The sequence below is a fragment of the Sphingomonas rustica genome (assembly GCF_039652585.1).
GTDB lineage: Bacteria > Pseudomonadota > Alphaproteobacteria > Sphingomonadales > Sphingomonadaceae > Sphingomonas > Sphingomonas rustica.
In genome coordinates this window covers 1-57,671 of record NZ_JBDIZK010000014.1, presented here as the reverse complement: position 1 = coordinate 57,671, position 57,671 = coordinate 1, and the positions used below count along the sequence as shown (strand labels likewise).

Annotated in this window: 40 protein-coding genes and 1 pseudogene (1 of these 41 running past the window's edge); 11 read left to right on the top strand and 30 right to left on the bottom strand. The window is 68.5% G+C overall.

Going from position 1 to position 57,671, the window contains the following annotated elements; genetic code table 11:
* The 10 genes from tssH to TPR58_RS19940 form a co-directional block, all read right to left on the bottom strand.
* Positions 1 to 1,877 carry the 5' portion of a type VI secretion system ATPase TssH gene (tssH, locus tag TPR58_RS19985; protein ID WP_346248525.1) on the bottom strand. It extends 844 nt beyond the left edge of the window, so 1,877 of the gene's 2,721 nt are visible here — the first part of the coding sequence; the start codon lies at positions 1,875 to 1,877; the stop codon falls past the left edge of the window.
* Positions 1,874 to 2,911: a type VI secretion system baseplate subunit TssG gene (gene tssG, locus TPR58_RS19980; protein WP_346248524.1), complete on the bottom strand. Its 1,038-nt coding sequence runs from the start codon at positions 2,909 to 2,911 to the stop codon at positions 1,874 to 1,876. Before tssG ends, tssH begins: the two co-directional genes overlap by 4 nt.
* Complete coding sequence (gene tssF / locus TPR58_RS19975; protein WP_346248523.1) at positions 2,875 to 4,737, bottom strand: type VI secretion system baseplate subunit TssF; 1,863 nt, start codon at positions 4,735 to 4,737, stop codon at positions 2,875 to 2,877. The genes tssG and tssF overlap by 37 nt, the downstream gene beginning before the upstream one ends.
* Before the next feature lie 4 nt (positions 4,738 to 4,741).
* The gene (tssE, locus tag TPR58_RS19970) at positions 4,742 to 5,275 is read right to left on the bottom strand and encodes a type VI secretion system baseplate subunit TssE (RefSeq protein ID WP_346248522.1); all 534 of its coding nucleotides are present in this window, start codon (positions 5,273 to 5,275) and stop codon (positions 4,742 to 4,744) included.
* A gap of 5 nt (positions 5,276 to 5,280) precedes the next feature.
* Positions 5,281 to 6,066, bottom strand: coding sequence for a type VI secretion system accessory protein TagJ (locus tag TPR58_RS19965; RefSeq protein WP_346248521.1), 786 nt, complete (start codon positions 6,064 to 6,066; stop codon positions 5,281 to 5,283).
* An 18-nt stretch (positions 6,067 to 6,084) separates the two neighbouring features.
* Positions 6,085 to 6,579, bottom strand: a complete 495-nt coding sequence (locus tag TPR58_RS19960) for an Hcp family type VI secretion system effector (RefSeq protein WP_346248520.1) — start codon at positions 6,577 to 6,579, stop codon at positions 6,085 to 6,087.
* Positions 6,580 to 6,681: 102 nt separating this feature from the next.
* The gene (tssC, locus tag TPR58_RS19955) at positions 6,682 to 8,172 is read right to left on the bottom strand and encodes a type VI secretion system contractile sheath large subunit (RefSeq protein ID WP_346248519.1); all 1,491 of its coding nucleotides are present in this window, start codon (positions 8,170 to 8,172) and stop codon (positions 6,682 to 6,684) included.
* Positions 8,173 to 8,188: 16 nt separating this feature from the next.
* Positions 8,189 to 8,728 (bottom strand): type VI secretion system contractile sheath small subunit, encoded by a 540-nt coding sequence (gene tssB / locus TPR58_RS19950; RefSeq protein WP_346248518.1) that lies wholly within the window; start codon positions 8,726 to 8,728, stop codon positions 8,189 to 8,191.
* 65 nt (positions 8,729 to 8,793) lie between these two features.
* Positions 8,794 to 9,765 (bottom strand): type VI secretion system protein TssA, encoded by a 972-nt coding sequence (locus tag TPR58_RS19945; protein WP_346248580.1) that lies wholly within the window; start codon positions 9,763 to 9,765, stop codon positions 8,794 to 8,796.
* 64 nt (positions 9,766 to 9,829) lie between these two features.
* Positions 9,830 to 10,519: an OmpA family protein gene (locus TPR58_RS19940; protein ID WP_346248517.1), complete on the bottom strand. Its 690-nt coding sequence runs from the start codon at positions 10,517 to 10,519 to the stop codon at positions 9,830 to 9,832.
* 200 nt (positions 10,520 to 10,719) lie between these two features.
* On the opposite strand from TPR58_RS19940, the gene TPR58_RS19935 reads away from it, so the two are divergent.
* Both TPR58_RS19935 and tagH read left to right on the top strand, forming a co-directional pair.
* Positions 10,720 to 12,669 (top strand): type VI secretion system Vgr family protein, encoded by a 1,950-nt coding sequence (locus TPR58_RS19935; protein WP_346248516.1) that lies wholly within the window; start codon positions 10,720 to 10,722, stop codon positions 12,667 to 12,669.
* A gap of 178 nt (positions 12,670 to 12,847) precedes the next feature.
* Positions 12,848 to 14,467, top strand: a complete 1,620-nt coding sequence (gene tagH / locus TPR58_RS19930; RefSeq protein WP_346248515.1) for a type VI secretion system-associated FHA domain protein TagH — start codon at positions 12,848 to 12,850, stop codon at positions 14,465 to 14,467.
* A gap of 90 nt (positions 14,468 to 14,557) precedes the next feature.
* Here the strand turns inward: tagH and TPR58_RS19925 are convergent, their stop codons facing one another.
* From TPR58_RS19925 to tssK, 6 genes are read right to left on the bottom strand one after another with little or no spacing between them, the layout of a single operon-like run.
* Positions 14,558 to 16,420: a serine/threonine-protein kinase gene (locus TPR58_RS19925; RefSeq protein ID WP_346248514.1), complete on the bottom strand. Its 1,863-nt coding sequence runs from the start codon at positions 16,418 to 16,420 to the stop codon at positions 14,558 to 14,560.
* Positions 16,417 to 17,181 carry a PP2C family protein-serine/threonine phosphatase gene (locus TPR58_RS19920; RefSeq protein ID WP_346248513.1) on the bottom strand — a complete coding sequence of 255 codons (765 nt, stop codon included), beginning with the start codon at positions 17,179 to 17,181 and terminating at the stop codon, positions 16,417 to 16,419. The genes TPR58_RS19925 and TPR58_RS19920 overlap by 4 nt, the downstream gene beginning before the upstream one ends.
* A complete protein-coding gene (gene tagF / locus TPR58_RS19915) occupies positions 17,178 to 17,720 on the bottom strand; it encodes a type VI secretion system-associated protein TagF (protein ID WP_346248512.1) in 543 nt (180 codons plus the stop codon). The genes TPR58_RS19920 and tagF overlap by 4 nt, the downstream gene beginning before the upstream one ends.
* Positions 17,702 to 21,163, bottom strand: a complete 3,462-nt coding sequence (tssM, locus tag TPR58_RS19910; protein ID WP_346248511.1) for a type VI secretion system membrane subunit TssM — start codon at positions 21,161 to 21,163, stop codon at positions 17,702 to 17,704. The genes tagF and tssM overlap by 19 nt, the downstream gene beginning before the upstream one ends.
* 13 nt (positions 21,164 to 21,176) lie before the next feature.
* Positions 21,177 to 22,640, bottom strand: coding sequence for a type IVB secretion system protein IcmH/DotU (gene icmH, locus TPR58_RS19905; protein ID WP_346248510.1), 1,464 nt, complete (start codon positions 22,638 to 22,640; stop codon positions 21,177 to 21,179).
* On the bottom strand, positions 22,637 to 23,977 hold the full coding sequence (gene tssK, locus TPR58_RS19900) for a type VI secretion system baseplate subunit TssK (RefSeq protein ID WP_346248509.1): 1,341 nt from the start codon (positions 23,975 to 23,977) through the stop codon (positions 22,637 to 22,639). The genes icmH and tssK overlap by 4 nt, the downstream gene beginning before the upstream one ends.
* 122 nt (positions 23,978 to 24,099) lie before the next feature.
* Between tssK and TPR58_RS19895 the strand changes: the two genes are divergently transcribed.
* On the top strand, positions 24,100 to 25,509 hold the full coding sequence (locus tag TPR58_RS19895; protein WP_346248508.1) for a M23 family metallopeptidase: 1,410 nt from the start codon (positions 24,100 to 24,102) through the stop codon (positions 25,507 to 25,509).
* Here the strand turns inward: TPR58_RS19895 and TPR58_RS19890 are convergent.
* The 5 genes from TPR58_RS19890 to TPR58_RS19870 form a co-directional block, all read right to left on the bottom strand.
* Positions 25,506 to 26,351, bottom strand: coding sequence for a CPBP family intramembrane glutamic endopeptidase (locus TPR58_RS19890; protein ID WP_346248507.1), 846 nt, complete (start codon positions 26,349 to 26,351; stop codon positions 25,506 to 25,508). The genes TPR58_RS19895 and TPR58_RS19890 overlap by 4 nt on opposite strands.
* Before the next feature lie 19 nt (positions 26,352 to 26,370).
* Positions 26,371 to 29,481, bottom strand: coding sequence for a CHAT domain-containing protein (locus tag TPR58_RS19885; protein ID WP_346248506.1), 3,111 nt, complete (start codon positions 29,479 to 29,481; stop codon positions 26,371 to 26,373).
* A complete protein-coding gene (locus TPR58_RS19880; RefSeq protein WP_346248505.1) occupies positions 29,481 to 35,198 on the bottom strand; it encodes a two-partner secretion domain-containing protein in 5,718 nt (1,905 codons plus the stop codon). The genes TPR58_RS19885 and TPR58_RS19880 overlap by 1 nt, the downstream gene beginning before the upstream one ends.
* 15 nt (positions 35,199 to 35,213) lie before the next feature.
* Positions 35,214 to 36,881, bottom strand: coding sequence for a ShlB/FhaC/HecB family hemolysin secretion/activation protein (locus TPR58_RS19875; RefSeq protein WP_346248504.1), 1,668 nt, complete (start codon positions 36,879 to 36,881; stop codon positions 35,214 to 35,216).
* 500 nt (positions 36,882 to 37,381) lie between these two features.
* Positions 37,382 to 37,822: a hypothetical protein gene (locus TPR58_RS19870; protein ID WP_346248503.1), complete on the bottom strand. Its 441-nt coding sequence runs from the start codon at positions 37,820 to 37,822 to the stop codon at positions 37,382 to 37,384.
* Between the two features lie 231 nt (positions 37,823 to 38,053).
* On the opposite strand from TPR58_RS19870, the gene TPR58_RS19865 reads away from it, so the two are divergent.
* Positions 38,054 to 39,181: an extracellular catalytic domain type 1 short-chain-length polyhydroxyalkanoate depolymerase gene (locus TPR58_RS19865; RefSeq protein WP_346248502.1), complete on the top strand. Its 1,128-nt coding sequence runs from the start codon at positions 38,054 to 38,056 to the stop codon at positions 39,179 to 39,181.
* 137 nt (positions 39,182 to 39,318) lie between these two features.
* On the opposite strand, the gene TPR58_RS19860 is transcribed toward TPR58_RS19865, so the two are convergent.
* On the bottom strand, positions 39,319 to 43,131 hold the full coding sequence (locus TPR58_RS19860) for a hypothetical protein (protein ID WP_346248501.1): 3,813 nt from the start codon (positions 43,129 to 43,131) through the stop codon (positions 39,319 to 39,321).
* A 182-nt stretch (positions 43,132 to 43,313) separates the two neighbouring features.
* Between TPR58_RS19860 and TPR58_RS19855 the strand changes: the two genes are divergently transcribed.
* Complete coding sequence (locus tag TPR58_RS19855) at positions 43,314 to 44,477, top strand: SH3 domain-containing protein (protein ID WP_346248500.1); 1,164 nt, start codon at positions 43,314 to 43,316, stop codon at positions 44,475 to 44,477.
* A gap of 105 nt (positions 44,478 to 44,582) precedes the next feature.
* On the opposite strand, the gene TPR58_RS19850 is transcribed toward TPR58_RS19855, so the two are convergent.
* Positions 44,583 to 45,140, bottom strand: a complete 558-nt coding sequence (locus tag TPR58_RS19850) for a DUF3237 domain-containing protein (RefSeq protein ID WP_346248499.1) — start codon at positions 45,138 to 45,140, stop codon at positions 44,583 to 44,585.
* 138 nt (positions 45,141 to 45,278) lie between these two features.
* On the opposite strand from TPR58_RS19850, the gene TPR58_RS19845 reads away from it, so the two are divergent.
* Both TPR58_RS19845 and TPR58_RS19840 read left to right on the top strand, forming a co-directional pair.
* Complete coding sequence (locus TPR58_RS19845; protein WP_346248498.1) at positions 45,279 to 45,653, top strand: hypothetical protein; 375 nt, start codon at positions 45,279 to 45,281, stop codon at positions 45,651 to 45,653.
* Positions 45,654 to 45,656: 3 nt separating this feature from the next.
* Positions 45,657 to 46,070: a lysozyme inhibitor LprI family protein gene (locus TPR58_RS19840; protein ID WP_346248497.1), complete on the top strand. Its 414-nt coding sequence runs from the start codon at positions 45,657 to 45,659 to the stop codon at positions 46,068 to 46,070.
* Between the two features lie 47 nt (positions 46,071 to 46,117).
* On the opposite strand, the gene TPR58_RS19835 is transcribed toward TPR58_RS19840, so the two are convergent.
* Both TPR58_RS19835 and TPR58_RS19830 read right to left on the bottom strand, forming a co-directional pair.
* Positions 46,118 to 47,308 carry an FAD-dependent monooxygenase gene (locus TPR58_RS19835; RefSeq protein ID WP_346248496.1) on the bottom strand — a complete coding sequence of 397 codons (1,191 nt, stop codon included), beginning with the start codon at positions 47,306 to 47,308 and terminating at the stop codon, positions 46,118 to 46,120.
* A 50-nt stretch (positions 47,309 to 47,358) separates the two neighbouring features.
* Positions 47,359 to 47,826 (bottom strand): MarR family winged helix-turn-helix transcriptional regulator, encoded by a 468-nt coding sequence (locus tag TPR58_RS19830; protein ID WP_346248495.1) that lies wholly within the window; start codon positions 47,824 to 47,826, stop codon positions 47,359 to 47,361.
* A 131-nt stretch (positions 47,827 to 47,957) separates the two neighbouring features.
* Here TPR58_RS19830 and TPR58_RS19825 point away from each other — a divergent pair, with 131 nt between their 5' ends.
* Entirely contained in the window at positions 47,958 to 50,393 is a 2,436-nt protein-coding gene (locus TPR58_RS19825; RefSeq protein WP_346248494.1) for a serine/threonine-protein kinase, read from the top strand.
* 4 nt (positions 50,394 to 50,397) lie between these two features.
* Here the strand turns inward: TPR58_RS19825 and TPR58_RS19820 are convergent, their stop codons facing one another.
* A complete protein-coding gene (locus TPR58_RS19820) occupies positions 50,398 to 50,940 on the bottom strand; it encodes an ECF-type sigma factor (protein WP_346248493.1) in 543 nt (180 codons plus the stop codon).
* A gap of 106 nt (positions 50,941 to 51,046) precedes the next feature.
* Positions 51,047 to 52,168: an NADH:flavin oxidoreductase/NADH oxidase gene (locus tag TPR58_RS19815; protein ID WP_346248492.1), complete on the bottom strand. Its 1,122-nt coding sequence runs from the start codon at positions 52,166 to 52,168 to the stop codon at positions 51,047 to 51,049.
* A 162-nt stretch (positions 52,169 to 52,330) separates the two neighbouring features.
* Between TPR58_RS19815 and TPR58_RS19810 the strand changes: the two genes are divergently transcribed.
* Complete coding sequence (locus TPR58_RS19810; protein ID WP_346248491.1) at positions 52,331 to 53,467, top strand: sterol desaturase family protein; 1,137 nt, start codon at positions 52,331 to 52,333, stop codon at positions 53,465 to 53,467.
* Between the two features lie 50 nt (positions 53,468 to 53,517).
* Here TPR58_RS19810 and TPR58_RS19805 read toward each other — a convergent pair whose 3' ends face one another.
* From TPR58_RS19805 to TPR58_RS19795, 3 genes are read right to left on the bottom strand one after another with little or no spacing between them, the layout of a single operon-like run.
* Entirely contained in the window at positions 53,518 to 54,447 is a 930-nt protein-coding gene (locus TPR58_RS19805) for an electron transfer flavoprotein subunit alpha/FixB family protein (RefSeq protein WP_346248490.1), read from the bottom strand.
* Positions 54,444 to 55,196: an electron transfer flavoprotein subunit beta/FixA family protein gene (locus TPR58_RS19800; protein ID WP_346248489.1), complete on the bottom strand. Its 753-nt coding sequence runs from the start codon at positions 55,194 to 55,196 to the stop codon at positions 54,444 to 54,446. Before TPR58_RS19800 ends, TPR58_RS19805 begins: the two co-directional genes overlap by 4 nt.
* 13 nt (positions 55,197 to 55,209) lie before the next feature.
* Complete coding sequence (locus TPR58_RS19795; protein WP_346248488.1) at positions 55,210 to 55,842, bottom strand: TetR/AcrR family transcriptional regulator; 633 nt, start codon at positions 55,840 to 55,842, stop codon at positions 55,210 to 55,212.
* A gap of 52 nt (positions 55,843 to 55,894) precedes the next feature.
* Between TPR58_RS19795 and TPR58_RS19790 the strand changes: the two genes are divergently transcribed.
* Entirely contained in the window at positions 55,895 to 57,484 is a 1,590-nt protein-coding gene (locus TPR58_RS19790; RefSeq protein ID WP_346248487.1) for a tryptophan halogenase family protein, read from the top strand.
* 68 nt (positions 57,485 to 57,552) lie between these two features.
* A pseudogene (locus TPR58_RS19785) lies at positions 57,553 to 57,671 on the top strand (IS5/IS1182 family transposase); the annotation flags it as partial.

Genomic DNA, 57,671 nt, shown 5'->3' with positions numbered 1-57,671 from the left:
GGGCCGCACAGCATGAATACGCCCACCGGCTTGTTGGGATTGTCGAGCTTCGCGCGGCTGGTCTGGATCCGCTTGGCGATCGCATCCATCGCATGGTCCTGGCCGACGACGCGCGACTTGAGCTGGTCGGCGATGGTCAGCACGCTCTGGATCTCGTCCTTGACCATGCGGCCGACCGGGATGCCGGTCCAGTCGCCGACGACCGAGGCGACGGCGTCCTGGTCGACGACGCCGAACACCATCGGCGTATCCTCCTGCGTCTCGCGCAGCGCCGCGATCGCGACATCCAGCGCGTCGCGCAGCGCGGCCTCGTTGGCGACCTTGCCCTCCCCCGCCTCGCGCCGGGCATCGCCCAGCGCGGTGCGTGCGTGGGAGACATGCTCGAGCGCGGTCTTTTCCCGCTCCCATTTGTCGGTCACCGCCTCCAGCCGCGACCGCGCTTCGCCCAGTTCCTCGTCGATCCGGTCGAGCCGGTCGTCGCTGCGATACTGGCCGCCGGCCTCGCGCGCGACCACCTCGCGCTCGACTTCCAGCAGTTCGACCGTGCGCCGCCGATCCTCGACCGAGGCGGGGATGGCATGCTGCGACACCGCGACGCGGGCGCAGGCGGTGTCGAGCAGGCTGACCGCCTTGTCGGGCAGCTGGCGCGCGGGGACATAGCGCTGCGACAGCTGCACCGCCGCGGCGACTGCCTCGTCGAGCACGACGACGTCGTGATGCTGTTCCATCAGCGGCGCGACCGAGCGGATCATGTCGATCGCCTTGGCGGTGTCGGGCTCGCCGACATCGACCGTCTGGAAGCGGCGGGTAAGTGCCGGGTCCTTCTCGAAATACTGGCGATATTCGGCGTGCGTCGTCGCCGCGATCGTGCGCAGCCGGCCGCGCGCCAGCGCCGGCTTCAGCAGGTTGGCGGCATCGCCGGTCCCGGCCTGTCCGCCGGCGCCGATCAGCGTATGCGCCTCGTCGATGAACAGGATCACCGGCGACGCGGCGCCCTCGACCTCGTCGATCACCTGGCGGAGCCGCTTCTCGAACTCGCCCTTCACGCTGGCGCCCGCCTGCATCAGGCCGATGTCGAGCGCGCGCAGCGTGACGCCGCGAAGCGCGGGCGGCACGTCGCCGTCGACGATGCGGCGCGCGAAGCCCTCGACCACGGCGGTCTTGCCGACGCCGGCCTCGCCGACCAGGATCGGATTGTTCTGGCGACGGCGCAGCAGGATATCGACCAGCTGGCGGATTTCACTGTCACGGCCCACGACGCGGTCGAGCGCTCCGGAACGCGCCTTGGCAGTCAGGTCGACGGAGAATTTCTCCAGCGCCTCGCCTGCCTGGCCAGTGCCGCCGCCCGCGCCGTCCGCCGACCCGGCATCCGCCGATCCCGCAGGCGCCGCCTCGTTGCTCTCGGTCGATCCCTGAACATGTCTGGCGAAGTCGCTGCCCAGCGATTCCACCGCGACCTTGCGCCATTCGCCGCTGAGCGCGAACAGCGCGTTGCGCAGCGTCGGCGTCTTCAGCATCCCGTGCAGCAGATGACCGGTGCGCACCTTGCCCGCGTTGAATTGCAGCGAGGCGTAGAGCCAGCCCTTCTCGATAGCCTCCTCGATCTGTGGCGAGAAGTCGGAAATGGCGGTCGCGCCGCGCGGCAGGGCGTCGAGCGCCGCGACGACGTCCTCGCTCAGCTTCGTGTCGTCGAGACCGAAGGCGCTGCGGATGGAGGCGATGTCGTTGCGCGGATTCTGCAGCAGGATGTGCACCCAGTGGACCAGCTCGACATAGGGATTGCCGCGCATCTTGCAGAAGCTCGTCGCCGTCTCGATCGCCTTCAACGCGGTCGGGTTGAGGCGTCCGAACAGGGCGGTACGGCTGATCTCGGTCATTGCATCCCCTCAATGGCAGCAGCGTGCGCCGGAACCGGCCGGCGCAGGTGAACGTCGGAACGAATGGTGTCGCCCGATCCCGGCCTCATCCAGCTGGTCCAGCCCAGGCGCGCGCGCCCGTCCAGCCTGGCGGCGGACAGGTGGCGCTCGGCGATCTCGATCCGGACGTCCCATTCGAGATGGCTGGGCGAAAAGGCATCGAGCGCTTCCGCGGCGATGGCGAAGCGGGGCCCGCTGGGCAGCAGCTTGTCGAACTCGTCGCGCGACCGCGCGCCGATGACCACGCTGAACGCATCGGATGCCATGCGCACCCGGCTGCCCAGAACCAGGTCCTGGCCCAGGCCGGCGAAGCTGCGGCCCAGCCGGCTGCGGTCCTCGACCGGGATGTCGCGCCAGCGCGGCTGATATTCGATTACCTGGACCGGCTGGTTCAGCAGATGGCCCAGCGCGTCCTCGATCCCGATCGCGCTGCGGCGCGAGGCGAACAGCGCCGCATAATGGACCCGCGCATGGGCGGAAAACAGCGCCCGTTCGGAAACGCCCTCGGTCGCCCCCGACAGCATCGCGAGGTAATGGGCGAACTTGTCGTCCTCGGGCCGGTCGGCCTGGACGACCGGCTGCGAATCGGCCCAGGCGCGGAAGAAGAGTTGCAGCATCCGGTTCGCCAGCACGTCGAGCCAGCGGCCGAAGGGTCGTTTCTTGGCATAGCGCCGCTCGAACGTGGCGAACTCGGTCAGGTGGATCGGCAGCGCGCCATTGGGCCCTGTCAGGCCCAGCCAGTATCCGTTGAGCTGGGGCCGGTCGTTGCGGAACTCGACCGATTCCAGCGTGGGCGCGGGGAAGTGCATTGCCGGCACCTGCGCCAGGTCGACGATGCTCTGGTTCGGGCGGCGGGCGCGGCCCAGCCGCGGCAGATGGCGCGCGCGCGCCTCCGCGCCGCGAACCGCCGCGAACATCCCGAAGCGCTTGGCCTGCGCTCCCACCTGCCTCAGGAAGGTCAGATGCTGTGTCGACGGCCCATCCGCGGCGGCCATTGCGCCAACTCTCCTTCGTTCGGGCTGTGGAAGCTGCATTCGGTGAATGCGTTGATGCTGGCGAATTCGGCCAGGAAGCGTTCGAGGACCGCGCCGAACAGGAACATGCCGCCCTTGTCGAAGGCTGCGTCGTCCAGCTTGATGCGGATCCGGTGCCCGCGCGCCAGCGCCATGCGATCGAGGCCGGGGACGCGGCGCATCACCTTGCTCGACCGGATCGCGAGCACGCCGTCGATCTGGCGCCGCAGCACCGCATCGTCCTGACGACCGTACAGCGCCAGATGGTCGCGCAACGCCGCCGGGCTGTCATGATCCTCGGGTGCCAGCGTCACGTAATTGGGGGTCAGGTGCGCGATCACCCGCCACGCCGCGTCGCCCATGCCGAGCGGCGGCCGCGGCCGGGTCGGTGCGCGAAGCACCGAGACGGCGCGTGCCGGCACCCCGGTCACGGTGAAATGCTGGTCGCCGCGAAAGGTCAGCAGTTCGGGCAGCTCGCGATTGGTAACCAGCGCGCGCACCGACAATTCATGGACATCGTCGAGCCGCAGCGGATCGCCGGGCGAGGTCAGGCTGATCCAGGTCTCGGTCCCGACATATTCGCCGCGCCGGCGCAGCCGCTGCTCGCGGGTCGACAGCCGCCGCGGCCGAAGCTGCGTCGAATAGAACAGGGCCTCGCGCCAGTCGTACAGCAGCGCACCGAACGCGTAGAGCGGCGCGACCGTCCGCGCGTCGAGATTGTCGCGCGCATAGGCCTTCACCTCGAGCAGGCGGAACACCTCGAAATCATGCCGCTTGGTCCGGTCGGGGACGACATGCAACTCATGGTCGTGCGGCCGCACCTGGACGCGGTCGAGCTGCTTTTCGAACAGGTTGATCGCCGGCGTGGCGAACAGCCGGAAATTGTTGACGTCGATCGCGCGGGCGAGCGCGGGTGCCGAGCGGCCGAACAGCAGCACGACATCGCACGCCTTGGGCGACGCCTTGAACGCCCGGTCGAGCTGCTTCAGCCTCGCGAACAGGAAGCGTTCGGGGCAGGCGAAATATTCTGAAAGAAGCCGATAGCCGCGAAAGGCGCGCTGTTCGGCCGGCAGCAGCGCCTCGTCATCCTCGAACCCCATCTGCTCGGGCACCGGCAGCGACATCCAGCTGCCATTGGCGGGCGCATCGGCCGAGCGGGCCAGCACGGACAGCGTCTCGCCGATCATCTGGCGATAGAGTTCGTTCGGCACCGCCTCGGCGCCGTGAAGATAGATTGGCAGATCCTTTGGCAGGACCTGCGGCAGGTCGACACCGGGGGTCGCGGCGAAGCGCAGCCTCAACCCGGCCTCGGCCCGCACCTGGGCGGCGGCGGCATAGGGCGCCACGGCCGCGCGCGTCGACAGATACTCCGCCTCGACGATCTTCAGCGGCCACAGCGTCACGTCATGGCCGGTCTTGAACAGCACCGGCGCATTGTCCTGGTCGGTCGCGATCGCGGTCAGCGGCGTGCCGCGGGGGACCTTGTGCCCCTTGATCAGGATCGGATCGCCCTCGGTCGGCTGGAACTCCGCGACGCAGATCGACGGCATCGGCGCCAGGTAATGCGGCTGGATCGCGTGCAGCAGGTGCGAGGTGAATTCGGGATATTGATCGGCCAGCTTCAGCTGGACGCGGGCGCCGAGAAAGGCGACGCCTTCCAGCAGCCGCTCGACATAGGGGTCGGGATCGGTCGGCGTCTTCAGCCCCAGCCGGCCGGCAACCGATTCATGCTCCTCGCCGAATTCGCGCGCGGATTCGCGCAGATAGGCAAGCTCGTCATTATAATAGCGCAGCAGGCGCGGATCCATCGCGCTACTCCCGCACGTCGACGGCGACGGTTTCGGGGTCGATCTCGGTCCGGAACTTCACCGGCATCGCATGCGCGGCCGCGGTGATGTCGCCGCGGATGACGAAGGTGACGGTGTTGGGCTTGTCGGGATTCTCCGCCGGCTCGACCGTCAGCGAGGATTCGGCCAGCCGCGGCTCGAACAGGCGGATCGCCTTGCGGATCTCTCGCGCGCGCTGGAGCACCGCCCGCCGCGTCAGCGCCTTGCCCGCCAGGTCGGTCAATCCATAGTTGATCACCGACGACTGGACATGCGGATAGGGTTCGAGGTCGTGCAGCGCCTCGATATTGGTGGTGTTGAGCAGCCACGCCAGCTCGCGGCGGATCGTCGAGCGCAGCGCGGCCTCGTTGAACCGGTCGAGCTTTGGCACCGCATAGTGGCGGAATTTCTCGCGCGAGATCTCGGGCGCCTCCGAATGGATGTCGCGCAGCCCGGAAATCTCGATATCGGCGACCAGCTTGTCGAACAGGGTCGGCGTCAGCCGGTGGCGCACAGCCATGATCGTCAGCCGAAGCTCAGGTCGCGAAGCGCCAGCAGCCCGTGATCCTCGCCGCTCGACACGGTCCACAGCCGCTGTCCCGAACCCGCTTCGCCCCAGGGCGCCTCGTGCCACGAGGTCGCGCGGCCGAGCCGATCGGAGGTATCGCCGGAAGCCTCGGTGCCTGGATAGCGGGCCGGCAGGAATGCCGCGACCGACTGGCCGGACTTGAAGAAGATCTGCACGGGAAACCAGATCAGGTCGCGCAGGTCGCGCGGTCCCTCGCTGGTGATTCGCTCGACCGATTCGAACGCCTGGAGCCCGTACCGGCCGCCGATGATCGCCTCGAAACAGGGGCCGAATCGCGAATCGGCGTCGGCGATCCACTCGAACGCCTCGCCGTTGAAGCTGCCCGGCGTGTCCCCGGCCGCCTCGAACGCGGCATCGCGCGCCTCGGCCCCGGCATCGGCATCGCCGCTGGCATAGAATTGGATGGCGTCGATGACGCCTTCGACCCAGTCGACCGCCTCATGCTGTCGCGCGCGTTCGCGCCCGGCGAACACCGCGGCGCGGTCAGCCTCGGCGTCGATCGCCTGGCCATAGGCGGTGGCGAGCATCTGGGCCTCGCCGGAAAGCTGCGCCAGTGTCTGGAGCTGACGCCTGGCCTTGTCCCACTCCCCAGCCGCGGCGAGCAGCTGGAACAGGAACATCCGGGCCTGTTGGTTGGCCGGGTCCGAGCGGACGACCTCGACGAGTGCGGCACGCGCACCGTCGAGATCGCCCGAACGAAGCAGGCTGTCGGCATCTGCCATAGCTGCTGATCCGTCGGATCAGGCGGCCACGTTCTGGCGGATGTCGTAGCTGGCGGTGACCACGCCACCTTCCTTGCCGCCGCTCTTGCTCTGCGGCTGATAGTCGAAGGTCACCTTGGCGGTGTTAAACACGATCGTTTCCATGATCGCGTCGCCATGGCTGGCGCCCTGGTTGTCGACCGACGAGACGATCACGTCCTCGAGCTTGATCTTGTAGTAGGTCAGCGCGTTCTGGTTATCGCCGGCCTTCTGCGAATAAATGATGATTTCCTTGATGTGCTTGCCCGAAGCGCAAGCGCCGAACAGCTTCGGCGAGGACTTGTCGACTTCCTTCACGATCGAGATGTCGCGAATTTCGGCCTTACCCGAACCACCACCGGCGCCGCCGGTATGGAACGACCCGTGCTGGGCAGCTCCGAAGTTGAACGAGATAATATCGATTTCCTGCTCGTGGCCCTTCTTCTGGCTCTCGCCGTCGATGCCATCAATTTTCAGGAACAGATCAACTGCCATCATCAACCTCCATAGTTACGCGGTACTTACGCACTTACGATTATCGGTATAGAATATGACATTGCGGAGACTATTCAGTCCGCAGGCGTAATGAAATCTAAATCAGTTCGCCTTCGGAAGTCTAGACACCATGCTGAGCGCAATGTCCATGCCTTCCAGCTGGTAATGCGGCACGAACATGAACTTGCCCTTGTAATAACCGGGATTTTCCTCGTCGGCCACGACCTCGACCTTGGCATCCTTCAACGGAAGCCTGGCCTTGGTCTCTTCGCTGGAAGAATTGGGTGCACCATCGACATATTGCAGGACCCAGTTGTGCAGATCGCGCTGCAACTGGTCCGCTTCGCGGCTTCCGCCGACCCAGTCTCTGACCATGCACTTGAGATAATGGGCAAATCTGCAGCTTGCGAAGATATAGGGCAGGCGTGCCGACAGATTTGCATTCGCCGTCGCGTCGACATTCTCGTAATTCTTCGGCCGGTGCAGCGTCTGCGCACCGATGAATGTCGCCTGGTCGGTATTCTTGCGGTGGATCAGCGCGATCATGCCGGCGCTCGACAGCTCGGCCTCGCGGCGATCTGAGATCGCGATCTCGGTCGGGCACTTCTGGTCGACGCCGCCCTCGTCCGTCGGGAAGGTCGCGGTCGGCAGGTCCTCGACCGTACCGCCCGATTCCACGCCGCGGATGCGGGTGCACCAGCCATAGGTATTGAACGCGTCGTTGATCCGCGTGCCCATCGCATAGGCGGCGTTCAGCCACAGGTGGCGGTCATGCTCGCCATCGGTCTCTTCCTCGAAGTCGAACTCGTCGACCGGCTCGGTCTTCGCGCCATAGGCGGGGCGGCCCAGGAAGCGCGGCATGGTCAGCGCCATGTAGCGGCTGTCCTCCGAATTCCGGAACGAGCGCCATGCCATATATTCCTGCGCGTCGAACAGCTTGCCCAGGTCGCGCGGATTGGCCAGTTCGGTCCAGCTTTCCATGCCGAACAGCGGCGGCGCCGCAGCGGCGATGAACGGCGCGTGCGAGGCGGCACCGATCTTCGCCAGGCCCTTCATGACCTCCAGGTTCGGCGCGGTGTGGTCGAAATAATAGTCGCAGATGAACGCGCCATAGGGCTGGCCGCCCAGCTGGCCGAACTCGGACTCGTACACCTTCTTGAACAGCGGGCTCTGGTCCCAGGCGGCATCGCGATACTGGCGGAACATCTTGCGACATTCCTCCTTCGAGATGTTCATCACCCGAACCTTCATGTCCTTACCGGTCGAGGTGTTCATCACCATATAGTGGAGGCCGCGCCAGGCAGATTCGAGCTGCTGGAAGTCGGCATGGTGAATGATCTGGTTGACCTGCTCGGTCAGCTTGCGGTCGATCGCCGCGCGCATCGCATCGACGGTCGTGTAGACGTCGTCGCCGATGATCGCGGCGTTCTGCAGCGCCTGCTGCGCCAGCGTCTGGACCGCTTCCTCGATACGATTCTTGCGGATGTCGTCGGCGGGCTTGAACTCCTTCTGGAGGAGCGACGCGAAGTCGTCCGCCTGGGTCGTCTCGGCTAGAGGCTGGTCGGCCTGCCCCTGAAGTGCTTCCTGGCTCATGGTCCCTCCGTCCAATTCAAGCTTGCTCGGTCGGCTTGTCGGCCGCCGGCGCCGCATCGTCGCCCTGCGGCTTGGCCGAGGACAGCGCCGACAGCAGCGCCGGGTCCTTCAGCACCTTTTCGAGCAGGTCCTGCGCCCCTTCCTTGCCGTCCATGTAGATCAGCAGGTCCTGGAGCTGCTGGCGCGCCTCGAGCAGCTTGGCGAGCGCGGGCACCTTCTTGACGATCTCGCCGGGCGAGAAGTCGTTGATGTTGTTGTAGGTGATGTCGACGCCCAGCTTGCCTTCGCCGGTCAGCGTATTCTGGACCGTGAACGCGGTGCGCGGCGCGATCGCCTGCATCCGCTCGTCGAAATTGTCCATGTCGAACTCGACGAAGTCGCGCTTGGTCAGGTCCTTCTTCTCGACCTGGCTCTTGCCCGACAGATCCGACAACACGCCCATGACGAAGGGCAGCTCGATCTTCTGGCGGGCGCCATAGGTCTCGACTTCATATTCGATATGGACGCGCGGCGCCCTGTTTTCCTTGATGAAGCGCTGTCCGCTCTTAGCAACCATTGGATCCGCCTTTCGATGGCCGTGCTGGCCCTGACATTTGAAACCTCAACGATGACTCACTGTGGTCAGTAGGATGAACTCTCTTCTTCGGGGCGCGCCAACAGGACGGACCCCGCCTCATTGACACTTCCCGGCGCGATGTCGCGAAGGATGGTCATGAAATCCATGTTGATCCAACCCCGCACACGACGAAGCGCAACGGGTATCGGGCTGGTTGGCTCCCTGCGCGAATAATATTCTGCAATCGCATCGAGCGCTCGACCCACATCCTCGCGGCTGTCGATCCGCCCGACCCCGCGCGACACCTCGCCGGAAACGGCGTCTCCGGTCCCGTCGGCGGAAGGATCGGCAGCCTCCTCGGGCTGGGTGATATAGGGGGCTAGCGAGCGCTGGATGCTGTCGATCGCCTGATAGGTCGGCTTGAAATCGGTACCGGTATCGTCGCCGGCATGCGCGGTCAGCGCCGCATCGGCGCGGCCGATCGCGGCCTTCATCGCACCCAGTGCGGCCAGCGAGTCGACCAGCGCCTCCTGCGGCGTCTCCACCAGCGCATGGCGGAACATGCCGAAGCCGTCGGCGGAATCGCCCTCGCGCTCGAACCGCTCGAGATCCTCGGCGGTATAGTCGCCCAGCCGCGAGTGGGAGATCAGGACGATCCGCTTGAGCGGGCCCAGGAAGGTGCCGATCCGGGTCAGCGATTCACAGGCGCCCTTGCGGCCCTGGAACCCGTAATCCTCCAGCGAGGGGTGCAGCACCTCCCAATAGGTCTCGAGCAGCCCGGCCAGCATCTCGCAGCCCGCGACCACGGTATCGAGCCGGCCCATCCGCGTGCCCGCGCGCGCAAGATAGATGGCCAGCCAGACATCCTTGGTCCGCTGGCTCTGCGCCTCGATCAGCGAGATGATGCCGCGCCAGTCGACCGATGTCGGGTCGTCCTCGAACGCCTGCTCGATCTGCTGCCGCTCGGGATGGTCGAACAGGTCCTCTCCGCCCGGCGCCTCTTCGGACACGGGCGCAAGCAACTGACCCACCTGCATCAACACCACTTCGCTCCCGATAGGTTCACGCGCAAATCCTTCACGCCTCGACGCAGGGTTGGGTTCAGGAGATCAGTCGCGCCTCCACCCGGCGATTGCGCGGGTCATAGGCATTGCGGCCGGGAAGCGGCTCGTTCGGGCCGAAGCCGCGGACTTCGATCCGCGAGCGCTCGACACCCTGGCTCTCCAGGAACTGCGCGACCACTTCGGCGCGGCGCCGGGACAGATCCATGTTGAGCGGAATGCCGCCACGGGCATCGGTATGCCCCTCGATCAGGAAGCGCTTGTCGCGCAGCTCGGGGCGCAGCAGCGACTGGGCGAAGATCTGCCCCTTCGCGACGCCGTCCGACGTCAGCCGCGCCGAATTGAGTTCGAACCCGATCATCAGGTCGGCACGCGGCGCATCGGCGACCGCACGCGACCCCGCCGCGCCGTAGCCCGAGCGCGTCCGCGCACCCCGTGCCGCGACCGCGTTTCGAGAAGGCGCCGAATAGGTGCGCGCCGCAGGCCGCGGTGCCGGGCGGGCGGCGGCACTGGCCGTCGCATCCGACTTCGCACGGGCAAGGCGGAATCCCTTTACCGCAGGCGCGGCACGGGTCGGCGTTGCCTCTTCGGGCTGCGACACGCCGTCGCATTTGCCCGCAAAGGTGCAGAGATATCGCTCGACGCTAGGCTCGGCCTGGCTTTGCGCCGCCGCTGGAGTCACCAGGGCAACGCAGAAAACCGCAGCCGACGAAAGGATCGCTATACGCATACGCCCTCGTTTCCGATTCAATACGACTCAACCAGAACGCCTCAGCCTTAAAATGGCTCCCTTCTCGCCACAAGGCTGAACAAACATAAATAAGGTGAGCAGCCTCATTCCTGCGCTTGAACCCGGCGGCGTGATAGGCGAAAAGCACTTCAATTGTGAGGTCGGAGGCCGCGTTGTCAGGCACGTCGAGACTTTCGGAAATGTCCATCGATCTGGGCGACGAGAACGTCCTGCTCGAACGAATCGATAGTCTGGAGTCGCTCAGCACTCCATTCACGATCACCATCGATATCTTTGCACCGCTGGAGATCGACCTTCAGCCGCATCTGGGAAAACCTTGCGGACTTAAGGTGTTGGAGGATGGCGAATTGTTGCGCCATTTCCACGGCCTGGTGGTGTCCGGGGAGTATATCGACGAGAGCCCGACGGGCCACCGGTATCGCCTGGTGCTGAAGCCCTGGAGCTTCTTCCTGGCGCAGAATCGCACCATGGCGATCTTCCAGGATCTCAACGCCCAGGAGATCATCAACCAGGTCCTGCAGAATGCCGGAATCTCGGATTTCGAGTTCAAGCTGTCGGCCGCGCCGCGCCCGCGCAGCTACTGCGTCCAGTATCAGGAAAGCGACTTCGCCTTCGTCTCGCGGCTGATGGAGGAGGAAGGATTTTATTATTTCTTCCATCACACCGCCGACAAGCATGTGATGACGATCTGCGATTCGCCGGCGTCGCACGTCGCGGGCAAGCCGGCCTCGCTGACCTATTCGCCGACATCGGTCTCGGTCTTCTCCGCCGATTCGGTCGAGCGGGCCAGCGGCGGCAAGCATCACCTGCAAAGCTGGCACGAGCGGATCAGCACCCAGGCGGGATCGAAGGTCACGGTGCGCGACTGGGATTTCCGCGCGCCCGACCGATTCGTCGAGGCCAAGTTCGAAAGCGAAGGCCAGCACGAGCGGGACGACCGCGAGGTCTATATCTATCCCGGCCGCTTCTACCACGAGTCGATCGGCACCGGAGAGATCGAGAAACACGGGTCGGAACGCAGCGAGACGCTGCTGAACGGCATGCGGGCGCAGCGGCGGACCTTCAGCGGCACGTCGCAGGCGGCGGGGCTGGAATGCGGCGCCAAGGTCGGGGTGACCCAGCATCCGGTCGGCCGGATGAACGGCGACTATCTGATCACCTCGGCGCATCATTCGATCGTCGCCGAAAGCTATCGCAGCGGACCGCATACCCGCGAGGCCGCGTTCAACGTGCAGTTCGAGGCGATCCCCGCCGACACCCGCTTCCACCCGCCCCAGGTGACGCCGCGCCCGATGGTGCAGGGCCTGGAGACCGCGGTGGTTTCGGGTCCCAGCGGTGAGGAAATCTACACCGACAAATATGGCCGGGTGAAAGTGCGCTTCCATTGGGACCGCGGCCAGACCCCCGGTGAGGCCGCGACCTGCTGGATCCGCGTGTCGCAGACCGGCGGCCTGGGCAATGTCATCCTGCCGCGCGTCGGGCATGAGGTGCTGGTCGATTTCCTGGGCGGCGATCCCGATCGTCCGGTGGTCGTCGGTCGCGTGTTCAACGCGAACCACATGCCGATCTACCCGCTGCCCGAGAACAAGACCCGGGCGCTGTGGCGGACCAAGCGCTACGGGCCGGCCGGCGACTATGCCGGCGCCAAGTCGCTCGACAGCGGCGCGCCGGGCGCCAACGAGATCCGGTTCGAGGACAAGGGCGGCGCCGAGGAAATCTATGTCCATGCCGAGCGCGACATGAATTCGCGCATCCGCCTGAACGAGAGCCATCATGTCGGCCTCGACCAGTCGGTGATGATCGGCCAGAACCGGACCGAGAGCGTCCTCAACGACGAATCGGTGTCGATCGGCAACAATCAGGAACTCAAGGTTACCGGCCAGCGCCAGACGAAGATCGGCAAGGACGACATCCTCGACGTGACCCAGACGCTCCAGGTCACGGCCAAGACCAGCATCGTGCTGACCGTCGGCAATTCGAAGATCCAGATGCAGCCCGATTCGATCCTGATCAAATCGACCAACATCATCATCACCGGGACCGAGACGATCACCGCCGGCTCTCCGGACACGTCGGTGGACGGCAAGACCGTGCTGACGCTGACCGGCGGCGTGGTGAAGATCAACTAGGCGAGACGATGGCGGGGACGGTGCGCGTTCGGTCACGCTTCCCCGCCGGGATCGGAAACCCTTTGGGCCGATCGACCGTTTGGCACGCGGCGTATCGAACCGGTTCAGTCAGGGCCCGCATGCAACACGCACTTTCCCGATCCCGGCACAGCAGCGTTCGCGACCGTGCGGACGCGGCATGACCCTGACGCTCACGATCCTCAACGCGGGGCCCGGCCTCGATAACGGTCTGCCTGCCGAGCTCGTCCTGAACCGGTCCGGCGCGTTGATCGGGCGGTCGCCCAATTGCGACTGGTGCCTGCCCGATCCGCGCAACCATATCTCGTCGCGCCACTGCGAGATCCGCTTCCAGGACGAGACCTATCTGCTGCACGACGTCAGCATGAACGGCACCTTCCTCAACGACCAGCCCGACCGCATGGCGCGGCCGCACCGGCTGGCCGAGGGCGATGTGGTGACGATCGGCCAGTATCGGATTCGCGTGGGACTGCGCGGCGACGCCGGCGGCGCGCGTGCGCCGGCGAACGCGGGCCCCGCCTCGCACTGGGATGGCTGGGGCCGCGCCCCCGCACCCGCGCCGGCCGCGCCCGCGGCACCGGCATCGAACGGCTGGGGCAGCCCGCCCGTGGCACCGGCACGGCGCGACAATGACAGCTGGGGACCGGTCGGCGGCGGCAGCGGCGCTCCCCCGGCGCCCGCGCGCAACGGGTCCGAATGGGCGCCCGCCCCGGCCCCGACCCCCGCCGCCAGCGCATCGACCTGGGACGCGCCGATCCCGCAACAGCAATCGGCCTCGGCCTGGTCGAGCGCGGCACCCGATCGCCCGCCGGCCCCCGCCCCCGACGATATCTGGGGACGCCTGGCCGAGGGGAATGTGGTCGACTGGTCCCGCGGCGGCTTCGGACAGCCGATCGACACCAATCCCGACCCGCTGGGCCTTCGCGAACGCCCGACCGAGGAGAGCCTGGGCGTGGCCGCCCGCCAGTTCGGCGGCCCATCGGGACCCGCGCCGACGCCGATCGGCGCCACCGCGGCCGACAGCCATTTCGCGATGCCCGCCGTCGCCGGCCCGGCTTCCGCGGCGTCGCCCTGGCCTTCGGACGCCCCCGCCACGCCGCCCGTGCCCGAACTGCCCCAGGCAGCGCCCCCGGTCCCACAGGCAGCGCCGCCCGTCCCGCAGGCACCGCCCGCACCACCCCCGGTTCCAGACAGCGCGCTGGTCGAGGCCTTCCTGCGCGCCGCCTGCGTCGATCAGCGCGTCGCGCAGCGCGACCCCGCGCTGGTCGAGCGCGCGGGCCGGCTGTTCCACCGGCTGGTGGCCGGCCTGGTCCTGATGGTCGAGGCGCGGGCGCGGGCCAAGTCGCAGATGGGCGCCGAATCGACCGCGTTCGAGATCGGCGGCAACAACCCGATCAAGTTCGCCCGTGCACCCGAGGATGCGATCGCCGCGCTGCTCGAACCGGCGGCGCCCGGCTTCATGGAGGCCGGCCAGGCGATCGAAAGCGCCTATTTCGACCTGCAATCGCACCAGATCGCGACGCTGCGCGCGATGCAGGGCGCGCTGCGCGCCACGCTCGACCGATTCTCGCCGACCGCGATCCGCGAGCGGGCCGAGAGTCGCGGCCTGCTTGCCCGCATCCTGCCGGCGGCGCGCGATGCCGCGCTGTGGCAGGCCTATGAAAAGGAATTCGGCGGCGTCGCCGCCGGCTCGGACGAGGCGTTCATGGACGTCTTCGCCAAGGAATTCCGCCGCGCCTATGACGAACAGTCGCGCGCGGAGAAGCGCGGCGGGCACTGAAAGACCGTTTGAAGAATCGCGAAAGCGCGATTGTCGACGCGGCACCGGCTGCCATGCGCCGACAGGCGCATCCCAACCCGGCTCCGAACGCTATTCGCGGACCTCGTCGACCGTCTTGAACCACACCATCTGCGCCTGCCAGCCCTTGGCGGCGGCTTCGGACACGAATTTGTTGGTCCATTCGGGGCCGCGCGCGCCGATCGCCGGGGCGATGAGCGCGGGGTCGAACGGACCCTTTCCGGTCAGCAGCAACACCCCCGACCAGCCGGGATGGTTGACGTCGAGCTGCATCTGATAGGTGTCGTCGCCGCGATCGGTCACGATCCGGCTCTGCTTGGCGATCGCCTTCAGCTGGTCGCGCCCCAGCACGCCGGTGCCCGGCCCGGCGAACTCCGGATCGATCACGCCGGACGGCTCGATGCCGATCAGCGCGAAGTCCGTCTTGGGATTCTCGATCCCGAGTTGCAGCACGACATTCGCCGCCTTTTCACCGGGATAGCCGGTCTGGGACGGATCGTCGGGCTGGGTCCGCATCTCGAACACGCGCTGCGGCACCGACAATTGCCGCGAATCGGGTGCGCGGATCTGGCGATAGGTGTCGAGCGCAGCGCAGCCCGCCTGGGTGATCTGGGCGACTTCGCTGAAATCGATGCTGGCGCCGCGAATGTTGCGCTGGGCGAGCACTTCGGAAATCTCGTTCTGCGCGGACGACGGGTTGCCCGCGACCCCGGTCAGCTTCACCGCCGGGCCGGACTTGCTTTCGGTCACGTCGACGATGCGCAGCCAGGTGCAGCTGACCGAGGGGAGCGCCGCGTCGATCGCGCTGCGCGCCATGTCGGTCGGATTCTGTCCGGTCGCCGGTGCCTTTCCCGGTTTCGTCTGCTCGACCGGCGTCCGCATCAGATAGAAGATGCCGGCTGCGATCACCGCCAGCAGGGCTGCGATCCCCAGGCCCCAGAACAGCCGCCCCCGCCCGCGCCGCGCAACGGGCAGATTCTCGTTCGCCTCCAGCCGCGCCAGCTCGGCCAGGACCTCGTCCATCGACCGCAGCCGCTCGGCCGGATCGGGTCGCAGCATCTTCGCCAGCAGGGATCGGAGCGGCTCTTCGACCGCCGACAGGTCCGGTCCCGCACGGCGCTTGTCGACCGCATCGACCAGCGATCCGCCCATCTTGACATCGCCGCCCTGCGCAAGCGCGAGCACGATCAGCGCGAGGCTGTAGACATCGGTCCACGGCCCGATCTCCCGCCCGAAATCGCCCAGCTGCTCGGGCGCGACATAGTTGAGCTTGCCGGCAAAGCCGTCGCCGACGATCGTCGCGGTGCCCGGGTCCATTTCCTTGGCGATGCCGAAGTCGATGATCTTGCCGCGCAGCAGGTCGCCATCTTCCAGGATGACGTTGTCGGGCGCGATATCGCGGTGGATCGCGCCCAGCTTGTGCGCGGCATCCAGCCCCGACGCGAGCCGCCGGAGGAACGCGGCCAGCTCGCCCTGGCTCGGCTGGATCTTGCCCAGCACGGTCGACAGGTTCACCCCGTCGATGAACTCGGTGACGATGTAGAGCACGCCGAGCTGCGGCTCCTGCGCCAGCACCCGGTAATGGACCAGCGCATCGTGGCGCAGCCGGGTCAGCGTGCGCGCTTCCTTGCGGAACATCGAGATGACGTTCTCGTCCGCCGCCAGCGCCGGCAGCATCACCTTGATCGCGACGCGCTCGTCGGCGTTGACGTTCACCCCCTCGAACACCTCGCCCATCCCGCCGCGGGCGATGAAGCGCTTCACCTCGAAAATATGGTTGAGCACGTCGCCGACCTGGATGCTCTTGGCATCGCTGCGGGTGACCGGCCCGGTGCCGGGCGGCAGTCCGGTGGCGGCCGGCTGGAACTCGGTCGCGGCGTCGCCGCCCGCCACGAACACGGTCCTGGGTTCGTCGGGCTTGTCGTCGCCGCTCATCGTGCAAGCTCTCCCGGACCGTTCAGCGTCAATGCCGTCGCCTCGGTGACCCCGACCAGCACCGTGGTGACATTGTCGGGCGCGCCGCGGTCGAGCGTCGCTGCGATCAACCGATCCAGCGTACCCGCATCGGCGCGCTCGCCCAGCATCGCCGCCAGCTCGGGGTCGGACAGCCGCGCGGTCAGCCCGTCGCTGCACAGCAGGAAGATGTCGCCGGGCTCGGCATCGTCCGCGACGACGTCGATCTCCAGGCCCGGCTGAACCCCGACGGCGCGGGCAAGGACATGCGACATCGGATGGCCCACCGCTTCCTCGGGCGTGATCAGCCCCTTGTCGACCATCGCCTGCACCTGGCTGTGGTCGCGCGTCAGCTGGTGCAGCGTGCCGTCGCGCAGTACATAGCCGCGACTGTCCCCGACCCAGAACAGCGCGAAGCGGGCGCCGTTCAGATAGAGCACGACCACGGTCGATCCCATCCGCACCCCGCGCGACTGCGACTCGGCGAACAGGGTTGCATTCGCCTGGTGGACCGCATCGGCGATCGCGGTGCAGGCGTCGTCGAACGCGTCAGGAATGACCAGCCGGTCGAGCGCCTCGGTGATCCGGGCCGAGGCCCATTCGCCATTCTCGTGCCCGCCCATGCCGTCCGCCACCGCCCACAGGCAATGCTGGGGCCGGAGGCAGTAACTGTCCTCGTTGTTCTTTCGCTTCAGGCCGACATGCGTCGCGCCGACGCTTTCGACGCGGAGAGGTGCGCTCATGCCTGTTCCTCCGATGCCAGCATCGCGCGGAACAGGTGCCGCGGACGCTCGCCCAGAATTGTCGAGGGCGGGAAATCGATCCCGCCGCCGGTCCACCATGATGCACGCTCCGGCGCCGGCTCGCCCTCGGTCGGCGTCAGCGCCGCTGCCTCCGCCACCACCCGGTCCGCATCCCACGCCTCGGCAAAGGCGCGGTAGAGCAGTTCCTCGCAGGCGACCGCAGCCGCCCCCGCCGCTTCAAGCTCGACACCGTCGAGCGCCAGCCACACCGGAAATCGCCGTCCCGGCCGGTCCATCGACGGCACCAGCGCCCCCGCCAGCCAGCCCACCTCCCCGGCCACCGCAAAGCGCCAGGGCGGCGCGCTGTCGTACAGCGGCTCGAACCGGTCCCCCAGCGTCTCGCGCGCGTCGGCGATACTGTCGGAAAGCCACGCGTCCAGCGCGTCGCGATCCTGCATCGCCATGCCGCGCACGACGAAATCGCCATGGCTCGGCAGCTTGCCGAACAGGCGGACCGCGCTCACAGCGCCGACGGACACCGGAACGACCACAGGTCGCCGCGGCTGAACGGGTTGTGCTGCGACGGCAGCTGGACCGCCAGCGTCACGCTGAGCCCGCCTTCGCCGAAGCGCGCGCGGATCGCCTGCGCCCCGGCATTTTCCTTGTCCGCCTTGCCCATCAGGCGGAACAGCGCCCAGGGTCCTTCGGCCTCGAACCGACGCAGTTCCTTGCCATCGGCCTGGAAGAGCACGACCGATGCCTGGGGCAGCCCGCCCGAAACCGACCACAGCAGCGGGCGCGGCGTGTTGGTGGCTGCGTCGAACTTGTAGCTCGATCCGCCGCTCGAGACCTCGACCGCGCTCACCCCGCTGCCGAAGCTGGATACCGAGACCTTGATCGGGAGGCCGCCGGCCAGCAGGTCGCGGATCTGCGCCGCCTTGGCGAACTGCTCGGGCGTTGACGGGTCGAGCGCGGCCGCGACCGGATCGTCCGACTTCCAGCGCCACACCGGACCGCTGGTGTCGATCAGCGGCTTCAGCCGCTGCTGGACGAATGCGTCGATCGTGCCGCCCATGCCGAACACCCGCAGCATCTCAACCGCCGGCGCATCCGCGTCGGCCGCTCCGAAAAAAGGGAACCGCTCCTGGGCAACCTCCTGGCATGCGGGGAGCACCGACTGGGCATAGGCCTCCGACACCGCCCCCTTGGCGGCGCTCAGCTGCGCGTCGGATCCGCCGCCGGTGGCCGCCTTGACGAAGCCCTGGAGCTGCGGCGGTGCACCGGCTGCGGCGGCCTTCACCGATGCCATCGCGGTCGCCATCTGCGCCTGAGTCGCGTCGGATCCGCCGCCGCCGCCGACCGATCGCGCCGCCATCACCGCCTGGCCCGCTTCCTTCAGCGCGGCGACGAACTCGTCGATCGGCGCGGTGCTCCTGCCATCGCCGACATAGTCGTGGATCGGCTGGAAATAGCTGGAGATCTCGCTTCCCGCATCCAGGCCCGCCGCGCGCCCGTCGGTGGCGTCGCGGGCATAGCGGCCGACCCGCGACCGGTTGATGCGATCCTGCACCATCCGGTTGCCGATCGCCCGGGCGCCGCCCTTGAAGCTGGTGTTCTTGCGCAGCTCCATCAGCACGCGCTTGAGCGGCGACGGGCTTTTGGTCACCGCACCGAACGCCGCCGCGTCGCGGAAATAGTCGCCGGGCTTCATCGCCGCGATCACGCCTTCCCAGGCGGCGATGTAATCCTTGGCGTACAGGCCCGCCACGCCCGGGCGGATATTGCTCATCTCCTCGCGCACCCCGCCGGTCTCGGCGTCGCCGCCCATCACCCACAGGTCGCGCTTCAGGTCTTCCTGAACCGTGGCGAGCCCCAGCGTGTAGCTTTTCTCGAACCCCTCGCGGGTGAAGAAATAGGGGACGCGAACCGACAGCACCTTGTCGCGATTGGCGAAGGCGAGCGCGTCGCCCTGCGACAGCACGTTGGCCGCCTCCCAGTCGGCGCCCGCGGTCACCGCCTTCTGCTTCATCACCGCATAGGCGCGGTCGGCCAGCGACAGCGTGCCGATCGCGCCGCGCGCCGAGGCGACCAGCGCACCGTCCAGCGGCGGCTTGCGATTCGCCCAGACGCTGGCGAGATTGCGATCCTCGAGCAGCGCGGCGAGATGCTGCGCCAGCCGCCCGCGCTCCGACGCGCTGTCGGCACCCGGATAGACTTCGGTCGCCCAGTCGGTCGTGATCCAGCGCTGGACCAGCTTGGCATCCATCGGCCCCTGCTGCCCCAGCATCAGATAGACCTTGAGCGGGTCGTACAGCGCCATCGCGTCGCCGGCATGGCCGCGCATATAGTCCTCGAGCCGCAGCATCAGCCGTGGCAGCATGACCCGCCTCAGCCCCTCGCGATAGCTTTCCTCGGCCTCCTGGCTCAGGCTGCTCTGGTACAGGCCGAAGGTCCACATCAGCGGCGGTCCGCCCTGCTTGCGCGCGGTATAGCCGCGCGGCAGCGTGCGCAGCGTATCGAGCGCGGGCAGCGCCGCGCGCAGGTCGCCGTCGCTGGCGCGCACCTGCTTCATGTCGATCCCGGCCTCGCGCAACTGCCCGCGCGCCACCTCGATCCGCGCCAGCAGGTCGGCCTGGAAGCTGCGGTTGTTGGCGAAGCTCACGCCCCACAAGGCGAACACCGCCAGCACCGCCAGCCCGATCGCGGTCAGTCCGCCGATCAGCCGCGTGCGCTGGCGCACCCGCGCGGCGCGATCCATCGAGACCAGCCCGGACTCGCCGAACATGACATCGCCCAGCAGGCGGTTGAGGAAATAGGCGCGGCCCGACCCGGCCCGACCGGCGCTTTCCACCGGCCGGTCATAGATGTCGGCCATGCCGGCCAGGATGCGATCCAGCGGCGCACCCTGTTGCACGCCGCTGGTGAAGTAGAAGCCGCGCAATATGCCGTTGGCGTCCTCGCCCGCGGTGAACGCGCCGTCGACGAAACGCACCAGGCGCGACCGCAGCGACTGGAGCTGGGCCGGGAAGCCGAGCAGCAGCGCGCGACGCAGCGGATCGACTTCCTCGAACAGCCGCTTGGCTTGGCGGTCCGCCACCGCCTGCGCGCTGGCATCGAACGCCCGCGCCGCCATTTCCGAGGTCGGCCGGCCCTCGCCATGGGCGAAGCTGTGACCCAGCACCGCGCGGCGCCCCTCGACGTCGAGATCCTCGAAATATTCGACGAAGCCGGCCAGCAGGTCGGCCTTGGTCAGCAGCAGATAGACCGGCGCGCTGATCTCCAGCGTCTTGCGCAGCTCGCTCAGCCGGCGCCGGACCGCGGCGGCATTGGCGTCGATCCGCGCACAGTCCGACCCCAGCAGTTCGTCGACGCCGATCGCGATGATGACGCCGTTGACCGGCTGGAGCGGGCGATGCTTGCGCAGCAGCGACAGGAACGAGGTCCAGCCGCGCGAATCGACATGCTGGTCCGAATCCTGGGTCGTGTAGCGTCCGGCCGTGTCGACCAGCACCGCCTCGTCGGCGAACCAGAAGTCGAGGTTGCGGGTGCCGCCGACGCCGCGCACCGCGCTGTCGCCGAACGGAAAGCGCAGGCCCGAATTGAGCAGCGCGGTCGTCTTGCCCGCGCCCGGCGGGCCGATGATGACGTACCAGGGGCGGGTGTAGAGATAGTTGCGGCGCTTGCCCGAGGCGGACTTCAGCTGCGCCACCGCGCTGCGCATCCGCTCGCCCAGCGCCCGGCTTTCCTCGTCGCCCGGATCGGGCGCGATCTCCGCCGCCAGCGCATCCGCCGCCTTCTTGGCCTTGCGATAGCGAAGATAGGCGAACAGGCCCCAGATCGCCGCCACCACCAGGACGCAGGTGATGCGGATCCACAGCGGCCGCAGGAAGGCGACGAACAACGGCAGTCCCAGTGCCAGCAGCAGGGCCACCAGCAGCGCGCAGGTGATGGTGACGAACCACCAGTTTTTCAGCACACGCATCCCGGATCCCCCGTCAGTAGCGCCGCGGCACGATGATCTCGACGCGCCGGTTCTTCGACTTGCCGTCCGCCGAACCGTTCGATGCGATCGGCACGGTCTCGCCCATGCCCTTGATCGTCACCCTGCCCGCATCGCTCAGCGTCGCGCGGATGATGTCGCCGACCGTCTTCGCCCGCGCTTCGGACAGCGCCATATTGTCGGGGAAGCTCAACGACGCGACCCGGTCGCTGTCGGCATGGCCTTCGATCAGCACGCCGCCCTTCTCGCGCTCGATCGCCTCGCCGATCCGGCGGAACAGCGCCTCGCGCCCGGGCTCCAGCTGGTCCGAACCCGAACGGAACAGCTGCCCGACGGTGGTGCGCACCCGGACGGTCTGGGCATCCTCCTCGACGGTGACCAGCCCTTCGCGAATCTCGGGCTCGAGGAATTTCTTGAGCGCGGACGCCTGGGCGCTGTCGCCGGTCGCCATCGCGGCGCCGGGCCGCGACAGCGTCAGCCGATCCTCGGGCGCGACGCCCGACAGGGCGGTGGACGGCGCCTCCGCGCCCGACATCAGCACTAGCCGCAGCACGATATAGACCAGCAGCAGCAGGGCCGCGGCCGCCGCCGCGCCCAGCGCCAGCAGGTTCCACATCCCCATCCGCCGCAGCGGCGCCGCCTCGCCGCGCCAGTGCGGCGACAATTCGGTGCCGGAAAGGCCGCGCACATGCTCGAGCCCGCCCTGGAGCTGCGACATGATCTCGTGCAGCCGCCGCCGCCCGTCGGGCATCACGCGGAAACGACCCTCGAACCCGGCCGCCAGGCACGCATGATAGAGTTCGATGATGTCGCGATTGTCGGCCGGCGTGCGCAGCATGTCCTCGGTCAGCTGCCAGAAGCGGTCGCCGCCGATATTTTCCTGGAAGAACTGGACGACCATCGATCGCCGCGCCCATTCGGCGCCGTCGGTGCCGACATTGGGCAGGTTCTGCGCGATATCGTCGATCGTCGCGCACACCGCGTACTTGGCGCGCTGGCGCACTTCCTCGCGGTAATGCGGCGCGATCGCCCGGTCGAAGGCAGCGATCAGCTGGGTCGCCTCGCGGTGGAATTGCGGCAGCGGCGCGCGCACCCGTCCGGCGCGCATGCCGGCGGCAAGCGCCAGCACCGGCGCCGCCTCGGTCAGCATGATGTTGCGGACCTTGCGCTCGGTGGCGGGGCGCGGAACATCGTCCTCGGCCAGCCGCGACGGATCCAGCCGGACGCCCTGCTGCGCCGGGCCGATCCGCGACAGCGGCGGCGGCGCGTCATAGCGTTGGTTGCCGCCGTCCGACGGCTGCGGCGATCCGCCGGGGACGCCGAACCCGGACGATGGCGGCGGCGCGCCCCAGCCGCCGGCGTCCTGCGACTGGCCCGAATTGCCGCGACCGCGCAGCCCCTGCAGCGGCGAGGGGCGGAACACGGTGCGGTTCGCGCCGTCGTCGCCCTCGTTGCTCATCGTCCGGCCCTCTTCACGCACCAGAGTTCGAGTTGCAGCTGCGGCCAGTCGCCGGCGACATGCAGGCCCAGCGCCGGCGCGGAGGCGAAATCGCGCCAGTCGGCGACGCCGCGGTCCAGCTCGAAATAGACATAGCCCGGCAGCACCCGGATCTGCGGCGGCGGGGTCGGCGTGTGGCGCAGCGGCACGCCCTGCAGCGCGCTGTCGACGATCTGCCGCATCTTCTGGATCGCCCCGATCTTGGCGACCGAGGGGAACAGCCCGCGAATCTCGTCGAGCGGCGCGGCGGCGGCGACCGCCAGATAGAAATAGCCGTGCTGATAGAGATTATGGTCGGTGATCTTCGACACATAGGCGCCCGGCCCGGCATTCTCGAGCGGCAGCTGCACCGCCGACCGGTCGAACACCGCGGCAAGCATCGACTGCAACAGGTCGATCACCGGATCGAAACAGGTCTGCGGATTCTCGTGATCGTACAGCGGCAGCGGCGGCGGCTTGCGCTCGGGCCGGATCATCGTCGCGATCTCGCCCGCCATCGCGATCAGCGTCTCGTACAGCCGCTCGGGATGGACCATCGGCAGCCGGTCATTGTGCTGCAGCACCGGAACCCAGCGGTTGAGCGACTGGAGCAGCAGGAAGCTGGCAAAGGTCTCGGCCCCGCCATCGGTCGCCTCGACCGCGCGCAGCGCCAGTTCCTCGGCGCGCTGCTCGGCCCGGCCCAGGATATCGCTCACCGCCCCGCGCAGCCGCGCGGCGGCGCTCTTGTCCAGCGTCGGCGGGATATAGCGGTCGTCGAACATCAGCCGCCGGTTATGGACCTCGCGCACACGGCCGATGCCCAAAGTCACCCGGCCATAGATCTGGTCGCGGGTGATGCCGAAGCGCAGGTTCGGCCGGCCATAGTCGATCGGCTCAGTCGTGCGATCATCGGAAAAGGCGTCGGCGGTCTCGCGCTCGTCGACCAGGAAGCGGGCGTCGATCGCATTGCTCTCGACATCGCGAAATTCGGTCGCGCCGCTCTGGCGCGCCGGAACGGTCAGGTAGATGATCGAATCCCGCGCCTCGGCCGGCACGTCGAGCGGCTCGGGCGGCGGCATGTCGTCGGGAATCGCAAAGGGGGTGCCGTCGGGCAGCACGCCCGAAGCGCGCGTAACGCCGAACTTGCCGAGGCTCGCCAGGTCCTCGTCGATCACCAGTTCGGTGAATCCCCAGGGCCAGGGACAGACGCTGCCGACCCGCGCACGCACCAGAGCATCGATGAACCGGTCCTGCGCCTGGAAATGTTGGGGGCGCAGAAACATCCCTTCGCGCCAGGCCACTCGGTTGTTCCCGGCCATCAGCTTCTCACTCCTGCGACGCTAACCTGTTTAAGCACAGCTTCCGAATTCGATAAAGCAAGGTTACTGCGGGTTCGAGGGCCGCGCAGCGGCTTTTTACGCAAGACTGAAGGCCACTCGGCATGAACGATCGCAATCAGGATTCGTTCGATCCGCGGACATGGATTCCGGCGCCGCCGGCCACCCCGCCGCAACCGCCCGCCGATGCCGGCAGCGCAAGCGCCTCCGCGCCGGAGCGCACCCGCCCGCCGGAACCCCGCGACCCGTCCCGGACCCCGCGGGGACTGCGCGGCCGCAGCCCCCTGCCGATCGCGATCGGTGCCGGTGCGCTGCTCTACCTGGCAGGTGCCGCCGCCGCCTATGTCTCTCGCGACGATCGCCCCGCGGCGGTCGCCGAACGGCCCGCCCTGCCCCCCGCCGAAAACGGCGCTCAGGGCTTTTCCAGCCGGCGCACCCTGGTGCTGGCCGGCGCGGGCGAGCTCGAGCAGACCCTGCTCTCCGCCGGAATCGTCGCCGACGAAGCTCGCGACGCGGCCGCCAGGGTGCTGGGCGCGCTGGGCACCGGGGCGGGCGAGGTCCGGCTGACCTTCGACCTGCGCAGCAGCGGCGATCACGCGATCCTCACCGCGCTGGAGGCGACGCGCGCCGATGGGGCCGGCCTGGTCCTCCAGCGCGGCACGGACGGCGGCTTCACCGGCCGCCAGCTTTCGGCGCAGCTGAAGACCCGGATCACGGTGGTGCGCGGCGAGATCGACAGCAAGAGCTTCTACAGCTCGGCGGTCTCCGCCGGCGTCATCGACAGCCTGATCAGCGACTTCGCCAACGCCTTCAGCTTCGATTTCGACATGCAGCGCGAAGTCGCGCCGGGCGACATCTTCGAGGTCGCGTTCGAACGAAGCTACAATCCGTCGGGCGAGCCGGTCGGCGTGCCGCGGCTGGTCTATGTCTCGCTGCAGACCGCGACCAAGTCGCGCGCCCTGTACCGCTTCGTCCCGCCGGGCGAGCGCGAGGCCGGATGGTTCGACGGCAATGGCTTCAGCACCGTCCGCGCGCTGATGCGCACCCCGGTCGATTCGGCCCGGATCACGTCGCAGTTCGGCATGCGGACCCACCCGATCCTGGGCTATCAGAAGATGCATCGCGGCACCGATTTCGCCGCCCCGACGGGAACGCCGATCTATGCTTCGGGCAGCGCGACGGTGGAGTTCGCCGGGATGAAGGGCGCCAACGGCAATTTCGTCCGGCTGCGCCACGACAATGGCTGGGAGACGCTGTACCTCCACATGAACCGCATCCTTCCCGGCGTCGAGGCGGGCGCCCATGTGTCGCAGGGACAGCAGATCGGCGAGATCGGCACGACCGGCCGCTCCACCGGCCCGCATCTCCATTACGAAGTCCATATCGATGGCCAGCCCGTCGATCCGCTCAGCATTGAGACAGGAACCGGTCAGTCGCTGACGGGATCCGCGCTGAAGGCGTTCCGCAAGGAACGCGACCGGATCGATGCGCAGCGCGCGGCGGGCGGGGCCTAGGCACGCGCCACCTCCGGCGTCGGGCGCGCGGCGATCAGCAGCGGGACCAGCACGACCAGCAGCGCGATCATCATGCCGACGCTTGCGTTCAGGCCCTCGGCCGATCCGCCCCACCGCGCCGCACCGGCCAGGTCGAGATCGAGGACCGACCCGAACGGGCCGACGCCCGGGTTCGGATCGAGGCCGAAGATCAGCTGCTCGCTCCCGTTCCAGGCGAAATGGGCGGCGATGGGCGCCGCGATCCCGCCGCTACGCGCGGCCAGCCAGCCGAACAGCACCCCGCCCAGCACCAGGTTGATCAGCGATACCGGCGACAGCGCGCCGCCCAGCAGATGGAGCAGCGCGAACAGCACCGAGACGAGTCCGATCGCGGCGCCGTTGCCCCATGCCCGCGCGACCACCGGTTGCAGCAAGCCGCGGAAATAGAGTTCCTCCGCGGCGACCTGCAGCAGGACCACCAGCGCGCCGGCGAGCAGCGCCAGCACGGCCCCGCTGCCTTCGCCCGACCGGACGACCCCGGCGATCGCCGCATAGCTGATCGCGATCCCGATCCCGCCCAGGCCGATCGCCCCGCCAATGCCGGCATTGCGTGCCGGCGCACCGCCCGCGGCAAGGGTGCGGACGCCGGACAGCGTTCCGCCCAGGATCGCCAGCGCCGCGATCGTCCCGAAGATCGCAACGACGAACAGCGTCTCGACCGCGGCATCGCTCGCACCGGCACCCAGCAGCGGCACGAGATGCCGCTCGACCAGCCCCGGCCCGACGCCCAGCAGCGCCGCCATCGCGCCGCCGCCAAGGACGAGCGCGGCGCCCGCCGTGACGCCGGGATGGGTGCTGGTCATCGCCGGTCCCGGGCTCGGTTCAGCGCGCGGCCACGAGCTGGGGGCGGGCAGACGGGGTCAGCATCGGCTTGGTGCTGTCGCCGACGATGAAATAGGGCGCCCAGTAGAAGGGGTGCGAATATTTCGGCTCGCGCATCAGCGTGCGCTGCGCGGTCTGCAGCGACTGGCCGATCGTCTGGGTGCGCGCCGCGGCATAGAATTCGCGCATCAGGTCGATCGATTCCTGCTCGGCCGAAACCGGCCAATAGGTCGCCATGACCGACCGGGCATTCGCCGCCAGGAAGGCGCGCACCAGCCCCTCCAGCGTCGATCCCGATTCCTCCTGGCCCGATGCGCGGGCAAGCGCCTGGTCGCGCACGCCGGCGATCGTGTCGCAGGCCGACAGCACGACCAGATTGGCGTCGAGGCGAAGCTGCGCGATCTCCGAGAAGCTCAGCAGCCCGTCGGACTGCGCATCGCCGAACGAGGTGACCAGCGCAGGCGGCGACTTGGCGCAGCCCCACTGGCCTTCCTGCAGGCCGTGCGTCGCGAAGTGCAGGATCTGGTACTGGCTCAGGTCGCCCCTGCGCTCGATCGCGGTGTCGGTGAAGTCCGCCGCGGTGACCAGCGGCGCCTGCGGGTCGCCCAGCGCCTGTGCCGCGACCATCAGCTCGCGGCGGTCGATCGGGGTGAAGGCGCGCGAGATCACGGCCAGCCGGTTATAGTCGACGGTGCAGCCAAAGCCGACATCGACCACCCGGTCCGTGTTCGCCACCGCCGGCGGAATATGCGCGCCGAAACCGATGAACTCGCGCGGCGCATGCGACGGCGCCAGGTCGCGCGCCACCAGGAAGGACCGCGGCGACAGCGCGGTGGAAATGGTGCTGCGCGCCGCCAGGAATGCGGTCTGCGAGAAGTCGAACGGATCCTCGCGCACGACCTTGGGATCGAATTCGGTCACCAGCGCGCCGATCGGGATCGTGGTCAGCGGCCCCGCCGGGTCGACGATCAGCGCCTTCATCTGCATCATCGTCTCGCGCGCGGGTCCGGCGACGATCCGGAACAGCACGTGCGAACGCGCGACGTCATAGGGGACCAGCTGCCCGTCCTGCAGGCGACCGTCGATCGATCCGCGGACCGCGCTCGCCACCTGGTTGACCTGGTCCAGCTCGGCCGCACTCTTGGCGACCGTATAGATGAAGGTCTGACTCTGGGTGACGTAGATGCCGTACAGGCGATTGCTCAGCTGGAAGAGCTTGAGATAGCCTTCGCCCGGCTTCAGCGCCGCGCGGATGTCGGCGACCGCGGCCGGGCTGTCGTCCACCGCGCGGTAGCGCGGGTTGCGCGACAGCGCGGCATTGATCGCCAGCAACCTGGCCTCGGCGCGGACGCGCTGCTGTTCCAGCGTGCGCGTGGATTCGCCGGGCGTCTCCTCATTGTCGGCCAGCGCATAGCGCAGCCGCGTCAGGTCGCGCTCGATGCCTGCCCGGTCCTGGATCAGCTGGGCCAGTGCGGGATCGGCGGCGACCACCGTCTGCAGCTGGTTCAGCTGGCGCGCCACGCCCGGCTGGCCGCCGGCCTGCAGCGCGCGGAAGAACAGGTCATAGGTATCGGCGCGCGGCGTGCGCGCCGCTTCGCCGACCAGCAGGTCGAGATAGGTTTCCAGGCCGGTGGGCACGATCGTTCCACTGGAATTGGCGGCGATCAGCGCATCGACCACGCCGGCATAGTCGCGGCGAACCTGGTCGGCGGACGCGCCGCTCCGCGCGAGCACGCCCGCGCGCTCCAGCCGGGCCTCGGCGATGGCGGGCTCGCTGGCGGTGCCCAGATTGCCGATGGCGCTGCGCTGGAGATAGCGGATGCCCTGGTCGAATGCGGCAAGTGCCGTCGGCCAGTCCTTGCGCTTCTCGGCCAGTCGGCCGCGCTGGCGTTCGATCCGCGCGCCCAGCCACAGCGACTGGGTCGGGTCGATCCGCTCGCCGAGCAGCGCGCGATAGGCGCGGCTGGCGGCATCCAGCGCGCTTGCCGCGCGGGCCTCGTCGCCCAGCCCCAGAAAGGCGACGCTGCGCGCCCAATTGGCCTGGGCGTCGAGCACCAGCTGCGACAGCTGCCGGGTGTCGGGCACGGCGACCGCGTCGGACACGCGGTCGGATCCGCCCTGGTTCAGCCGTCGCACGGTGGAGACGTCCATCAGCGGCTCGCCGGCATTGGCATCCGCCGAGACCAGCCGGTTCAGCGCGGTGAGCGCGCCGCGGAAATCGCGGCGGTTGAGCAGGTCGAGCGCGATATAGGAGTCGCGCTTGCGCTGAAGGAAGCTGGCCCGTTCGGGGCTCGACTCGGCGATCAGCGGTTCGGCCTGGGCGAAGCGTGCCTGCGAGCTGTCCTCGAACCCGACATTCGAATCGGCCAGCCCCGCCTCGAGCAGCAGTTCGGCGCGGGTCGACGGATCGGCATCGGCGGGAAGCCGGCTGATCGCGTCGTTCAGGATGCGCGAGGCTTCGGCGTGACGACCATTATGGTTGAGCGCGATCCCCTGGCGCAGCGCGCTGTTCTGGTCGATCGCGCCTGCCGTCTCGACCGGCGCCGCCGGACCGGCGGGCAGCGCGGCGATGTCGATCGTCGCCTTGGGCTCGCGCTGCGGATCGCCGGTCGCCGAACTGCGTCCGGTGAAGATCGCCACGCCTTCCTCCAGCGGTCCCATCAGCGACGGGTCCGCGCTCGCGATCACCCGGCTGTCGCCCATCGGCACGTCGAGCCGGACCGAGTCGAGGCCCAGCGCCTTCTCGGTGCAGCGGCGCGCCTGTCCCGCCCGTCCCGCCACCGTCACGGCGGCGGGCTGGCCGCACTCGTACAGCGCATCCACCTTGGCGAGCGAGTCGGGCTTTTCCGCGACGACGCGGATCGATCCCAGCGCGCGGCTGGCCGCGACGTTGCGGCAGGTGATGACATAGGCGCTGTCGAACAGGTCGGTCGCCCCGGCATCCTTCCAGGTGCGGTTGGCGCTGCACGGCTCGCTCGCCGCGTTGCGTCCCAGGCTCACCGTATCGACCTGGGTGTTCGGCCGCGCGCCCGAGGAACAGCCGGAAAGGGCAGCGACCATCGCCATGCCTGCACAGGAAATCAGTCCGGCAAAGAAAGTCCGTTCGCGCACTAGCGGTTCTCCTGGACAGGGCGGCAACCCCCGTCTTCGCTGGGAATACAGTCGGTCGGCTGGCCGCCGGAAGTCGCCTCGCTGGCGAACAGCGCCTCGTTGTTGCTGCCGATCACCGGATCGAAGGGGATGGTGAAGTCGGGCTCGCCGCGCACCACGATCAGGCGGCCGGGATCGAACACGTTGAGCGTCGGCTGGGCGATGGTGGTGGTAAGACACCCCGCCGCCGACCCGATGACGCACCCATTGATGCGGGCGTTGGCGAAGTCGACGCCCTCGGCCGATACCACGCCCGACCCCAGGATCGCGGTCGATGTGCCGCCGATGCCGTTGATCGTGCCGAACAGCGCGAACGCGCTGGGCGCGCCGGTTCCGGGTCCGTACAGCGTCAGTGCGGGCCCGCCGGCATTGCCGCCCAGCACCACGCCGGTGTTCAACCCGCGCGGGCCGGTATTCTGGAACAGCGCGAACTCGCTGAACCGGACCGTCAGGCGTCCGGCGCTCAGCACCGTGTCGCGCCCGGGGATGAAGGGCGATCCACCGACCAGGGCGCTGTACAGCGCCGAGTTGGAGTCGGCGATCAGCGCCGCCGCCTCGGCGGCGCTCAGCCCGCCGCCGGCGAACAGCGTGTCGGTCAGCCCGCTGTTACCCACGCCGATCCGCTCGGCGCGCAGCTCGACATCGGCATCGCCGAACAGCAGCCGGCCGCCGCCCTCGGCAGTTGCGACGATGCGGATCGTCTGCGCCAGGTCAGTGTCCGAACCCTGGCTCCCGCCGATACGGAAGGTGCGGCCCGCGCCACCGCCCGAAACCGTGCCGATCACCGACACGTCCCCGGTCGTCAGGATGTCGACCCGATTGCGCCCGGTATTGGCGCCGAGATTCAGCGTATCGATCGTCACCGTGCCGGTCCCGCCGTCGAACACCGCGGTATCGGCATTGATGCGACCCATCTCCGCATCCGACAGGCTCAGCGTCTGGCCCGCGCCGCTGCCGGTGCCGCCCAGCTGGATCCCTGCCTGCGGCGTGCGGGCCGAGATGGTCACCGTCGGTGCGCGCAGTTCGCCGGTCAGGTCGATCTGCGCGGTGCGCACGGTCACCGCGGTGCCGCCGGCGATCGTCCCGAGCGTCGCCAGCCCGCCGCTGTCCAGCGTGATCGTGCTGCCGCCGGCCTTGCGTACCGTCATCGCACCGCTGCTGGTCAGTGCCAGCGCGCCGGTCGCGGTAAGGTCGGTCGCATCGATGACCCCCGCGGTCGCGGTCAGCGCGCCCGCGGTCACCGTGCCCAGGGTAGCGGTGCCTGCCGTGTCCAGCGTCAGTGCATTGGCGATCGCGAGCCGATCGGCTGCGATGGTGCCGCCCTTCAGCGTCGCCCCCGCCGCGCTCAGACTGTCGATATCGATCGCGCCGTCCACGTCGATCGACGCTGCGCCTGCGACGGTGCCGTCGATGATCCGGGCCGATCCGCCGGTCACCGTCAGATTGTTGCCGAGTGCCAGCGTGTCGGCGAAGATCGTGCCGCCGCTCAGCGTCGCACTCGCCGCGCTCAACTTGTCGATGTCGATCGCGCCATCGACGTCGATCGACGCTGCGCCCGCGACCGTGCCGTCGATGATCCGTGCCGATCCGCCGGTCACCGTCAGGCTGTTGACCGTGGCGGTGCCCAGCCGGGTCTCGGTGCCCGCGTCGAGCAACGCCGCGGCACCATCCAGCCGGTCGATCACCATGCCCGCGCCGGTGCGAAGCTGCACGTCGCCGCCGGCGCTCAACCGCGCGAGCGTCAGCCCGTTGGTCACGGTCAGCCCGGCCGGTCCGGTCACGATGATCGTCCCGCCCGCGACGCTGCCCGCGGTGCCGCTCAGCGACTGGGCGTTGGTGGTCCCGAACCGCGCCGCGCCTTCGACATCGACCGCCAGCGTGCCCGCGGTCAGCTCGTCGATCGTCAGGTCTCCCCCCGCCACCAGCGAGGTCGCGCCGCTGGTCAACCGGTCGATCACCAGATTGCCCGCCGCACTCAGCGTCGCCGCGCCCGTCACCTGGGCGTCGTTGACGCGCACGCTGCCGCCGACCGCCGTCAGGCTGCTGCCGGTCACCGTGCCGATGCTCGCAAGATCGTCGGCCTGGACGCGGATCTCGCCCGTCGCCGTGCCGTTGTCGATCGTGACCGATCCGCCCGACGAGCCGAAGCGCGCCGCACCGGCCGACGCGGTGAAGCGCTGCACCGCCACCGCGCCGCCCATCGCGACGTCCAGTCCGGTACCCGACAGCTCGCCGATCGTCGCGCCGCCGGCCCCGCGCAGGGTGATGCCGCCACCGGCGCTCGTCAGGCCCTCGGCGGTCAGCCCGCCATTGACCGTCAGCGCGATCGCGCTGGTCGTCGTCACCTCGCCCAGGGTCAGGCTGCCGTTCAGCGGGCCGCCGCCAGCGATCACCAGCGTGCTCGCCTCGACGTCGCCCAAGCGGAAATTGCCGTTCGCGCTGCCGTCGATCACGACCTGAGACTGGCGCGCGGGCCCGCCGCGCAACAGGCTGTCGCTGCCCAGGTCCGCGGCACCGCGCAGGATCAGCGACTCACCGCCGACCCCGTCGCTGTTCGACGTCAGCACCAGGCCCGGCACGCTGCCGATCGTCCCGCCCGTCGCGGTGATGTCGACCGCCCCGGTCGCGGACTGGCTGCCGCCCAGCACGACGCCGTTGCCCGCCACCGTATAGGTCCCGGTGACCGCCACCGGCCCGGAAATTCGCGCCGATCCCGTCGCGGTGACATTGGCATTGCCATTGGCGGTCGACAGCCCGGCGACGACCGCGTTGCCGCCGGTTGCGCGCACGCTGAGCGCGGTCGCGCTGGCCAATGCGCTGGTGTCGACGCTCCCGCCCTCGATCAGGATGCGGTTCGCGGTGACGCCGCCCAGCCGCGCCTGGCCGCCGGCATCGACGGTCGCCGTGCCGCCTGCGGTGATCGCGGTGCGATTGGTGCCGCCACCGGTCACGTCGCGCGAGGCGGTCACCGTCAGGTTGGTGTCGCTGCCCAGGGTCGTCGCGATCACGTCGCGCGCCGAGGCCAGCGTTGCCGAGCCGACCGCATCGAGCCGGTTGGTGATGACGATGTCGCTGTTCGATCCCGTATTGCGCAGCGTCGCGCTGCCGGCGGCATCGACCGTGCCGAAGCGCAGACCGCCCGCCGACAGGGCGTTGAGCGTCCCGCCGGCGGTGAGCGTACCGATATCGACCAGTCCGCCGTCCGATGCGATCGTCATCGCGCCGCTGGTGGTCACCGACGTGCCGCGCAGGCGCCGCGTGCCGCTGCCCCCACCGGTCGTGTTGAGGTTGGCGGTCGCCGCCTGGATCGTGGTGAAGTCGACCTGGCGGCCCGACAGCGACGCCAGCGTCGCCGCGCTGATCGCCCCGGTGCTCAGCACCGGCGCCTGGAGCGCGACCGATCCCGAGGTCGAGGTCAGCGCACCCGCATCGATCGAATCATTGGATCGCAGCAACAGATTGCCGGTCGTGGTGACGTTGCCGATGGTCAGATCGGCATTCAGGATCGCGCCGTTCGCGATCGTGAGCGACGCGGCCTCGACATTGCCCAGCGTGATGTCGTTCGCGATCCCGCTGTCGATGATGACCGCCGATTCCCGCGCCGGGCCGCCGCGCAACAGGCTGTTGCCGCCCAGCGCCATTCGACCCTTCAGCGTCAGGCTCTCGGTCCCGACGCCGTCCGAATTCGCGGTCAGCGTCAGCGTTCCCGGATTGGTGATCTGGCCGGACGAGGCGGAGGTGACGGAGATCGCCCCCCCCGCGGACTGGACGCCGGACAGCGCCACATTGCGTCCGCGCACGCTGTAATCGCCCGACACGCTGACCGGGCCCGCCATGATCGCATCATCGTCTGCAGTGATCGACGCATTGCCTGCCTCGACCGTCAGCGCACCGACCCGCGCATTGCCCGACTGGCTGACCAGCGATGCATCGCTCACCGCCTGGACGCTGGTGACGTCGAAGGCGCCGGCCTCCAGCACGACGCCGCCGCCGGTCGAGCGGATCCCGCCGAGCAGGGCATCACCGGCGACATCGATGTCGACCGTCCCCGACCCGGTCACGCTTGCCCGCGTGCCCGAATTCAGCCCCGCCAGGCTGCCCGCATCGATCGATACCGCACCGCCGGTCGACGTGATCGCATTGGCGCGCAGGCTGTTTGCGGTCAGCGCGATCGTCCCGCCGCCGGTCAGGCTGTCGAACGACAGGTTGCGCGCCTCGATCGTCGCGCCCTCGCCCAGCTCGAAGCGGGTCGCCGACACGTCGCCCGCCCCGCTCCCGCCGACCCGGTCCAGCTTGCCTTCCAGCGCGCCGCCCGACAGCCCGCCGTCCAGCGTCCGCGCGCGGACGATGCCCAGCCGGATCGCATCCGCGCGGCTCGAGGTGAACAGGTTGAGGTCGGACGCCAGTCCCGCCCCGCCGCTCTCCAGGATCGTGGTCAGCCCGAAATCGATATCGTCATCGGCGTCGATCGTCAGATTCTGTCCGCCGGTGCCGTCGGTATCGGCGCGCAGCCGCAGATTGCCGATGCCGATGACATCGCCGTCGGTCGCCGTGATCGACACCGCGCCCGCCGCGGCCTGCTCGACCGTGGCGCCGGCCTTGCCCAGCGTCACCTCGGTCCCGCGGACCGTATATCGGCCGGCGCTCGTCACCGCACCCGAGACGGTGACGTCGGCAGTGCCGCCGATCGCCACCCCGCCGCTGCCGGTCGTGGTCAGCGTGCCGCCCACGCGCACCTCGACCGGCCGATCGGCGAAGAACGGGAGCGACGTGACGCTCACTGCAGGGTCGACCGACGATCGCCCGCCGACGATCACGATGCCCTTGGTGCCGGCCACCGCGGTGACGTTGGCATCGATCTGGAGCAGCGAGTCGGTCAGCGAATTGCGCGTCGCCATCGCGAAATAGACGTTGCGTCCGCGGATCGTGCCGCCGACGATCTTCATCGCTTCCTCGATCGGGGTGCCGCGGTCGATCTGGATGGCGAGCGGGCTGCCGGTCGAGTAGGACAGGGTCACGTCGTCCGCCGCGACGAAGGCGCTGTCCTGCGCCCCAGAATCGACCGTGCCGTTCACCTGCACCTGCTTGCCGAGCAGGATCAGGCCGAGGCCGGTTCCGGTGGTCTTGATCGTCCCGCCGTTCAGTCGGACGCCCGTCGACCCGAGCAGGCCGGACGTGAAGTGCAGGTCACCTGACAGGAAGTCGGAATCACTGATCGCCAGCGTGCTGGCGACGAACGATCCGGTCGAGACATTGCCCGTCCCGCTGATCAGGATGCCGTTGGGATTGACCAGGAACACGTCGATATTCGGGGTCGAGGTCAGCGAACCCTTGATCTCGCTGGCCGAGGTTCCGATCACCCGGTTCAGCACCGCCGCCTGCGCCGTGGTCGGCGTCTTGAAATCGACCTTGCTGCCGTTCTCGATGCTGAACCGGTTCCAGTTGATGATCGTGTTCTGCGTCTGGAGGTTGATCTCCAGGTTGGTCGCGGTTCCGGGCAACGACGCATTGCTGCCGTTGAAGGTCGCGGTGCCCGACACGACGGTCTGCCCCGACGGGGTGTTCTGCGCGCGGGCCATCGGCGCGGCGAGCACCATCGTGCCCGCCAGCGCGGTCGACCAGAGCAGGGATTCAAGCGTGGTGGATCGCGATGTCCGGGTGGGTCCAGCGTTCGTCACGTCCTCGACTCCTTACTACCGTACCGAGTCGCTAAACCTCAGCGACAATGAAACCAGGACGCGGTCGGTCGGCCGCGCCTTGTCGATGCTCAGCGCCCGGTCCATCGGCCGGGCATAGGTGACCTCCAGCAGCGCCTGGCCGGGCAGGCCCAGCCGCAGGCCGCCGCCATAGCTGGAGAATTTGCGGTCGCGCTCGGTCGATCCGCGGTCCAGATTGTCGAGATAGACGAAATCGTAGAAGCCGAAGACCTGGGTGGTCAGCCAGTTGAACGCGGGCAGGTCGAACTGCGCCTCGCCGCTGACCGCAGCCGCGCGGTCGCCGCTGTTCGCGCCGGGATCATAGCCGCGCCCGATGGTCAGGTTGCCGAGCGCGAATTCCTCGTAGTTGAGCAGCGAGTCGTTGGTCCACTGCCCCTGCGCCCGGCCGACGATGCGGAAGTTCGACGTCAGGCCCAGGATCGCCTCCAGGCTGCCGCGCGCGACGAAGGCGTCGGAGCGTCCGTCGATCCGCGACTGGGTGCGCCCGCCGGCGAAGCCGGGCTGCGACGCGCCGAAGATGTCGAACCCCTTGCGCAGCTCCAGCGCGCCGCGCAGCGACCACACGATGCTGCCGTCGCGGCGCAGCTCGCGCGTGTCGCCGCTGACGCTGGCATAGGCGATGCGCATCTTGTCGCCGGTCAGCGGCAGCTTGAGGTCGCCCGAATGGATGTCGGTCAGCTGGTTGATATAGTCGAAGCCCGCACCCAGGCTGATATTGCCGTTCAGCGACCGGACCAGCGGCTGGGTCACGTCGAAGCCCAGGATCAGCGTGTCGGTGCGATAGTCGAGCGTGCCCAGGTCGGGGCGCGACCAGGCATAGCTCGCCCGGATGCCCGCGGTCGTCCCGCCACCGCCCAGGCCCAGGATATGGCCGCCCTGCAGGATCCGCTGTTCCTTGAAGTCGGCGGTGCTGGAAAAGCCGAGATAGGTCAGGTCGCTCATCCCGGTCAGGCCGTAATATTCGGCGCGGACATAGCCGGTCTCGCGCCCCAGGATCCGCGAATTATAGTTCTGGACATTGGCCAGCACGGTGAAGCGGCGATAGCTGATCGTCACCTCGCCGATCACGTCGCCCTGCTGCCCGCCCGCCGGCCGCAGCGCCAGCTGCACGTCCAGCCCGGGCACGTCGCCCGCCAGCAGCAGCAGCCGCTCGATCACCCGCTCGTTCAGCGGGTCCTGCGCCTGCAGCGTCGCCAGCCGCTCGCGCAGCAGCGATTCATACGGCCCGGCATTGCCCCGCACCCGCGTCTCGACCATCCGCGCGGTCACCACGTGCAGCCGCAGCACGCCGTCGGCAATCTCCTGCGGCGGCACCTGCACCGACGCCACCCAGCCCTCGCGGCGCAGCGCCTCGTTGGTCTGGTCGCGCAGGTCGCACACCACGCGGATCGACTGGTCGCCGCTCGGCTGCTTCAGCTTGGCGATGATCGCCGCGATCTCGGGCGGCAGCGCACTGCCGTCGACCCGGGTGAACTCGACCCGCTGCAGGTTCAGCCTCAGCGGCGAATTGTCGAACGGACAGCTCTCGCGCTCGAACGCGGCGCGCGAATCGACCTGCACGGTCGAGGGCTGGCGCATCTCGGGAGTCGGCGGGGTGACCTGTTCGGGCGAGGGCAAGGTCGGCGGGGGGACATTCTGCGCCATCGCGCTGCCGCCCCACAACAGGGTCGCCAGTACAAATCCCGCGCATGACAAACCCCTGCCGTACCCACGCTGCTCACCCACCTTCCGATTCTCCCTTCGAAGGCATGCAAACGCCTGATCCGTGACTCGGTCATTACGGACCGCACCACCGAACATCGTCGACCCGGCCACGGCTACTTCCCGTTCGTTATCCAAGTCAATCGACTGCGACGCGAGTTTATCACTGAACTCGCGACTGCTGACGGTCTGAATTGGGGGCGGAAACTCTGCTCATGACTGGAAAAGGCATTTGTCGCCGGTCACCCAGCGGCGACGAAAACTCTGCCCGCCGACTATTGTTCCGCATCCGAACCGGACTCGTCGCATTTTTGCCAATATTTCGCCCCCGCCGATACGGCTGCCGATCGCCCCCTCGCGCCCGCAAGCGATATCGAGGCGCCGCGACTCAGCTCTCGGACGACGCGCGCGAATCCCGAAACGCCCCGCGCTTTGCCTCAACCTCACCGCGACCAGTCGACCGCCACCGTCCGCGCCGCGCTCATCACCACCGTGCAATCCGCCCCGGCCAGCGTGCCGGGGCATCCGCCACGCCCCCATTGCTCGCGCGTCGGCGCTGCCCCGTGCCCCGGCGGCACCCGCGGCGAATCGGGCCGCCGCATCTCCACCCGGATGCGCGCGCCGGTCCGAACCCATGCCGAACAGCGCGTCACCGGCGCCTTCTGGTCACAGATCAGCGCCACCTCCGGATCGGTGCGGATCGACACGCGCGCGCCGCCCGAATTGGCGGAGACGATCGTGACCAGCTGCCCCGCGCTCGAATCGGATCCGATCGCCGACCGGCCGTTCAGCACCACCACCTGCGCCCGGCCCGCCGCCGCAACCGCAAAGGCCGCGATCACCGCAACCGCCACGCCCCGCCTCGCCCGCACTGTGTTGCCCATGCGCCGTCCCCGCCATCTGCCACCCAAGACGAGCGCCGGGCGTCAAAGCGGACAGGCACGGCGCAAAACCGCCCCTCGGCGCGCGCCGACCCCGCCAATCCCCGGGAAAATCGCCGCGATATCATTGCAATCGCTGGAGCCACCCCTAATTATGCTGCATTGCACAATATTCGCTCGCGCGGCAGTCGCGGGTCGGGTATCCGCCCCTAGCTGTCATCAAAGGGGCCTTCCATGCGCTCACTTTCCGATACGCTGACCCGCCTGCGAAGCTTCACCCCGGCAACCGGCCCGTTCGATCCGGCCGGATCCTCCGGGACGCTGAGCGCGCTGGACGAGTTCGGCAGCAACCCGGGCCAGCTTCGCGCCTGGATGCACGTCCCCGCCGACCTGCCGCCGAACCGCCCGCTCGTCCTGGTCCTGCACGGCTGTACCCAGACCGCGGCCGGCTATGATCGCGGCTCGGGCTGGTCCCAGCTTGCCGACCGCCACGGCTTCGCCCTGCTCTATGCCGAGCAGCAGCGGGCGAACAATCCGAACCTGTGCTTCAACTGGTTCGCCCCCGCCGACATCCGCCGCGGCGGCGGCGAGGCGGAGTCGATCCGCCAGATGGTCGAGACGGCCGTCGCCCGCCACGCGATCGATCCCGCGCGCATCTATGTCACCGGCCTGTCCGCGGGCGGCGCCATGACGTCGGTGATGCTCGCCGCCTGTCCCGATCTGTTCGCCGGCGGCGCGATCATCGCCGGCCTGCCCTACGGGGTGGCGGGCACCGTGCCCGAGGCGTTCGACCGGATGCGCGGCCAGGGCTATGACCGCACCGCGCTCGCCGGGCTGGTCCGCGCCGCCTCCGACCATCGCGGCCCCTGGCCCACCGTGTCGGTCTGGCACGGCACCGCCGACCGCACCGTCGAGGCGGTCAGCGCCGCGATGATCCTCCATCAATGGACCGAGCTGCACGGCGTCGTCACCCCCGACCGGATCGACCGGGTCGATGGCCACGCCCACCGCGCCTGGCACCATCCCGACGGCACCCTGGCGGTCGAGGAATATGCCATCGCCGGCATGGGCCACGGCGTGCCGCTGGCCACCGGCACGGCCGAGGCCTGCGGCGTGCCCGGCCCCTATATGCTCGACATGGGCATCTCCTCGACCTGGCGCATCGCCGCCGGCTGGGGCCTGGTCCCGGCCGAAGCCGCCGCGCCGGAGGCGAGCGCCGATCCGGCCCCGAAGCCCGCCGTGCCGCCCCAGACCGCGCGGTCGGACGAAGCCCCCGAACTCGCTCCGATCGAGGGCGGCCGCCTCGATCCGCTACGGGTGATCAACCATGCGCTGCGGGCGGCGGGGTTGCTGAAGGGTTAGTTGGAGGGGCCGTCGCTGCCGTCGGAAATCTCCAAAGCGGAGCCCGCACTGTCTCAGCGTTTCGGCTGGATTAGGGCCGCGAGCGGAATGACGGCTTCGAAGTAGAAATGCGAGAGAGCGGACGCAGCCCGTCAGCGTCACTCCTCTTCGGGCACGAACCGGCTCTCGATGTCCACACGCATGCGCTCCGACCATTCACTGAGCGTCGCGTGCCCCTCCCAGCTGGCGAGCGGCTCAAGGAAGCTCACCAGATGTGTGTTCAGCGAGCCCGACCAGGACCGCGGGAATATGCGCAGCCTCAGGCCAGCACGGAACGCCGGCAGCGCGCCATAGCGCGCGGCGAGCCGGTCGAGCGCCGGGTGCCACGACCATGTCTCTTCCTGCGGGATGAGGATGGGGTAAAAGCTGAGCAGGAACTCGACCCGGGCTTCGGGATCGGCATCGACCCAGGCGAGCAGCGCGGGTTCGGGCGCTCTGAACAGGAGTCCGGGACCCGTCCGGCCGACCTCCCGGCCGAAGGGCGTGGCCGGCGCCTGGATCCTGGTAAGCCGCTCGCGCTCATAGCGGGTCGCGCCTTCTTGGAAGGCGCTCACCACCTCCCAGACCTCCAGCGGCGCCTTGTCGACGACGTGCACGAGCGACTTGCGCAGAGCCTCGGCGATGCGCAGCTGCGAATCCGCCGACTGGCAGGAGCGCGTCACGATACCGGCAAAGGCGCGCGCGAACCCGGCGTCGATGGCATCAAACCTAGCCAGACGCTTGACCAGGTTTTCGAGCGAATGCTCGGCATGGCCGGCAAATCCCGCAGGACCGTCGGCGACCGCGGGTGCGAGGACCACGCGCTTGATGAGATCGAGGATCTCCGGCGCGATCTCGGCTTTGCCGTACACGACCATGTTGAGGATTTCGACTGCCGCCCAAGCGCCGTGATCGGTCTCGCGGCCGATCAGCGCGTCGATAAGCTCGGCGAGGACCGCGGGCGGCGTATCGTCGAGACCGCGGCCATAGGAGATAGGGACGACCCGGCGCAGGTCGAACTTACCTTCGCGGATGCCGGCCGCGAGTCCGCGCAGCCGTGACTCCGTCATGCGAAGCGCCGTGTAGATCTCCATCTCGTCGGCGAAGAGCGTGCGCGAGCTCCGGGCGATCGCGACCAGCGCGTCGTCGCGCTCGGGATCGTCGGTGAATCGGCGATCGAGGCTGTTGAGCAGGGCGCGCACGAAGCCGATGCCATTCCGGTTGTCGCTGCGATCGAGGACCTCGGTCGCCATAGCGAAGGTATCGAGCGGGTTTGTCAGATGCTCCGCAAGCGTGTTGGCAAAAGGAAAGGGCATGTTGGTGTCAGTGCCCGCCATTACATCGATCGCGCGCGCCAGCAGCGCGGGATCGGCCGCAATGACCGGCGCAAGTTGCTGGGCGCGGCGCGCCGGATATTCGACGTCCGGATTTTCGCTGTCGTCCGCGTAGCGTTTGTCGGGGTCGTGGATGTCTGTCGTCCAGTACCGGCTATACAGGAGAACCTGGTCGACGGGATCGGCGGGCAGCGTTGAATTGTAGAGCGCGCGGACCGCGACCGCGTGGTCGCCCTGCTCTAGTGGCCGGTCGTAATATAGCCAGTCGCCGATGCTGCGCGTACCCTCGAACCAGTGGCCGCGCAGCGCCACGACCTCGCGGGAAAAGCTCTCGACGAGATCGAGCACGTCGAACTCGACAAGGATGCGCAGATCGTCGGCCACGATCTCTTCAATACGCTCGCGCAGCACCTCCTCGGTGCGCCACAGTCCGATCAGCTTCTCCAGCGCCCAGCGGAAATAGCCGAGGATCTGGGCATCGTCGCTCGGATGCCATTCCTCAAATGGCTCACTACCGACACCCTCGAAATCGCCGAACCGGGTCATCTGGGTCGTCAGCATCGCTCCCAGCGCCTCTACAGAGGCGCGCCGCATGCGGGGGTCGGAATCGTCGAGGGCGTCGAGAAGTGCGTGACGCCGCTTCTGCTCATCAGCGCCGGTGCCTGACAAGGCGACCTGGAACAGCTGCCGCAGCAGCCGGACGACGGGCGTCTCGCCTCCGAAATCGGAGGCAGCGGCGAGCTTAATGACCAGTGGCACAGCGTAGAGGAAATTACGCTTCATCGAGGCGAGCAGGCGAAGCGCGTCGAGCAGCGCGCCGTTCACATCGAGGGTCGCTAGGTCATCGATCGACTTGGAGTGGATAGCGTAGGACAAGGCCTTCAGCATCGTATCGGGATCGACGTGAACGAAGGCCACGAGATAGGGTGTAGCGTCATCGCTCAGCACCCTGTCGTTCTGCATCCAACCGCGAAGCACCATCCCGCGGACGACCTCGACCGCAGTAAGCGACCGCTCGCTGAGCGACTGCCAGCGCGCCAGCAGGCTATCGCGTACCTGCGCCTTTGCAGAGAGCAGGAAGGCATGGACCGTCGAGGGACGCAGATGCGCGAGCCGGCGAAGCGCCAGAAAGTTGACGATGAGGTCCATGGAAATGAAGAAGCGATCGTGATCGCGTTCGGCGACGCCCAGTGCGGTTGCCTTGATCAGCTCTTCATAGATCTGAGAGCCGTTGATCCCGACCATTGTCTCGCAGAGCGTGTCAAAGGTCTGCGGATCGCTTTCCGGGGCAAGCTCTTCGAACATCGCCAAGCATTCGAGCGCCCTGATCGTGAGATCGTCCTTAATCTTCTCCCGAAGGATCCGGTCCGCGATTTCGCCGAGAGTTCGATTGGTTCCCCAGACGTCCGCACCAGCACTCGAGAGCAGGAGCGCGTGGGCGGGATAACCGCCACAATGCGCGACCAGAGCGTCGAGCTGCGCTTCGGACGTCTGGGGAAGCGCCGCAGCGAGAATCCCGCGACAGGTTGCGTCGTCCGGCAGCGCCTTGATCATCATGCATGCGTCGGCATGGTCCGTGCCCTCGGTGCCGATCGTGACAACGCGAAGCAGGCTGTCGGCCTCCCGCGCGAGATTCACCAAGAGCAGGGCTTCCGCCAGCGGGCAGGAATCGACGACGAGGATTGCGTCGGTGCTAGCATTCTTCAGCTGATGGGCGACGTCAAACAGATGGGCTGCTGACTCCCGGTAATCGCAGAAGATGAAATTGGCTGTGCTGATATCGAGCAAGGTGCCGACGGCGCCGAGAAGCGCCTCGTGAAAGGCGCGGGTCTTGCCCAGACCCGAGGGGCCCCAGAGTCGGATGCAGGCGTGGGGCTCGTTCAGGTGATTGAGCATTTGTGCACCGAGCGCATCGAAACGGATGCGCTGGTTCGGCGCGGGGCCCAGTGAGAACTCACGTTCGGCGACCGCAACGAATACCGGCGTTGTTAGCGCGGGCCGCCTGCCCCAACGCGCCAGCGTGCCGAAGGTCGACAGCGAGAAGCCTGCCTCACGCTCGCGGACTGACAGGGCGACTGCGGGGTGCGCGTTGGCCCAACCGACGAGCTTGTTGGCGTCATAAATGTGGATCGCGGCAAGATTAGTCGGATCTCCGCCAGCCTGGATGATTCCGGTACGGATCGCCTGTTCGCGCGAGGCGAGCGTCTGCTTGACCCGCGGCGTGCCGGTGACGCCTATATAGGTCGCCCCGCGCGCGAGCGCCCCGGCGATCGCCGGGCTCAGCACCTTGCTGGTGACCTTCGCAGCCTGGGTCTTCTTGGTCCAGACCTCCTTCATCCACTGGCTGTCGTTGTGATCCGTGGTTTTGCACTGGAAGACGACGTCGCGGCTCGGAAAGTAGGAGGTGTAGTCCTCGCCATTCTGCCACTGGATGCTGCCGTCCTCGCCACCATCGGGAATGGTGATCTGGAGCGGAATGTTTGCGCCCGAGAGCGGCACGCCAGCGCTTCGCGCCTCGGCATGCACGAGCGCGCGCAACAACTCGACCAGTTGCTTGTCGTCGAGCCGCGCTATGTCCTCAGGTTTGACGGTGAACATAGCGTCCTTCTGCCCTCAAGCGTCCCGACAGGAAAGCACGAACGGGACCGAAACGACCGAAGGTCAGACCCGAGCGGCGCGACGGGGTTCGAGGCCCCAGAAGCAACCAAATCGGGCGCGGTTGACTGTGGTGCACCAAAATGTTGGTCGAACCGCGGAATCGATTCTGTCAAAGAAAGCGCATGACCAGCAAATTCCCCTTCCGGCCTGACAGCCCCTATTCCGACTTCCTGAAACTCCAGCGCGAGCAGGCGGACATGGTCAAGAACATCCTCGGGCCGACGACCGAGTTCCAGCGCCGCCTTGCCGCGGTCCAGCGCCCGTTGGCCCATCTGCGGGAGCTTGAGAAGACTGGCATTCTTGGCACCGCCGCGCGGATGAGCGGCACGCGGATCGGCGAGGTGATGGCGGCAAGCGAGGCGCTGCGCTTGAGCAAGATTTCAGCGCTGAAGGATTTCGCCTCGCCGAACTGGATGGTCGCACTCCAAGGCACAGCGCGCTGGATCGACCGCGATCCGGGCGGAATCCTGAAGACGCAGAAGGCTATCCTAGTCGCGAGCGTGCCCGAATGGACCAAGCTCGGCAGTGTCTTCGCGGCCAATCAGTCGACGATCAGCAAGCTGTTGGGCGCGTCGCGCTGGGCTGAGCAGGCGCGGACCCTGAGCGAGCAACTTTCGCCCAGCCTGGAAATTATCAAGATCGCCGCCGACCGCGCGCGGATGATCGACGGCCTGACCCTGCGGGCAGCGGCCGACACGGTGGCCACGAGCAGTGCCGCGATCGCGGCCGAGCAGGTTCTCGAAGCGCACCGGTTGATCGAGGCGATCGGTCAGTCGGAGAGCCCGGAGCAAGGTGCCGGTCTGCTTATCGCCCTCGTCACGCTGATGGCGGCGATTGTGCAGCGCTTCGGTGAGAACACGATGAAGGAGATCGGCGGGATCGGAGCGCTCAAGCTGTTCGAGATCTTCATGGTTGTGCTGGCGTTCGTCCAGTGGATGACGCCACCGGACATGTCGCCGGCCGAAATGCAGGCAATCGTCGAGATCAAGGCCGAGTTGCAGACGATCGAGGACCGCATCGAGGAACTGCTGCAGGCGCAGGAAGCTGCACACGAAGCCTCAGTCGCGGATATGCCGCGCGCCGAACTCAAGCGGATGGCCCCGATCCGCCGCGAGCCCCAAGGCAAGGCACAGGTGCTGATGCGCGGTGACGAGGGTATGCTGCTGGCGGTCAAGGAAAATCGGGGCACATGGCGACTTGTAGTCTACCGCGACCCTCTGACCGACCAGCTGTCGGAGGGCTGGGTCTATGCCCCGGCCGTGCGGCTGTTGGACGCGCCCGGCTGATGAACGAACGACTGCTTTCGGGATACGGGGTGCGGCCGGTAAACGGCGGCAGTGGGGCGCAAAGCTGCCAAGCAGCAACTCTAGCCTACCGCCCCACGCCATCCCTCACTCCACCACGTAAAAATCAATCACCACATGATCCGGCATCCGGATCCCCCGCCCGACGAACGTCTTCGTCCGCAACCACGCATGCGCGCCCGGCGGCGGGTCGAACACCGGCGTCGCCCGGAAATAATAGGCCGCGGGATCGACCTTCTCGCCGCGCGCCAGCCGTTCAGTCACCTCACCGCTCGCCACGCGCACGCCGACATTGTGCACGCCGATCACCGTGCCGTCCGCCGCCTTCAGGAAATAGCGCGCCTCCAGCCGGGTCACGCCGCCGGGGAAGATCGTCTGCCAGTCGCCGCCGCCGGCCATCACCTCGCCGGTCATGCGCGGGCCGGTCACCGTGCCGCCGGTGATCGGGATGAAGCGCTTGCGCCCGCCATCGATCTCGCCCTGCTCGACCGGCGGCGCGACCTCGACCCGTGCGGAGAACGCATAGGTCAGCGTGGGCGCGGGGGCCGACTGGCCCAGTGCGGTGCCGGTCGTGCTGATCAGTGCCGCCGCGACGCCGCCGACCGCGCCGGAGAGGCGACGAATGAAACCGGATCGCATTGCCATCGGACGCCTCTTCCCCTGCAGACTGTCTAGTTTGTCATGCGGCATATCGAACCGGGCGCGGCGGATGCAAGCGCGATCTGCCCTCGTCCCGCTGCCGCTGCGGTCCCGGTGGATAAAAACGGCACGATGATCGTTTCGATGCCGGACTATCCACTGGCGGGAACTGACATGAAGAAGAATCCGGTGCTGCTCCTCGTGATCGGGGCGGCGATGCTGATCGTCGGCGTGTTTCTCCAGCTGAACGGCGGACCGCCCAAGGCCGACGCCGCAGCCATCGCCCAGTGCGAGAACCGGGTGCGCGATCAGGGTGCGGAGATGATCGCCCGGTGCCAGGAAAGCGCCTTCGCCACCGCCATGACCGCAACCGATGCCCAGGCCGCGGCCCAGTCGATCAGCGCCGCGAACAACAGCGAGGTCGGCGGCAACATGCTGTCGCTGTTCCTGATCGGGCTCAGCCTGCCGCTGCTGATCGTCGGCGTGCTTGGCCTGGTCCAGCGCCGCCGCGGCGTCTAGCCGATGCTCGCCCTGTCGCTGATCGCCGCGCTGGCGATGACCGCCCCCGCGACCGACGGGAAACCGGACCCGACCGAGGCGGCGCTGGCCGCCTGCCTGGCGAAGGACGGCAATGCCTCCACCGCCGGGCAGACCGGTTGCGAGGACGAAGCAGCCAGGGCCTATGATCGGCGGATGAATGCCGCCTACACCGCGCTGCTGCGCCGCCTCCCCGCCGGGGCGGGGGCGCAGCTTCGCGCCGCGCAGCGCAGCTGGATCGCGTTCCGCGATGCCGAGATGAAGGCGAGCAGCGCCTTTTTCGAGACGCGGCAGGGCACGATGTACGTCCCCATGCAGGCGGCCGATGCGACCGCGCTGATCCGCGACCGCGCGCTTGCGCTCGAGGGCAAGCTGCGCATCCTCCAGATCGACGACTGACCGCGCGCGGTGGCGGGTGTGCCGCCCGCCGCCCGCCGCCGCCCGCGTCACCCCTGGGGATAGGGCGACAGGTCGGGCTCCTTCTGGTCGCGCGCGAACATCTTCGTCGTCAGGCCGCGCAGCATCGGCCGGCTCGCCACGTTCAGCACGCCGTGGAGCAGATGGATGCCCAGCTTGCTGTGCGGGTTCATCAGCCGCGGCGCGATCTTCGGCACGCCCTGCGCCTGGTCGACCATCGGCCGCATCGCCGCCTCATAGGCCGCCAGCGCCTCCGCCAGGTCGGGCGTGCGGATCAATTCGCCCGCCAGCACATGGCCGCCGGTCACCGCCAGCGTCGCGCCCACCCCGCCCAGCGGCGTGACGCACCAGGCGGCATCGCCGGTCAGCACGACGCGACCGTTCGACCAGCGCTTCATCCGCACCTGGCGCAGCACGTCGAAATAGAAATTCTCCGTGCCGGCCATGCCCGCCAGCACCCGCGGCGCTTCCCACCCGACATCGGCGAACCGCTCGCGCAACCACGCCTTCTGGTCCTCGACGCACAGTTCCTGCTCGCCTTCGGGCGGCTTCTGGATCGTCAGCATCGCCCGGGTCGTGCCGTGCGGGTCGGGGCGCAGCGACACGCTGCGGCCGCCCGCCGCATGGTACCAGCGCCATTTGCGATCGTCGTCGGGCGTGCGGGGAATCGTGAAATAGGCGATCGTCATGTCCATCCAGCGCGGATCATTCTCACCCGGGAAGACGCGGTCGCGGGTCGCCGACCCGACGCCCTCGGCGACGATCACCAGGTCGAACGCCTCGCGCCGCCCGCTCTCGAACGTCACCTGCGCGCCGTCGCGCCCATTCTCCACCTCGGCGATGCTGTCGCCGAAGCGGAATCCGGCATGGTGGCGCGCCGCCTCGTACAACAGGTGCGCCAGGTCGCCGCGCAGGATCTCCATCTCCGCCGTCGGCCCGTCGCCGGTCGTCGCGTCGGTCAGGAACTCGGCCGCGACCTCGCCGTCCTCGTCGACCCAGGCGGTGCCGATCTCGCCGGTCCCGCCGTCCAGCGCGGCCTGCTCCAGTCCCATGCGGCGCAGCACCTCGCGGCCGACCCCGCGCACATCGACATTCTGGCCGCCGTCGCGAAACCCGGGCGCGCGCTCGACCACGGTCACCTCATATCCGTGGCGGCCCAGCCACCACGCGGTGGTTATGCCGGCGATGCTTGCGCCGGTGATCAGGATGCGTCGGGCCATGCTGTTCCTCCAGGCTCCGATAAACATCACGAGTGATATTTTTGTTCCGCTCAGTCTTCCAGATTGGCGATCAACCGCTGGAGCAGCTGCACCAGCTGCGCCGCCTCCGCCGCGCTCATCCCCTCGACCCCGCGGGCATTGGCATCGATCAGCGCCGCGCCGCCGATCGCCGCAATCTCCGCGCCGCGCTCGGTCAGCGAGACCATCGCCGCGCGGCGGTCCTCGGCCAGCGCCGCGCGCGCGATCATCCCCATCGCCTCCAGCTTGCCGAGCAGCGCGACCATCGCCGGCTGCTTGACCGCGGAATCGCGCACCAGATCGCGCTGGAGCATCGGCCCCTTCCACGACAACAGCATGATCGGCCCGATCAGCGCCAGCGACATGCCATGCGGACGCAGCGCCGCGTCGACGGCGCGGTTGAACACCCGCGCGGCATGGTTGGCCAGATAGCCGGGCGCCACCGCCGCCCCCGGATGGATGCGTTCGTCCTGTGCCTTCATGCCCGAACCCTGGGGCATCGCGGCCCGGCTTTCCAGTGGATAGCGCCGCGGCCGCGGCCCGCGCGGCGACCTGCCGCCGTCCGAAACTTTCCCTTCCCCGCTGTCCGCATCGCACGCTAATCTGCGTCTTCGGGAAGATGAGGGGCATCATGACCGTCGATACCGCCGCACCGCGCCTGGCCGATATTCTCGAGGCGTTCGACCGGGTCGAGCCGCTGGACCCGCCCGCGCGCGCCGCGGCGATCGCGACGCTGTCGCCTGCGATCGCCGAACGCGTGGCGGCGATGCTGGCCGCGTCGACCCGGCGCGGCATTCTCGACGCGCCGCCGCCGGTGCTGGAGGACAGCGCCGCGCCGCTGCCGCGCGCGTCGCTCGCCGCCGGTGCGCGGATCGGTGCCTTCATCGTCGACCGGCTGGTCGGGCGCGGCGGCATGGGCGAAGTCTATCTCGCCCGCCGCGCCGACAGCTTCGAACAGCGCGTCGCGCTCAAGCTGCTCCGGGTCGATGCCGTGCCCAGCGAGTCGCTGTTCGCGCGCGAGCGCCAGATGCTCGCCCGGCTCGAACATCCCGGCATCGCCCGGCTGATCGACGGCGGGCTCGCCCCCGACGGCCGGCCCTGGATGGCGATGCAGTTCGTCGAGGGGCGGCCGCTCGATCGCTGGGTCCAGCAGGACCGGCCGCCGCTGGAGGCGCGGCTGCGGGTGTTCGCCGATATCTGCGACGCGGTCGCCTATGCCCATGCCAATCTGGTCGTCCACCGCGACCTGAAGCCGTCGAACATCCTGGTCGACGGCGCCGGCCGCGTCCATCTGCTCGATTTCGGCATCGCCCGGCTGGTCGAGGAGGGGGCGGACGGCACCGCGCCCGCCGCGACCACCAGCGCCGCGCTGATGACGCCCGATTATGCCGCGCCCGAACAGCTCGGCAACGGCACCATCACCGTCGCCACCGACGTCCATGCGCTCGGCCTGATCCTCTACGAGCTGCTGGCCGGCGCCACGCCCTGGGCCGGCGATGGCGGCACCCTGTCGATGCTGGTGCGCCGCGTCGCGCAGGAGGACCCTGCTCCGCCCAGCCGCACCGCCGCCGCGCATCCCGGCATCGCCATCCCGCCCGCCCGGCTGCGCGGCGATCTCGACGCGATCGTCCTCAAGGCGCTGCGAAAGGACCCCGCCCGCCGCTACGGCTCGGTGCCCGAACTGGCCGAGGACGTCGCCCGCCATCAGGCGGCGCTCCCGGTGCGCGCGCGCGACGGGTCGGGCCGCTATCGCTTCGGCCGGTTCGTGCGCCGCAACCGCTGGAGCATCGCCGCGGTCGGCGCGGTGCTCGCGGCGCTGATCGCGGGTGCCGCCGGCATCGCCATCCAGGCGCACCGCACCGCGATCGAGCGCGACACCGCGCTGGCCGAGGCGCGACGCTCGGATTCGATCGTCCAGACGCTGACGTTGATGTTCGCCCAGGCCGGCTATTCGCGCGACCTGACACTCAAGCAGACGCTCGACGAATCGGCGCTGCGCATGCTCGCCACGCTGGATCGCAGCGCGCGCTCGGGCTCCGCGGTCAACGCGCTCAGCGACCTCTACGTCAACATGCAGGATGCCAAGGGCAGCTACGACCTGCTCCGGAGCGCGCTGGCGCGCGGCATCGGCGGCGACAGCGAAGAGATGACCGCGCGGATGCGGGCCAACCTTGCCGATGCCGCGCTGGCGACCGGAGGCAAGGAGGATGTGCCGGCGCTGCTCGGCTCGGCCGAGGCCGTCTTCGCGCGCGATCCGCGCCGCTATGGCAGCGACCTTCAGCAGATCGTCCGCACCCGCGCCGCGATCGCCCGGCGCAAGGGCGATTATGATCGCGCGATCCGCCTGCTGACCGACAATCTCGCCGATGGCGAGCGCGCCCTGGCCGCCAACGACAGCGCGCTGATGACGCTCTACAACAACCTCATCGTCTATCTGATCGAGGCCAACCGGCTGGGCGAGACGGACGCGGTGTTCGCCCGGGTCGACCGGCTGCTGGCGCGCACGGGACAGCGCGACATGATCCAGGCGCTCGGCATCGACCAGCTGCGCAGCGTCATCCGCCTGCGCCAGGGCGACGGCGCCGGTGCCGAGCGGATCGCCGCCAGCATCGTCGAGCGCCGCCGCCGCCTGTTCGGCGAGACGCCGGGCCTCGCGACCGACCTGTCGCAGCTTGCCAAGGCACAGCTCGCCAATGGCCGCCATGCCGAGGCACGGGTGTCGCTGATGGAGGCGCGCCCGCTCGCGGTCCGCTTCCTCGGCGCCCGGTCGCTGCCGGTGCTGGGCATCGACATGACCCTGGTCCAGGCGCTGGCCGAACTGGGCGAGTTCGCCGAGGCGCAGCGGCTGCTCGGCCAGGTGCGGGGCGCGATCGCCGCCCTGCCGCCGACGCCGCTCACCCCGCAGCTCGCGCTGACCGAGGCGGTGCTGGCGATGAAGCAGGGCCGCAGGGCGGAGGCCGCGGCGGCGGCAGGGCGGGCGCGCACCGGCTTTGCCGCGATGGGCCCGGCGGGTGCCTTCGGCCTTCAGTCGGTGGCGAAGGTCGAGGCGCGGATCCGCGCGCTGTGAGGGTTTACGCCTCGCTCGCGGTCATCTCCGAATAGATCCACGCCCGCGCCCGCGTCCACCAGCGGCGCACGGTGCGGTCGGTCACGCCCAGCACCTCGGCGGTCTCGCGCTCGTCCAGCCCGATGAAGAAGCGGCAATCGACCATTTTGGCCAGCAGCGGGTCGTGCCGCGCCAGCTCGGCCAGCGCATCGCCCAGCCGCACCAGCTCCTCGTCGCCATGCGGCTGCTCGGCCAGGGTCGCCAGCACGCCGGTCAGGCTCTCGCGCTGCCCCGCCCGCTTCGCGGTCAGCCGCGCGCGGGCGGCGTCGACCAGGACGTGGCGCATCGCGGTCGCGGCGCATCCCAGGAAATGCGACTTGCTCTGCCAGTCGGCGCGGTTCTGGATCTTGAGATACACTTCGCCGACCAGCGCGGTCGGCTGCAGCGTGACCGGGCTGCCCGCGCGGCGATGCTCGCGCCGCGCGATCAGGTGGAGTTCGTCATACAGCTGCCGGACCAGGTCCTCGGAGGATCCTATCGCATCCGGCCGGATCGGTTCGCTCGCCATCCCGGCCCCCGTTCGTGCCGCGCGACCCTAACATCGGCGCCGGGTGCCGCAACCCGGAAATATGCACAAAAGCGTAGGAAGCTTCCTACGGTGCATTCCCCTTTCCTCACCCCTCGCCGCTCTCCCGCTGCGCGAACAAGTGTCGATACTGTCGCGGCTGCGACCGCAGATATTGGTCCGGCGCCACCACGCTCGCCCCCAGCTCCGCCGCCGCATGCCACGGCCAGCGCGGGTCGTACAGAATGCCCCGCGCCAGCGCGATCAGGTCCGCATCCCCGTCCGCCAGGATCTGCTCCGCCTGCCCCGCCTCGGTGATCAGCCCCACCGCCACCACCGGCATCCCCGTCGCCGCCTTCACCGCCCGCGACAGCGGCACCTGATAGCCCGGCCCGATCGGAATCTCCTGCCGCGGATCCAGCCCGCCGCTCGACACATGGATCGCGCTGCACCCGCGCGCCTCCAGCGCCTTGGCGAACTCGATCGTCTGCGCCTCGTCCCATCCGCCCTCGACCCAGTCGCTGCCCGACACGCGCACCGTCACCGGCCTGTCCGCCGGAAAGGCCGCGCGAACCGCGTCGAACACTTCCAGCGGAAAGCGCATCCGATTCTCCAGGCTCCCGCCATAATCGTCGCGGCGGTGGTTGGAGAGCGGCGAGAGGAACTGATGCAGCAGATAGCCATGCGCGGCGTGGATCTGCACCGCGTCGATCCCCAGCCGCGCCGCACGCCCGGTCGCTTCGGCAAAAGCGTCGCGCACGCGCGCCAGCCCCACCTCGTCGAGCGCGACCGGCGGGTTCTCGCCCGCGCCATGCGCCAGCGCGGACGGCGCCACGGTCTGCCAGCCATTGGCCGCATCGGGCGCGATCTGGCCGCCGCCCTTCCAGGGCAGGTCGGTCGATGCCTTGCGACCGGCATGGCCGAGCTGGATCGCGATCGGCATGTCCGACCAGCGCCGCACGCTCTCCAGCGTCCGCGCCAGCGCCGCCTCGGTCGCATCGTCCCACAAGCCGACGTCCGCATGGCTGATCCGCCCCTCGGGCAGCACCGCGGTCGCCTCGATCGTCAGCAGCGCCGCGCCCGACAGCGCGAGGCCGCCGAGATGGATCAGGTGCCAGTCGGTCATCTGCCCCTCGACCGCGGAATATTGGCACATCGGCGCGATCACGATGCGGTTGCGCAGGCTGAGACCGCCGATCGTCAGCGGTTCGAAGAGTTTCGGTGCGGGCATGGACGTCCTCATGCGATCAGCGGGGATGGTTCGGTCTAGCCCGATACGAACCGCCCCGCACTGCGTTCCGCGCCCGCCGGACGATCCGTTCGTCGATTATCCGCTTGTCAGCACCGGCCATTGTCCCCACCGCTTCGACATTGCCCCGGGGGAGAGACGGACATGCGAGCCTGGTTCGAGGCGCTGGAGCGGGACCTGCAATCGCCGATCGCAGTGCGGCGGTTCGGAAGCGGCTGGTTCGCCGGCTTCTTCGCGCTGGTGCTGGCGATCGCCGGGCTGTGCCTGGTGATGGCGCTGCGCTGGCCCGGCTGGTTCTCGATGCCCGAGCTGGCGCCGGTCTATGCCTGGAGCGGGCTGCGCGCGCTGGTCCATGGCCTGCTGATCTCGGCCTATGCGCTCGCCCTGCTCAGCCTGTTGCTGCGGCCGCGCAAGGCGATCGGGGCGGCGGCGCTGGTGATCGCGCTGGTCGCGACGTTGCTGGGCGGGGCGCAGGTCCAGCCGAGCGAGAGCCAGGCCTGGGGCATCTTCTTCGGGCTCGACTTCTTCGCGGTGAACATGATCGCGACCGGACTGATGTTCGCGCCGATCGAGCGGCTGTTCCCCCGCCACCGCGACCAGAGGCTGTTCCGCGCCGAATGGCGCGAGGACCTGTTCTACTATCTCGTCAGCTCGATGATGGTGCAGGTCATCACCTTCCTAGCGCTGACACCGTCGACCTTCATCATGGCGCAGACCGGCAGCTTCGCGCAGATCCGCGCCGCCATCGCCAGCCAGCCCTGGCTGCTCCAGTTCCTGGAGGTGATGCTGCTGACCGACTTGGCGCAATACTGGTTTCACCGCGCCTTCCACCGCGTGCCGTTCCTGTGGGGCTTCCACGCGGTGCACCACTCGGCCAGGTCGATGGACTGGCTGGCCGGCGCGCGCATGCATTTCTTCGAGATCATCCTGCTGCGCGGCGTGACCTCGCTGCCGCTGCTGACCTTCGGCTTCGCGCCGTCGGTAATGCAGGCCTATATCGCCTTCGTGTACGTCTATTCGTCGATGGTGCACGCGAACCTGCGCGGCGATTTCGACCGGCTCGGCGCGGTGCTGGTGACCCCGCGCTTCCACCATTGGCACCATGCGATCGAGGCCGAAGGCGTCGACAAGAATTTCGCGATCCACTTCCCGATCCTCGACCGGATCTTCGGGACCTATCATTTCCCGAAGGGTCGCTGGCCGACCGGCTACGGCGTGCCGGAGGCGGTGCCCAAGGGATACCGGGCGCAGTTCCTGTATCCGTTCCGGCGGAAGGGGTAAGTCAAATCTCCTCCCCCGGATGCGCAGCATCCGGGGGAGGAAAAGCTGGCTCAGAGCTTCTCGGTGAGCTCCGGCACGATCTTGAAGAGGTCGCCGACCAGGCCGACATCGGCGACCTGGAAGATGGGGGCGTCCTCGTCCTTGTTGATGGCGATGATGACCTTGGAGTCCTTCATGCCCGCCAGGTGCTGGATCGCGCCGGAGATGCCGACCGCGACATAGACTTCGGGTGCGACGATCTTGCCGGTCTGGCCGACCTGATAGTCGTTGGGGACATAGCCGGCATCGACCGCGGCGCGCGATGCGCCGACGGCGGCGCCCAGCTTGTCCGCCAGCGGCTCGATCAACGCGTGGAACTGCTCGCCCGAGCCGAGCGCGCGGCCACCCGAGACGATGATCTTGGCGCTGGTCAGCTCCGGACGCTCCGACTTGGCGATCTCGGCCGACACGAAGCTCGACAGGCCGGCATCGCCGGTGCCCGAGACGGCCTCGACGCTGGCCGATCCGCCGCTGGTCTCGGCCTTGGCGAAGGCGGTGCCGCGCACGGTGATGACCTTCTTGGCGTCGCTCGACTGGACGGTGGCGATGGCGTTGCCGGCATAGATCGGACGCGTGAAGCTGTCCGGACCCTCGACCGACAGGATGTCGGAGATCTGCATCACGTCGAGCAGCGCGGCCACGCGCGGGGCGATGTTCTTGCCGGTGGTGGTCGCCGGGAACACTGCCGCGTCGTGATCGGCCATCAGCGACACGATCAGCGGCGCGACATTCTCGGCCAGGCCATGCGCATAGGCGGGATCGTCGGCCAGATGGACCTTGGTCACGCCGGCGATCTTTGCGGCCTCGTCGGCGACGCCCGCGGCGCCGCTGCCGGCGACCAGCAGATGGACCTCGCCCAGCTGGCCGGCGGCAGTCACCGCGGCCAGCGTCGCGTCCTTGACGGCGGCATTGTCATGTTCGACCCAGACGAGCGTCTTCATTTCGCGACTCCCAGCACCTTGAGCTTGCCGATCAGTTCGTCGACATCGGCGACCTTCACGCCTGCCTGGCGCTTGGCCGGCTCGACCACCTTCAGCGTCTTCAGGCGCGGCGCGACGTCGATGCCGTAATCGGCCACCGTCTTCTTCGCCACCGGCTTGGACTTGGCCTTCATGATGTTGGGCAAGGTCGCATAGCGCGGCTCGTTGAGACGAAGATCGGTCGTCACGATCGCCGGCGCCTTCAGGTCCACCGTCTCCAGCCCGCCATCGACCTCGCGGGTCACCACGATGCGCTCGCCGGTCACCTCGACCTTGTTGGCGAAGGTGCCCTGCGGCCAGCCCAGCAGCGCGGCCAGCATCTGGCCGGTCTGGTTGCTGTCGTCGTCGATCGCCTGCTTGCCCAGGATCACCAGGCCCGGCTGCTCCTCGTCGCACACCGCCTTCAGCAGCTTCGCGACACCCAGCGGCTCGACCTCGTCCTCGCTCACGATCAGGATCGCACGATCCGCACCCATCGCGCGCGCCGTCAGCAGCACGTCGGTCTCCGCCTTCGGCACCCCGATCGTCACCACCACCACCTCGGTCGCGGCACCCTTTTCCTTCAGACGAACCGCTTCCTCGATCGCGATTTCGTCGAACGGGTTCATGCTCATCTTCACGTTCGCCAGATCGACGCCCGTCCCGTCCGCCTTCACCCGCGGCTTCACATTGTAATCAAGCACACGCTTGACCGGTACGATTATCTTCATCGCATCACCTTCGTCATTGGCGCGGCTCGATCCCCGCGCAGAGAATATCGACCAGTTGCGCCGCCATTTCCGGCGGCGTCAGCGGACCATCGACCCGGTACCAGCGCGCCAGCCAGTTCAGCGCCCCGGCAAAGGCGAGACCGGTGAGACGCGCATCGGCGATCGCGGCGGAGCCGTCCGCCCCCGCATCGACGATCATAGCCAGCATCGCATCGTCGATCTCGCGCTTGAGCGCGCGGAACTTCAGACGGGCGTCGGGCGACAGCAATTCCTCGCCGGTGCGAATGACGCAGCGACCGAACTCGCCCATGATGACCCCGGCATAGAGGCGCAGGAACGAGCGCAGCCGATCCAGCCCGGTGCCGGGTTCGGCGCGCGCCTGATCGGCGGCCTGGTGCAGCTTGCCGATGCCGCGGCGCACGCACTCGACCAGCACCTGCTCCTTGTTGCCGAGATGATGGTAGATCACCGGCTTGGTCACGCCGAGCGAAGCAGCGACATCGTCGAGCGAGGTGGCGTGGAAGCCGCGCTCGTTGAACATCCGCACTGCCGCCAGCAGCAGCGCGTCGCGCTTTTCCTCACGCTCACCGGCATTGGTGCGCGTCGAGCGGAAGGGCGAGCCGGCAAGGGCGGGATCGGTGGCCATTGGTTACTGGCGAGTAGCATTATTCCCGCGGGTAGGAAAGACGCTTTTGGCAATGGGCAAGGCTGGCCCCCTGCCCTATGGTCGCCGCATGCGAAGCGGGCGATCGATCCTGGTGGTGGGCGGCGGGACGGCGGGCTGGCTGACCGCGGCCTATCTGGCCCGGCATCTGGGCGTCACCGATCGTGCACGGGTGTCGATCACGCTGATCGAATCGCCGGAGATCGGCATCGTCGGGGTCGGCGAAGGCACCTTCCCGACGATCCGCAGCACGCTGAAATATCTGGGCATCGACGAGACGCAGTTCATCCGCGCGACCTCGGCGACGTTCAAGCAGGGCATCCGCTTCGTCGATTGGGCGGAAACGCCGGTGGACGGGCGGCACAGCCATTATTTCCACCCGTTCGAGGCGCCGTTCCACAGCGAAGAGACCAGCCTGATCCCCTATTGGCTGTTGCAGGACGAAGCGACGCGGCCGCCCTTTGCCGAAGCGGTGACGATCCAGAACCGGGTGGCGGAGGCGCAGCGCGCGCCCAAACGGCCGCACGAAGGCGATTTCGACGGCCCCCTCAACTATGCCTATCATTTCGACGCGACGCGGCTGGCCGAGGTGCTGGCCGAGCGCGCCGTCGCGCTGGGCGTGCGCCATGTCGCCGACCGGATCGAGCGGGCCGAACTGGATGATCGCGGCGCGATCGCCCGCGTCGTCACCGAAGGCGGGGAGACGTTCGAGGCGGACCTGTATGTCGATTGCAGCGGCTTTCGCGCCGAGCTGATCGGCCAGGCGCTGGGCGTGCCGTTCAAGCCGGTCCAGGACACGCTGTTCACCGACCGGGCGCTCGCCTGCAAGCTGCCCTATGACCGGCCGGACGCGCCGCTGGAAAGCTACACGGTCGCGACCGCGCATGAAGGCGGCTGGATCTGGGACATCGGCCTGGCCGGCGCCCGCGGGATCGGCTGCGTCTATTCGAGCGCGCATGTCAGCGACGCGCGGGCCGAGGAGATCCTGTCCGGCTATGTCGGACCGCGCTTTGCCGAGGTGACGCCGCGCCGGATCGCGTTCGAGGCGGGCTATCGCACCCGCCAGTGGGAGCGCAACTGCGTCGCGGTCGGGCTGGCGGCCGGGTTCATGGAGCCGCTGGAATCGACCGGCGTGGTGCTGATCGAGGCGGCGATCGCGATGATCGCCGAGCTGTTTCCGCTCAACGGCCCGGTCGACGCCCCGGCGCGGCGATTCAACGAGCTGATGAATGCCCGCTACGACAATATCGTCAGCTTCCTGAAGCTCCATTACTGCCTCAGCCGGCGCGAGGAGCCGTTCTGGCGGCGCAACGCCGATCCGGCGACGATCCCGGAACGGCTGCGCGACCTGCTCGACCAGTGGCGCTATCGCCCGCCCGGCCGGTTCGACTTCACCCTCGACACCGAGAGCTTCGCCTATTTCAACTATCAGTACATCCTCTACGGCATGGGCTTCCAGACCGACCTGGGCCCGGTTCGCGAGGAGTTTCCGCTGGTCGAGGAAGCGAAGGCGATTTTCGCCAGGGTGCGCGCGTTCAGCGAGCGCGCCGCGCACGACCTGCCGCCGCACCGCGCGCTGATCGAGCATATCAACGCCAGCGGCGGACTGCGCCTGGCAGTCTAGCAGGCTGTTGAAGAAGTCACTGGCGTGAGCGGGATGATCGTGATTCACTAATCCGGCTGGAGGTTGGGATGCGCGGATCAGACGAACGCACGGGAGCGCTATTCTCGTATGTCGATGTGGAGTCCCGGATACGTTCGGATCACCCGCTCCGACGGATCCGGGAGATAACCAACGCGGCGCTGGCGGC

What these genes read in the sequence shown, in the direction of transcription:
- TPR58_RS19805 (WP_346248490.1), bottom strand. Translation starts at nt 54,447, where the DNA reads ATGAAGACGCTCGTCTGGGTCGAACATGACAATGCCGCCGTCAAGGAC.
- TPR58_RS19890 (WP_346248507.1), bottom strand. Translation starts at nt 26,351, where the DNA reads ATGACCAGCACCCATCCCGGCGTCACGGCGGGCGCCGCGCTCGTCCTT.
- tssG (WP_346248524.1), bottom strand. Translation starts at nt 2,911, where the DNA reads ATGGCCGCCGCGGATGGGCCGTCGACACAGCATCTGACCTTCCTGAGG.
- TPR58_RS19790 (WP_346248487.1), top strand. Translation starts at nt 55,895, where the DNA reads ATGGGCAAGGCTGGCCCCCTGCCCTATGGTCGCCGCATGCGAAGCGGG.
- TPR58_RS19870 (WP_346248503.1), bottom strand. Translation starts at nt 37,822, where the DNA reads ATGGGCAACACAGTGCGGGCGAGGCGGGGCGTGGCGGTTGCGGTGATC.
- TPR58_RS19960 (WP_346248520.1), bottom strand. Translation starts at nt 6,579, where the DNA reads ATGGCAGTTGATCTGTTCCTGAAAATTGATGGCATCGACGGCGAGAGC.
- tssM (WP_346248511.1), bottom strand. Translation starts at nt 21,163, where the DNA reads ATGCGTGTGCTGAAAAACTGGTGGTTCGTCACCATCACCTGCGCGCTG.
- TPR58_RS19850 (WP_346248499.1), bottom strand. Translation starts at nt 45,140, where the DNA reads ATGGCAATGCGATCCGGTTTCATTCGTCGCCTCTCCGGCGCGGTCGGC.
- TPR58_RS19810 (WP_346248491.1), top strand. Translation starts at nt 52,331, where the DNA reads ATGCGAGCCTGGTTCGAGGCGCTGGAGCGGGACCTGCAATCGCCGATC.
- TPR58_RS19920 (WP_346248513.1), bottom strand. Translation starts at nt 17,181, where the DNA reads ATGAGCGCACCTCTCCGCGTCGAAAGCGTCGGCGCGACGCATGTCGGC.
- tssE (WP_346248522.1), bottom strand. Translation starts at nt 5,275, where the DNA reads ATGGCTGTGCGCCACCGGCTGACGCCGACCCTGTTCGACAAGCTGGTC.
- TPR58_RS19940 (WP_346248517.1), bottom strand. Translation starts at nt 10,519, where the DNA reads ATGCGTATAGCGATCCTTTCGTCGGCTGCGGTTTTCTGCGTTGCCCTG.
- TPR58_RS19860 (WP_346248501.1), bottom strand. Translation starts at nt 43,131, where the DNA reads ATGTTCACCGTCAAACCTGAGGACATAGCGCGGCTCGACGACAAGCAA.
- TPR58_RS19820 (WP_346248493.1), bottom strand. Translation starts at nt 50,940, where the DNA reads ATGGCGAGCGAACCGATCCGGCCGGATGCGATAGGATCCTCCGAGGAC.
- TPR58_RS19835 (WP_346248496.1), bottom strand. Translation starts at nt 47,308, where the DNA reads ATGGCCCGACGCATCCTGATCACCGGCGCAAGCATCGCCGGCATAACC.
- icmH (WP_346248510.1), bottom strand. Translation starts at nt 22,640, where the DNA reads ATGAGCAACGAGGGCGACGACGGCGCGAACCGCACCGTGTTCCGCCCC.
- TPR58_RS19830 (WP_346248495.1), bottom strand. Translation starts at nt 47,826, where the DNA reads ATGCCCCAGGGTTCGGGCATGAAGGCACAGGACGAACGCATCCATCCG.
- TPR58_RS19840 (WP_346248497.1), top strand. Translation starts at nt 45,657, where the DNA reads ATGCTCGCCCTGTCGCTGATCGCCGCGCTGGCGATGACCGCCCCCGCG.
- TPR58_RS19845 (WP_346248498.1), top strand. Translation starts at nt 45,279, where the DNA reads ATGCCGGACTATCCACTGGCGGGAACTGACATGAAGAAGAATCCGGTG.
- TPR58_RS19895 (WP_346248508.1), top strand. Translation starts at nt 24,100, where the DNA reads ATGAACGATCGCAATCAGGATTCGTTCGATCCGCGGACATGGATTCCG.
- TPR58_RS19925 (WP_346248514.1), bottom strand. Translation starts at nt 16,420, where the DNA reads ATGAGCGGCGACGACAAGCCCGACGAACCCAGGACCGTGTTCGTGGCG.
- TPR58_RS19855 (WP_346248500.1), top strand. Translation starts at nt 43,314, where the DNA reads ATGACCAGCAAATTCCCCTTCCGGCCTGACAGCCCCTATTCCGACTTC.
- TPR58_RS19875 (WP_346248504.1), bottom strand. Translation starts at nt 36,881, where the DNA reads ATGGCGCAGAATGTCCCCCCGCCGACCTTGCCCTCGCCCGAACAGGTC.
- tagH (WP_346248515.1), top strand. Translation starts at nt 12,848, where the DNA reads ATGACCCTGACGCTCACGATCCTCAACGCGGGGCCCGGCCTCGATAAC.
- TPR58_RS19865 (WP_346248502.1), top strand. Translation starts at nt 38,054, where the DNA reads ATGCGCTCACTTTCCGATACGCTGACCCGCCTGCGAAGCTTCACCCCG.
- tssC (WP_346248519.1), bottom strand. Translation starts at nt 8,172, where the DNA reads ATGAGCCAGGAAGCACTTCAGGGGCAGGCCGACCAGCCTCTAGCCGAG.
- TPR58_RS19945 (WP_346248580.1), bottom strand. Translation starts at nt 9,765, where the DNA reads ATGCAGGTGGGTCAGTTGCTTGCGCCCGTGTCCGAAGAGGCGCCGGGC.
- TPR58_RS19965 (WP_346248521.1), bottom strand. Translation starts at nt 6,066, where the DNA reads ATGGCAGATGCCGACAGCCTGCTTCGTTCGGGCGATCTCGACGGTGCG.
- tssF (WP_346248523.1), bottom strand. Translation starts at nt 4,737, where the DNA reads ATGGATCCGCGCCTGCTGCGCTATTATAATGACGAGCTTGCCTATCTG.
- tssB (WP_346248518.1), bottom strand. Translation starts at nt 8,728, where the DNA reads ATGGTTGCTAAGAGCGGACAGCGCTTCATCAAGGAAAACAGGGCGCCG.
- TPR58_RS19825 (WP_346248494.1), top strand. Translation starts at nt 47,958, where the DNA reads ATGACCGTCGATACCGCCGCACCGCGCCTGGCCGATATTCTCGAGGCG.
- TPR58_RS19800 (WP_346248489.1), bottom strand. Translation starts at nt 55,196, where the DNA reads ATGAAGATAATCGTACCGGTCAAGCGTGTGCTTGATTACAATGTGAAG.
- TPR58_RS19795 (WP_346248488.1), bottom strand. Translation starts at nt 55,842, where the DNA reads ATGGCCACCGATCCCGCCCTTGCCGGCTCGCCCTTCCGCTCGACGCGC.
- tssK (WP_346248509.1), bottom strand. Translation starts at nt 23,977, where the DNA reads ATGGCCGGGAACAACCGAGTGGCCTGGCGCGAAGGGATGTTTCTGCGC.
- TPR58_RS19935 (WP_346248516.1), top strand. Translation starts at nt 10,720, where the DNA reads ATGTCCATCGATCTGGGCGACGAGAACGTCCTGCTCGAACGAATCGAT.
- TPR58_RS19815 (WP_346248492.1), bottom strand. Translation starts at nt 52,168, where the DNA reads ATGCCCGCACCGAAACTCTTCGAACCGCTGACGATCGGCGGTCTCAGC.